A 57671-nucleotide genomic window follows, 5' to 3' on the forward strand; every position below is an offset into this window, starting at 1 on the left:
CGAGATCCTGAAGAAAGCAGAGGCCGGTAAAGTTTCAATGACAGGAAAGGCTGAAGGGACCGGGATGGCTTCAATGACCGGTAAGGCTGAAGGGACCGGGATGGCTTCAATGACCGGTAAGGCTGAAAGGACCGGCAAGGCTGATATAACCGATCAGGTAGATCACGCTGCTTATGACGGAATTTCCCATGAAGACACTAAAGCCCGTGCAGAAATTACTGTCGAAGGCGCGGCAACAGCTCAGGGTGACGGATTGCACCGATCGGTTGGTTGCTGCGGCCTGCTTTCCCGCTCCTGTATTGACGGAACGCTTTTAAGGGAAAGGGTGGCAGAGGTGATGCGGAGAGTGGCTCCCCTAGAAATTGAACATCAGGAGAAACGCGATGGTTAAGCCGGTAAGGTAACCAACATAGATCTGCGCGGGTGTGTGTGCCCCGAGTTTAAGTCTTGACCACCCGGTCAGGCCCCCACACAGGAATAAAAGTGACAGGTATAGCTGCAGGTTTACACCATGCCTGAAAGCTACGGCAAGTATTGTTCCTGCAAGCGCTCCCTGTGCTGTCATGTGAAGACTTATCTTCCACCTGAACGTTACCAGTGAGCATACCAGCAGTGTTACTGTCCCCGTAATGGCATAGGTGCTTATGAGTGACGGTACGTTAAGCCTGGAGAGCATGTGCCAGGTAAAACCGTAAAAAATAACGGTTATGAACATGGGCATCACCCTTTCGCGGTGGCTCTCCATTGCCAGGCCGGCTTTGTTGCGCTGCAGGATGATCACGGGTATTAGGGTGAGGGGCAGCAGGGTGGTGCCAATTAAGAGTATCAGGAAGATGGCGCGTTTCTGCGGAAAGGAGAGAAACTCCAGGTAGGTGCCGGAGTTTAGCAGCAGTAGAAGTCCGATAGCCGGCATTATGAGTGGATGAAGGATAACGCTTACCGTTCTGGCTATGGCTCTCTGCATTCTGTTCTGTTTTTGAAAGTTTGTTGTGTTGTTTGGAGTGGTCAGAGTTCTTTCCTGAGTCGGGCGACCGGAATGTTGAGCTGCTCCCTGTATTTCGCTACGGTACGGCGGGCTATGTTGTATCCCTTTTCCCTGAGTATGGCAACCAGCTTCTCGTCGGTCAGCGGCTTGCGCTTTTCTTCCTTTTCAATGCAGCCGGCAAGTATGTTCTTTATCTCGCGGGTGGAAACCTCTTCGCCAGAATCGCTCTGAAGCCCTTCTGAGAAGAAGGATTTCAGCGGAAAAATCCCGAAGTGTGTCTGTATGTATTTGCTGTTGGCCACACGGCTGATGGTCGATATGTCAAGTCCGGTTCTTTCGGCAATGTTCTTCAGTATCATTGGCCTGAGCTTTGTTTCATCACCTTCCTGGAAATACTCCTTCTGGTACTCAATAATGGCGTTCATGGTCATCATCAATGTGTTTTGCCTCTGAACGATAGCGTCTATGAACCACCTGGCTGAATCGATCTTCTGCTTTACAAAGGTGATGGCATCCTTGTCTTCTTTGCTGGCCTTGTCCTTCTGCCTGGCATATTGCTCGATCATCTGGCTGTATGTCCGGTTTATCCGCAGCTCGGGGACATTCTGTGAGTTGAGGCTGAGCATCAGTTCGCCGTCTTTTATATCAAGTATGAAATCGGGTACTATATGTTGTGTGCTGTGTGTTGACGAGTCACTGTAGGAGCTGCCCGGGCGGGGGTTGAGCCTGATTATTTCGTCGATGGCAAGTTTCAGCTCTTCTTCGCCGATGTTCATGCGCTTTATTATCTTGTCGTAGTGCTTGCGGGTGAACTCCTGGAAATGGTTCTTCAGGATGGTCCTGGCTGTTTTTATGGCCGGATTGCCCTGGTCCTTGCGTTCTATCTGCAGCAGAAGGCATTCCTGAAGGTCGCGCGCCCCGACACCCGGGGGATCGAAATCCTGCACTATCTGGAGGATCTCGTACAGCTCCTGCTCGGTGGTGGTTATGTTCTGTGTGAAGGCGAGGTCATCGACTATGGACTCCAGTTTTCGCCTCAGGTAACCGTCATCATCCATATTGCCAAGTATATACTGGGCAAGCAGTTCCTGTTTCTCGGTAAGGCTCCTCATTCCGAGCTGACTCTCCAGGTGGGCATGGAAAGAGGAGAAGGAGCTGAGGGGTACCTCAGGCCTTTTGTCGTCGTCGGAATAGTTGTTGGTGGCGAGCCGGTAGTTGGGTATGTCGTCGTCTTCAATGTAGTCTTCGAGTGAGAACTCTTCGTCGTTGTTACCTGATTCGTCCTGTTCTGCATCTGCCTCTTCCTGGCCGTCGAAATCAAGATCGCTGCCGTCTTCACCCTCTTCGAGGATGGGATTCTCCTCGAGCTCCTTCTTTATTCTCTGCTCCAGTTGCATGGCAGGTATCTCCAGCAGCTTGATCATCTGGATCTGCTGCGGCGATAGCTTCTGGAGCAACTTCTGCTGTAATCTCTGCTTTAACATCGTTGGTTACCGTAAAAAGGCGAGGACAATTTACAAAATATTTCCCTAAGCCGGAAGAGAGCATTTTCGGATTATTTTGTCTGCCAGGAGATGGTGTCGGCTTTGTTGCACGTTCTTTTCCGCGAAAGCGTTATGAGTCTAAAATTCAGCGTTTTTAGGCGTTCTTGGGAATGGGATTACATCCCTGATATTGCTCATGCCGGTTATGAAGAGTATCATGCGCTCGAAACCGAGTCCGAATCCCGCGTGGGGCGCGGTGCCGAAACGGCGTGTGTCGAGGTACCACCAGAGCTCCTCGCGCGGTATGCCGAGCTCTTTAATGCGGGCCTCAAGCTTGCCGAGATCCTCCTCGCGCTGCGAGCCGCCCACTATCTCTCCTATGCGGGGGAAGAGTACGTCCATGGCGCGGACCGTTTTGCCATCGTCGTTCTGCTTCATGTAGAAAGCCTTGATCTTACTGGGATAGCCGGTTATTATGACCGGCTTTTTGAAATGCTGCTCGACGAGGAACCGCTCGTGCTCGGACTGCAGGTCGCTGCCCCAGTCGGTCGGGAACTCAAACTTGCGGCCTGATGAGCTGAGGATATCTATTGCCTGGGTGTATGTTATTCGCTCGAAATCTGTTTTTATGACCGAGTTGAGCCTTTCCAGCAGCTCCTTGTCGTACATGTTGTTCAGGAATTCGAGATCTTCACTGCAGTGCTCAAGGGCATAGACCACCAGGAACTTGAGGAAGTCCTCGGCCAGGTCCATGTTGTCTTCTATATCGTAAAAGGCCATCTCGGGCTCTATCATCCAGAACTCGGCCAGGTGTCGCGGTGTGTTGGAGTTCTCGGCCCTGAAGGTGGGACCGAAGGTGTATATCTCTGAAAGCGCCAGGGCGCCAAGCTCGCCTTCGAGCTGGCCCGATACGGTGAGGTTGGTCTCCTTGCCGAAAAAGTCGTCGCGGTAATTGACGCTGCCGTCTTCGTTGAGGGGCGGACTTACGGGGTCGAGGGTGGTGACCCTGAACATCTCGCCAGCCCCTTCGGCATCGGAACCGGTGATGATGGGGGTGTGCAGGTAATAGAAGCCGTTATCGTTGAAGTACTTGTGTATCGCGTAAGACATGGCGTGCCTTATCCTCAGTATGGCGCCGAAGGTGTTGGTGCGCGGACGAAGGTGGGCTATCTCCCTGAGGAACTCCAGCGAGTGGCCCTTCTTCTGAAGCGGGTAGGTACCGGGATCGGCGCTCCCGTAAAGCTCTATCTTTTTTGCCTTGATCTCCACACTCTGGCCCTTCCCTTCTGAGGGGGTCAGTATCCCGTCGACCGAGATGCATGCCCCGGTGGTGACCTGCCTCAGCAGCTCATCGGGAAATTCAGGCACATCGGCCACTACCTGTATGTTATTAATGGTGGAGCCGTCATTAAGGGCAATGAAGGCAATGCTTTTGTTGCCACGGCGGGTACGCACCCAGCCCTTTACGGTGATCTCCTTGTCAAACCCGGTTGAGACAAGGGCGTCCTTTACTCTTGTTCTGCTTCTGATGGTCATGTCGATTGAATATGGTTCTGAATTTTGCTGCAAAAATACAGGATATATCATTATATGTCCCACACAAAAGAGGATTTATCAAAAAAATCATTTTTAAGGGAGGTTTATAATACTTTTATCACCATTTTTTTAATAAGCGTGCAACCAAATATGCCTGATTACAGTCTGAAATGAAAGATCCTTTAGTAAAATTATGTGCAGGAAGCTGGGTAGGGGCCGGTTTTTTAGGCAGTTAATTTTTTATTTGTGGAATAAATGCCATAAATTTAGTCCCGACTTTGTCTGACCTGAAACCTCTTATATTGTTGAACAAATTTACCTCCCATGGAAAAGGAAAAAGTTGCAAAGGAACTACTGGTTACCTATGACTTCACTCCCGTATCTGAAAATGCACTCGCACATGCGCTGCGTATTTCAAAATACACCGATTGCCCCATAACGATCATCCACGTTATTGAGGACGGATCAGGTTTTGAAGGCCGCAAGGAGGAAGCTGAGGGCAAGCTTGCTACGCTGTGTGATGATTTTTACAAGAAGAATGGTGTTAAGATCAATTATCATGTTCTGGGAGGCACAATATTTAATGCCATTGGCAAGTATGCCACCGAGTGTTCAGCCCGGATGGTGATAATGGGTACCCACGGAGTCAAGGGAATGCAGAAACTGACAGGAAGCCATGCACTGAGGGTGATTGTCAAAAGTAAGGTGCCCTTCCTGGTGGTGCAGGATAAACCTTCTGAAAAGCACAGGTTTACCGACATCGTATTTCCCATCGACTTTAAGGCTGAAACCAGGGAAAAACTTTACTGGGCAATCTATATGGGAAAGTATTTCAATTCGAAGGTACACCTGTTCAAGCCGCCGATAACTGATAAGGCAATTGCAAAGAAGGTGAACACAAACCTGAACTTTGCAGCAAGGTACCTTATACAGAACAATATTGAATATGAGATTCACGTGGCCAAAAAGGCGGGTAACTTTTCGAAGGAGACCATCGCTTTTGCCCAGGAGATAAATGCCGACCTGATAGTGATAACCACTACAAAGTCGGTGAATATGACGGACTTTGTCATGGGCCTGCCTGAGCAGGAGATAATAGCCAACAGTGCGCGTATACCTGTCATGGCGGTTAATCCGCGCGTTGGGATATCAACGGTGCATTCTGTGATGTACTGACAGTGTATGGCCTGCCGGGCGCCGGTGCGTGATGCTTTGAGACAGTAGCAGTGGCAGGTTCGCGGCAGCGCAGGTGCGGCTGTAACCGGCGTGCAGCGTTGCGGCAGCGGTTGCGGTACATTCACGGCAGTCCAAATGCGGCTGGGACAGGCGAGCGGTAGTGCAGGCGCAGCTATGGCGCTACTCTTCGTTCAGCAGCAGCTCTTTCGCCTCCCTGAGGTTTTTTCTTGCCTCCGGACCGACTTCGGGATACTTCAGGTTCATGTTTTCAAGGGCATCGGCCAGTATGTCGCATACCACGGTGCGCATGAACCACTTGTTGTCGGCCGGTATGATGTACCAGGGAGCCCAGGGCGTGGAGGTTTTGTTTATGGCTTTCTCGAATGCCTCCTGGTAAAGATTCCATTTCTGCCTCTCCCTGATATCGTTTATCGTGAACTTCCAGTTCTTCTTCTTGTTGTTGATGCGCGACAGGAACCGTGCCTTCTGCTCATCTTTTGAAAGGTGCAGGAAGAACTTAAGGATGATGGTGCCACTGTCATGCTGCTGCTTCTCAAAATTGTTTATGTGGGTGTAGCGGTTCTCCCAGAATTCGGGCGTGATATCGTCAACACTGTAGATGCCGGGAATGTTCTGTTTCAGCAGGAACTCCGGGTGCACCCTGGTTATCAGCACCTCCTCGTAATAGGAACGGTTGAAGATCCCGATTCGGCCCCTTTCAGGCATCCTCTTGGTGGTGCGCCACAGATAATCATGCGAAAGCTCTTCGGATGAAGGGGACTTGAAGCTGAATACCTGGCAGCCCTGCGGGTTGATGCCCGACATGACGTGCTTGATGGTGCCGTCCTTGCCTGCAGCGTCCATGGCCTGGAAGATGATCAGGATCGAATGGCGGCTGTATGCGTAAAGCATGTCCTGCAATGTGGCAGTCCTTTTTATGTCGCGTCTGAGCATCTTCTTTGCCTGTTTCGGGGACTCAAACTCGCCCGTGTAGGCGGTATCGTAATCTTTCAGCCTGATGGCGGCGCCTGGTTTTGCGATGATCTTTCCGATGTCGAACATAGACTTTGAAGTTTAGCTATCCAAGTTATGAAAATCAAACAATAAAAACCAACTCTGGAATGATTTTTATAAATTAGCCGCTGCAAAAAAATCAGATAATATGCCAGTTGAGGTAAAAAATGTGGTTAAGATTTACGGCAGTCAGCGTGCCCTCGACGATGTCACCTTTAATATAAAAAAAGGAGAGGTTCTTGGTTTCCTTGGACCGAACGGGGCCGGGAAATCAACCATGATGCGTATAATTACCGGCATCATTCCAGCCGATTCAGGCAATGTGTCGGTTAACGGCATCAATGTGATGGAAGATTCCCTGAAGGTCAGGGAAAGGATCGGGTACCTCCCCGAAAATAATCCTCTCTACCCTGATATGTATGTCAGGGAATACCTTCAGTTTGTAACCCGGCTATACAAGCTGCCGGGAAAGTCACGGCGGGTGGAAGAGCTGATAGGAATGACCGGACTGGGGGAGGAGCAGCACAAGAAGATCGGGGCCCTTTCAAAGGGTTACAGGCAGAGAGTGGGACTGGCACAGGCCCTGGCCAATGACCCCGACGTGCTGATCCTTGATGAGCCGACCGGGGGACTTGATCCGAACCAGATTGTTGAGATAAGAAACCTGATAGCCGAAGCAGGTAAGGAGAAGACCGTCATGCTTTCAACCCACATTATGCAGGAGGTTGAAGCCATTTGCGACAGGATAATAATTATCAAGAACGGAAAGATTGTGGCCGATGATACCAGGGAGAACATTTCGGCGATGAGCAGCATCAAAAAGATATCGGTTTCGGTCGAGTTTGACCGCGATGTCGACCCCGACGAGCTTACCAGGATTCCTGGCGCCGGCAAGGTGATCAAAGTAAACGGCAACAGGTGGATCATTGAAAGCATTGGCGATGAGGATATCAGGGCAGGGGTGTTCGGCTTTGCCGTTCAGAAAAATATCGTTGTGCTTTCCATGCACCGGGAAGAGAGAAACCTTGAAAGTATCTTCAGGGAGCTGACCGGCTAGAGATCTGACCGGCTCGGGAACTTACCGGCCAGGGAGCTGACCCGGCACAATGCGCGAACATGCCTGGTACTCTTGGCTGTTGCAGTGGGAGGGGACTTCTGACAGACCACGGCTGAAAAATATTTGTTCAGGTTACAAAATATAACTATTTTTGTGGCCTTACTGGTGGACGGATTTGACTGCTTGCAACCACACAAAAAAATGCTAAAACGTAGCCTTTCTGCAAACAATCTCACCGCTTCCCCATTTAATTATTGTCAAACTAAATCTGTCATAAGATGGCTTATTTATTTACTTCTGAATCGGTGTCGGAGGGTCACCCCGACAAGATTGCCGACCAGATATCAGATGCACTTCTTGATGAGTTCCTTAGATACGATCCCGAATCAAAGGTTGCCTGTGAGACGCTGGTGACGACCGGACTGATAGTGTGCAGCGGCGAGGTAAAAACCGAGGGTTACGTAGATATCCAGAGAGTGGCCCGCGATACGGTTCGCGATATAGGGTACACCAGTTCTGAATACAAGTTCGAGGCTGAATCGTGCGGGATAGTATCCTGCATTCATGAACAGAGTCCCGACATCAGCCAGGGTGTGGAGCGGGAAAACGATGAAAACCAGGGCGCCGGCGACCAGGGTATGATGTTCGGCTATGCCGTTAAGGAGATGGAGAACTACATGCCTCTGCCTATACAGTTGTCGCACATGCTGATGAAGCACCTGGCTGCCATACGTAAGGAAGGGGCCCACATGACATACCTGAGGCCCGACTCCAAGGCCCAGGTTACGGTCGAGTATGATGAAAATGACGTTGCACGCAGGCTGGATACGCTTGTTATTTCTACCCAGCATGACCCTTTCGGGGGAAAGGACTCAGAAATGCAGGACCGGATAGCCGGTGATATCAGGAAGATACTTATTCCAAGGGTACTCACATCGAAGACCGTGCCTCAGAATATCAGGGATCTGTTCGACGACGGCTTCAGGCTCCTGGTCAATCCCACGGGCAAGTTCGTCATTGGCGGGCCACATGGTGATACGGGACTGACTGGCAGGAAGATCATTGTCGACACCTACGGTGGGCGAGGCGCGCATGGCGGAGGTGCCTTTTCCGGGAAGGATGCATCGAAGGTGGATCGCTCGGCAGCCTACGCTGCCAGGCATATAGCCAAGAACCTGGTAGCTGCGGGTATTGCCGGAGAGATACTGGTGCAGGTGGCCTATGCCATTGGAGTGGCTGAGCCGGTTGGGCTGTTTGTAAATTCATACGGGACTGCCCGTAAGGGTATAAGTGATGAGGAGATAGCCCGGAAAGTTACAGAGCTTTTTGACCTGCGCCCCGCTGCAATAATAAAGCGTTACGGACTGAAGAACCCCGTGTTCTCAAAAACTGCCAGGTACGGACATTTCGGTCGTACACCGCATACCTGCGAGGTGGAGGTATATTACCAGGATGGGGAGACATATTCGAAGGTGATTGACGGCGTCAGGCGCAACTACAAGATGGTCGAAATGTTCGGCTGGGAGAAAACCGACGAGGTCGAAAAGATCAGGAAGGCGTTCGGAATGAAGGGATAATGAACTTTTAGTCCGCATCCATCCCATGAGTGATGCGCCGGAGAGACGATCCTCCAGGTGTTCCTTGTAAAACATTATTATCTTCCGGTCGCTTGACGGAAGACGACTTCCTGAATGCTTCCGGCACTGCCGCGGGGTGCTGTTAAAGGCAGTATTACTTATGATCTTAGTAATTACCGGGAGTGCACTGTAAGCTGAATTAATATTTTTACAATATTGCATCGGATTCTGATTGCCGGTAAGGGTTAATGCATTATTTTTACGTATTGCAAAATCGCAACCGGGTGAAAAGGGAACTTTTTCTGCTCCTGTTTTTTGTAATTCTTGTACCGGCAGCCATGCCGGCAGATCAGGCCGTGCATTACACCCAGTCCTATATTCTTGAAAAACCATATTTGCCGGGGGTCCGGGGCTACTCGGGAGACCGCCAGCATGCGAGGGCCGGCGATTATGCTGATCCCGTGAGGGCCAGGGTAGTTGACCGGGATGGGAACCCGGTGGTCGGTATACCGGTAATTTTCGAGGTGGTGGGCTATCCTTCGGGAGGAGGCGACTACAGGATCGACAACAGGATGGTCCCTACCGATACCGGCGGGATAGCAGGGGTGAACTTCAGGCTGGGTTCTTCAGGGGGTGAATATCAGCTTATTGCCCGGATAAGGTCGGCCGACGAAGAGAACGTACAGCTCTATACTTTGTTTGCGAGAGAACCGGATTGGCTGGTGTTTCTCTTCGTGGGACTTGTCGGGGGACTCGCCCTGTTCCTCCTTGGAATGGAGGTGATGAGCAGGGGTATGCTGCGGTCGGCAGGCGACAAGATGAGGACTATTCTGAGCAACCTCACCAACAACAGGTTATCGGCGATGGGACTGGGTGCCTTCGTCACCATGGTTATACAGAGCAGCAGTGCGACCAATGTGATGCTGGTAAGCTTTGTCAACGCCGGATTGATGAAGTTCAGGCAGACAATAGGTATCATACTGGGTGCTGCGGTCGGCACTACGGTCACTGCCCAGCTCATTGCATTCAAACTTACCGACTATGCCCTGGTGTTTGTTGCGCTGGGCTTCGCATTACACTCTTTTTCAAACCGCGAAAAAGTCAGTAATATCGGTGAGGCCGTTATGGGGTTCGGCATCCTCTTTTTCGGAATGCATATCATGTCTGATGCCATGTTCCCCCTGCGAAGCTTCGACCCCTTCATCCAGCTCCTGCTGAGACTGGAGAACCCGCTTCTCGGCATACTGGTCGGGACCCTGTTTACTGCACTTATTCAGAGCAGCTCAGCCTTTGTGGGGATTATGATAATATTGGGGACCCAGGGGCTGATAAGTCTGGAGGCATCCATACCGCTGCTTTTCGGATCGAACATAGGTACGGCCGTCACGGCGATGATCGCTTCGGTCAAGGCTGACCGGGAGGCCAGAAAGGTGGCCCTTGCAGTAACCCTGTTCAAGGTATTCGGGGTTCTGCTTTTTATCTGGTGGATCAAACCTTTCGCTTCGGTTATTGAAACCATATCTCCTGGAGGGCCTGCAGGGGCAGACGAGATGGCCGTGCTGGCCGAGGTCATGCCAAGACAGATTGCAAATGCACATACCGTTTACAATGTGTTCGTGGCACTGCTGATTCTCCCCTTTACAATCAGCCTTGCAAAGTTCGTTGAGTGGATCATGCCCGTGAAAAAGAGAGCAGAGCTGCCGGCATTCAAGGTCAACTACCTGGATGAGAGCATGCTGAAAACACCTGTAATGGCTCTCAGCCTGGCCAAGAAAGAGACAATGAGAATGGGCGAAGTGGTGCATGAGATGGTCACCTCCATATTGGCTGTATTTATTTACAAGAATTCGGCTGCCATGAAGGTTATCGCTCAGCGCGAGGAGAAGGTTGACTTCCTGCGCGACCAGATAAATGCCTACCTGCTGAAAATTAACCGTGCCGGAACAATGGAGGAGAGGGCAAACGAAACCTTCCAGATACTTTATACCGTCAAGGAGCTTGAACTGATAGCCGACGTGGTGTCGGGTCCGATACACAAGAAGGCTGATTACTGGATAGCATCAGGCTACAACTTCAGTCCCGAAGGCAAGGCTGAGCTTGAGGAGTATCACCAGAAGACCTGCCGGCAGTTAAAAAGGGCCCTGGAGGTGTTCAGGGAGCTTGATATGGAGAAGGCCGCCGAGATGAAGAAAAAGTACAAGGAGTACAGGATGATGTCATTTGAAATGGCAAGGCTGCACTATGAAAGGATGCAGCAGGAGGCCGAGGATACGCTCATGAGCTCCAAAACCCACCTGGAACTGATGGCTATGCTTCGCAATATCAACAGCCACGCCACCAATATAGCAAGGATCCTGCTTCAATGGCATGACCACACACCTGATGATTAATTGATGCTGCCTTCAATGGCACAACCGCCCCACTGATGATCAGTTGATGCTGCCTTCAATGGCACAACCGCCCCACTGATGATCAGTTGATGCTGCCTTCAATGGCACAACCGCCCCACTGATGATCAGTTGATGCTGCCTTCAATGGCACAACCGCCCCACTGATGATCAGTTGATGCTGCCTTCAATGGCACAACCGCCCCACTGATGATCAGTTGATGCTGCCTTCGATGTCACAACCGCCCCACTGATGATCAGTTGATGCTGCCGTTGTGGTTTTCCAGGTACTTTTTGATGGCATCGAAATCGTCCAGCACAGGTGAACCTGTTGCCCTGAGGCGTCCCTTGCTCTGGTGCCCCTGCGCCAGGAGCAGGGTTGGTACGCCCAGTGCATCTGCCACCTGGTGGTCGTGAGTAGTGTCGCCTATCATTACCGTCTCGCCGGGATCCAGCTTATGGCGGTCAATCAGGTTTTTCCCGGCTTCAAGTTTGGAGTATGCATAATTGTCGGCTGTGCCGGTAATATCTTCAAAATAATGCCTTATTTCATAGTAATCAAGCAATCTTTCAAGTAATCCGTGTTCCTGCGCCGAGAGGATAAATTGACTCATTCCCAGCCGGCTGAAGTGCTCAAGTGTGCCTGCTGCGTCTTCAAAGAGGCGCGCCTCCGGATAGCGCTGGTTGTAAAGTACAACAAACCGGTCGGCGGGTACCTCAAAGGGCTCCTTTGAAAAGTCAAAACCTATCTCAAGAAGGTAATCCCTTATTGGAAAGGAGAACACCTCCCTGTAGAGTTCCGGCGAAAGCCGTGGCAGGGAACGCTCATCAAGAAGGCTGTTCATGCAGTCGATACAAAGTTCCATGTCGTTGAGAAGGGTGCCGTTCCAATCCCATAAAATATTCTTTATCCTTCCGTTTTCCATATAAGAATCTGGTTATGGTTGTCTCGCCCGGGGCCCTGTTTATCACCGGAGGCGGGAGTTGTGTATACTGCCCGCCCTGTTTCGCGTCGGTGGCGGGAGTTGTGTATACTGCCCGCCCTGTTTCGCGTCGGTGGCGGGAGTTGTATATGCTGTCCGCCCTGTTTCTCGCCGGTGGCGGGAGTTGTATATGCTGTCCGCCCTGTTTCTCGCCGGTGGCGGCTACCCTGAACCGGAGGGTAAAGATAGTTGTTTTGATCTTTTTTACCCGAACTGTTCGGTAAATTAGGATTGAGGTAATATCTTTGGCTGAAGAGTAGCAATGTCAAACAAAATTATGACCTATGGCTTTCAGTCTCGTTGAAGTGAAGGACAAAAAGACAGCTAAAGAATTCATTATGTTGCCTTTAAGATTGTACAGGCATGAGGCTGAATGGATCCGGCCGCTGGACAGTGATGTTGAACAGGTGTTTGACCCTAAGCTGAACAAATCGTTCCGCTCGGGCGAGTGCATCAGGTGGGTGCTGAAGGAAAACGGCGGAGAGACGGTTGGTCGCGTGGCTGCATTTTATGATAAAAAGGTGGCAGCACGGAGTGAGCAGCCTACCGGGGGCATGGGATTTTTTGAGTGTATAAATGACCGCGAGGCGGCATTCAGGCTGTTTGATGCCTGCAGGGAATGGCTTACCGGGAAAGGGATGGAAGCAATGGACGGCCCGGTGAATTTCGGAGAGAGGGACCGGTGGTGGGGACTGCTGGTAGACGGGTTCTCAGAGCCTAACTATCGTATGCCATGGAATTTCAGGTATTACAAGGACCTTTTTGAAGAGTACGGTTTTATGAACTATTTCAATCAGTACACTTTCCGGCGGTCGATCAGCATCGAAGGTGTAAATCCCGTTATCATGGAGAAGGCTGAAAGGGTTTACCGCAATCCCGATTTTTCGTTCAGGCACATCAGCAGAAAGGAGATGGATAAGGTAGCCGAAGATACCCGAATAGTATATAACCAGGCATGGGCCGGGTTTTCAGGTGTCAGTGAGATGTCAAAAGTCCATGCCAGGGCAATGCTGAACAGCTTCAAACCTATAATGGACGAGAGGCTGATCTATTTTGCCTACCATAAAGGGGAGCCGATAGGCTTCTATATAATGATACCGGAGTTCAACCAGATCGTGAAGCACCTTAATGGCAGGCTTGATCTTATTGGTAAGATCAAATTCCTTTACCATAAATGGAACAGGACATGCAAAAAGGCATACGGGGTTATCTTCGGCGTTGTTCCCAGGTTTCAGGGCAAGGGTGTCGAGGGGGGCATGATAAAAGCTTTTGCCGATGTCGGAACCAAACCGGGCTTCCAGTACAAAGAGCTTGAGCTTAACTGGATAGGGGATTTCAACCCGCCAATGATAAAGCTGGCAAACCAGCTCGGGTTCAGCGTTGCCAAGACCCATGTGACCTACAGGTACCTTTTCGACAGGGAGAAGGAGTTCAGGAGGGCGAAGATAAGGGGCAGGGAAGAGTAGCGACTGCAAGGTGCCGCCGGGGCGCCATGTGGTTTACCGGATGCCCGGTTCCGGGGCAGGGAAGAGTGATGTTATGAGCCGTGGCGGCCGGTTGCCCTTTGCCGGCATCAGGTTGCAGGGGTGGGGGACTAATGCCTGTAGACTATAGCGTTAATGTGCATGCCGGCTCCTACCGAGGCAAATATGACCACGTCGCCGGGGTTTATCTCGTGATCCTTGAGGCTGCCCTTCATTATCATATCGTAGAGTGTTGGGACGGTGGCCACAGAGCTGTTGCCCAGCTCGTGAATGTTCATCGGCATGACCTGCGCCACATCGGGCCTTATACCGTATAACCTGTAGAACCGCTGAACTATTGCCTGGTCCATCTTCTCATTTGCCTGGTGAAGCAATATCTTCTTAACTTCGCCAATTGGTATGTCTGTCTTGTCAAGGGCCGCCTTCATGGCGTGTGGCACGTTTGAAATAGAGTATTCATATATCTTTCTCCCGTGCATCTTGATATAACGGACATTCGGGTTACTGTCGGGTGCGTTTGATTCTCCCAGGTACAGGTAGTAGGCCTCTTCAATGGTATTGGATACGGCAGCAGAGGCCAGAAATCCTTTTCTCTGGTCTGACTTCACTCCCTCAACCACTGCGGCGCCGGCTCCGTCGGAAAATATCATTGTATCGCGGTCGTACTTGTCCACTACCCTTGATAGTGTTTCAGCCCCTATGATCAGAATTCTCTTTGCGAGTCCGGTGCGTATGAACGAATCGGCATGGATCACACCCTGTACCCACCCGGGACAGCCAAAAATGATGTCATAAGCTACGCATGAGGGGTTCCTGATACCGAGCATCTGTTTTACCCTGGCTGCAAGGCAGGGCAGGGTATCGGACTGGATAGTGTTCTGGAGTACATCGCCAAAATTGTGGGCAACGATTATATAATCGAGTGTTTCAGGATCTATGCCCGCACTCTTAATTGCTTCACGTCCTGCGATGGCTGAAATGTCGGAGTTGCTCTGACCCTCCTTGACCCACCTTCGCTCTGCAATACCTGTGATATCCCTGAACTTGTCCACCACAATCTCTCCGGGACTGTCAATCCTGCTCTTGTCTTTTTCAAAGAAGGTCTGGCGGGTAAATTCTGAATTGGATATCCTCACTGAGGGTATGTAGCTTCCTGTGCCCGTTATTATCGTGTTCAAATGCTCCATTGGGACTGGGTTATCGGTTCAACAATCAAATCCGGGCGCGTAACTTCTGCCGGGGTCAAAAGACTTTTCAGGCAGCAAAAATATAATACTTTTTTTTAATCACCTGTCAGGTGTTGATAATTAATCTGTTTTTGGGGATTTTGTGAATGAGATGCCGGTGGATTATACACCAAAAAAAATGTACTTTTACGCACTGAAAAGGGTATTCTGGTGAAACCTGGATGACGATGATAAAAAGAATTCTTCTTGCTACCCTTATTATTACTTCCATTGCGCTTATCATAGGGGTTTGGATATTTTTTCGGGGGACTGCATTAACGGGCGGGGATCCTATCAGGGCAGTTGCTCCGGATGCTGCTGTGGTGATACGAACTTCTGATTTTCCCTCATTTGCAGATGCTCTTGAGAAAGGGAGCGATATGTGGTCAGCTCTGGAAAAGATAACCGGCAACCAATGGATCCTGACGGGTGTGAGGTACCTTGATTCTCTGATCGGCGCCAACCCTGACGCTGCAGAGCTTGCCAGGGACCGGAAATTGCTGCTCTCAATGCATCCATCGGGAAGGGACCGCTACCAGCCGGTATTTTATACTTCGGTGTCGGGAATGAGAGAAGTGTCTGAACTGAAAGAGCTTGCCGGATCCCTGCTTGATGGCCGGGCCATGACAGGCGAACGGCTGTACAACCGTGTAAGGATCTATGATGTTACGATGTACGGTGATCGCCATTCTGGTAATTTCTCCTGGGCCGTTACCGAAGGTATTTTTATTTTCAGCTTCTCTCCTGTGCTTTTGGAAAATGCAATAGACCAGGTTGCAGTGGGCGACAAGATCTTCGATGACGATTATTTCATGAAAGTATATTCTTCAACAGGCAGGAACGTTGCTGCCAATATCTTTGTCAACCTTCGTAACCTGCCCAGGTATTTATCCACATGGAGCGGCGGAGAAATAAGGAATTCGCTGTTGCTTGGCGGGACCCTGGGTGACTGGGCTGAACTGGACCTGCACCTGCGTGCTGACGGGATGCTGATGAACGGGTTTTCAAGGGCATGCAGGGAAGGGGATAGTTATCTTGATCTGTTTAAGGGCCAGTCACCTGTAACTACTGGTGCTCTGCAGGTAATACCGGGTAATGCTTCGGCCTTCCTGGCCCTGGGAATGAGCGATGTGAATCTGTTTCATGAAAATCTGCGCAGATGGAATGGGAATAACGGCAGGCAGGAACGCCTGAGTAGACTGGAGGAAGAGTTCAGAACTACCGCCGGAACCGGATTCTTCCCGTTATTCCAGTCATTTATGGAAGGGGAGGTTGTAATGGTTATGACCGGCTGGGAATCGCCGGGAACGGAGGGGGAATCATTCCTGATGGTACGGACAAGAAGCAGTTCACTGGCCGGGGAGGCTCTTGGCAGGGTTCTTGATCATCATGCAGGTCAGCAGGGAAGAAGAAGGGATGACTATCGTGAGGTTTACAGGGTGGATAGTGAAACGTCATTCGACATTTTCAGGTTTCCATTTACACAGACCGGCGAGCTGCTGTCAGGCAAGGCTTTTGGAACGGCCCAAACATTGTGGTACACATTTGTGGGCAACTACCTGGTCTTTGGTGAGTCGGTAAACGGCCTTTCGGAGTTCATACATGCCAACGTGCTTAACCAGACCCTGAGTGCCGACAGGCGTTTCAGGGATTTCTCGGGGTACCTGATGTCGCAGAGCAATATGTGGTTCTATACCGATCTGCCAAGATCGGCCGGACTGCTAACCTGGTTACTGAGAGAGGATGTTGCCGGGAATATTGCAGATGATCCTTTACCGGTAAGGAAGTTCCAGGCGTTATCGGCTCAGTTCAGCGCCGACAACGATATGCTGTACAATAATATCTCGCTCAGATACTCCCCGGTGGTGACAGAGGAGCCACACACAGAATGGCAGACCCTGCTTGATACGGTTATTGATTTCAAGCCTCACCTGCTGGTAAATCATAATACAGGGGAGAACGAGATATTCGTCCAGGATGAGAGGAACAACATTTACCTGATAAACCGCGCCGGTCGCATTTTGTGGAAAAGGCCGCTGCCCGGAAGGATATTGGGTAATGTATACCAGATTGACCTTTACAAAAACAACCGGCTGCAGATGCTGTTCAATACGAGCGAGCAGATATTCCTGGTCGACCGTAACGGTAATGATGTGGGCAGATACCCTGTCCGTCTTCCGTCGCCGGCCACCAACGGTATATCGGTTTTTGACTATGAGGGAAACAGGGACTACCGGATATTTGTTGCCTGTGAGGACCGCACTGTTGTAGTCCGTTCCGGTGACGGGAACATTATCCCTGGCTGGAACTTCGGAAGGACCGAGCACAATGTCTATCATGAGATACAACATATAAGGTCGGGTGGAAGAGACTATATAGTATTTGCTGACAGGCACCGGGTTTACATTCTTGACCGCAGGGGTAACATCAGGCTAAGGCCCGACAAAGTGTTTCCCGTTTCAGGGCATAACAACATAGTGTTTGAGGGAAGAACACCGGCTTCCGAGCCCCGGATCACAATAACCGACACCCTGGGGCTGGTATGGCATATTGGTCTTGAGGGGACAACCGAGGTGGTGAAACTGGGAGAGTATTCTTCAGGACATTTTTTTGATTTCCAGGATGTGAATGCAAACGGGAAGAAGGACTATATCTTTATTGATGGTAACCGTCTGGATGTATATGGTAATGACGGACTGCCGATCTTCAGTCATGAGTTCCCGTCTGAAATAACTCATGTGCCGGCCTATTACCACTTTTCAGCAAGGGACAGGAAAATCGGAGTTGTCTCACAAAGCGATGGGCAGATATTCCTTTTTAACGCGAATGGTGAAATCTACAACGGGTTCCCCCTCCGTGGCAGCTCATTGTTTACGATTGGTTTCTTTCAAACCGGACAGGGCAATTTCAACCTGATTGTCGGTTCTGACGATAACTTCCTTTACAACTACACTGTATACTGAAAAGAGGCTGCCCTTTTCGGACAGCCTCTTTCAAAATGATCGGGTCATGTTATTCACCGGCAGCGTGAAAGTAGCCGAACGGGCCGGGTTGGCAGGAACTGCTGAAAGCATCTTTACAGGAGTTGTACCACCATCTCTGACGAAACGCTTATTTTAACTTCAAGATCCTCCTCAATGGCTTCTTTGTCGGCAACGCCATAGAGGCTGAAAGTCATTCCGCCATCGTTAACTACATAATCGAGTATGTCATCGAGAATGATTTCAAAAGATATGCTGTTGGCGGATATCTCAGAAGACCTGGCAACAAGGGTCTGACTCACCGGGGGGTGCTCGTCTATCTTAAGCTCCAGGTGCGAGATGACATCTGCAAGGTTTCCTGCATCTGTATTTACCAGGGTGAAAGTCACACCGGTTATATTGCTTTCCCTGATCTTTTCGGGATTACCGCCCTTTTCGGTGATAAGGGAGCTTATACTTTCAGTATAGACCCATTCATGAAGAAGGGGATAGCTTTCACCGCTTTTTAAAGCCGGTTCTTCTGATGTTATGGAAAATTCAGAATCACTTTCAAAGGGCACCTTAATGGTTGGGGCAAACTCATCGCATGCAGTAAAGGACAACGTCATTAACGCCATTATTGCTGCGGGAACGGTAATTTTAAGAATTTTTGTTTTCAAAATAGTATGGTTTTTTGGTTAATAGATCAGTTAGTTGTCATTTGGAGGTGTCAGATCAGAACAAAATTATGGATTCAATATCCAACTTTGGAAAATTGATGATTATATATATTCATTTTCTTACTTGCCATAATCGTAACCTGCTGATTTCCTGTTGCCGGAGATGCAGGCATACCAACAGAAATATTGTGCAACGGCTGTTGGATGCAGGTTTTTTTATATCTTTAGCTTTATAATTTTAACATTTTTTATACTACGTTAAACGTTTTGGACAAAGAATTGTTCTGTTTTTGTGATTTTTTTTCGGGATTTTAAACCGAAGTAATCAACCAGGAGAAACATCCTTGATAAGTTTCAGGCAAACACGAACATGATCACGAATATGGATATTCATTGTGACAACCAAAAGGCAAATCTTGAATATATGGGAAAATATTTTGTACTAGCTGTAGTTACCTCGCTGCTGTTTATAGTGAACGGGTGCTACCTGAATGATTTTGAAGATATCGAAGAGGTAAGGGTAGAGTCTTTTTCACCCTCATTCGGGTTCCCTGTTGTAAATTCCTCCGTGAGTCTGAAGGATCTCCTTGAGTCTGCTGATCCCGGCTCGGTCATAGTGGTCAGAAATGACAGCATTATCCTTCAGGTGAGTGAAAATTTTCAGTTTGAACTGGATCTGAATACTTTCAATGTGCCCGACAGGGAATTTGGCCTCTTAATCCCCATATCAGAGAGCTCTTCTGAGACTTACCTGGATGATTATGCCACCATTGGCAGCGATTCGGAGATTAAAAGGATTGATCTGAGCGGAGGCGAACTCTGGATTGAATTTGAAAGAAGCGGGATTGACGATGTTGGCGCCGAGCTTATGTTTACCTCCCTGAGGACAACTGAACAACCTGGCGGGTTGGTTGCGGTAAGCGACTGGTCAGATGACCCCTACGTAAGCAGGCATGTTTATGATCTTTCTGGCTCAGTGCTTGATATGTTTGTGATTGACGGCACAGATACCGTATACAACTCCATAAGTTACGGGGTAAGTGTAAGCTCTGCCCCGGGTGTTTCAGGGGATGTCGCTGTTCGTTTCGGGTTTTCCTCCGTTGAATTTGAGAGGATGACAGGCTTGATATATCATGATATAGAGCTGCCTGCCCAGGAGATCAACCTGGGTGCACTGTCATCGGTAATAGAAGGGGAGATATTCCTGAAGAATCCTGCCCTGCAGTTTGATATCGGGACATCATTCGGCACACCCTCTTCTGTTCTTATAGATGAGATCAGATTTGAGAATTATGACAATGAGATAAGGTACCTGGAAAACACCGGGACAGACCTGGAGGATGCACTGCTTCTGGGTGAGAGTAATTATCTGCCCTTCGGTACGGAGGAATTGCCTTACGCATCGAGACTATTCAGGCTGGATGCCGAAAATTCAAATATAGAGCAGGTACTACCGTTCAGTCCCAATAAGATATCCTTCTCGGGGAATTTCAATATAGGTGATACTGACCAGACCTATGTTGACCCCCATGAGTTTTATGTCAGTGACACCAGTTCATTCAATATAGACATGGATGTTGAGATACCCCTGTCGGGCAGTATTGAGAACCTGCGTTTCAGCGAGGTTATTTCAGGCCTTACCTGGCCCGAGTTCGATTCAATTGATCTGGTCGATGATTACAAGGTTGCTCTCCTGCTTAAAACCGTAAACGGATTGCCACTGACATTCGCCCTGCAGGCCAGCTTTCTTGATGAGCATGATAATGTCCTGGCATCACTGTTTGATACTGACGAAGATGTGGAGAATATAATCGAGAGCCCTGACATTGACGGGAACGGGAACCCCGTTGCCGGGACCGAAAGGGAGAAACTTACTGTTGTTGAGCTTTCCAGGGATAAGTATGATGCGATTGCCTCATCCGACAAGACCGAGTTTGTGCTAAGGGTTGATACGGGTACCGAGAGCCAAAGGGAAGTGAACATCCTGGCATCACAAACGGTAACAATCCAGATATCGGTTGCACTGGACATTACAGTTAATCCTGATACCACCGGAAATTGATTAATCTAAACAGATGATAAACAGAACCGTGAAAAGATCAATTGTTGTATTTTCGATAATGTGCCTGGGGCTGAATGCCGGAGCGCAATCAGAGCTTACCCTACCCTTTATGCACAACCTGTTCCAGTCCACCTACCTGAACCCCACGCTCAGGTCTGAACACTCCCTCAGCATAGGGTTGCCGGGAGTCTCTTCGGTGTACTTCCAGGTCATTCATAACGGGTTTGTACCCGGATCGTTTCTTGAAATAGACGGAAGGACGCTGATTATCTCCCCCGACAAACTTGAGGATCAATTGCGTAACCGCAATATGCTGCATGCAAATGCAGGTGCTGAGCTGTTTCACCTCAAAATGCGCATAGATAACTGGAACTTCTGGTACGCAGCAAGGATGAACGGAGAGATGAATTTCTTCTATCCGAAATCACTTTTCAGTCTTGCAATTGAGGGCAACACCCAGTATTCCGGCAAAGCCATGGACCTGTCACCTCTTGGGATTAACACATCACTTTACAGGGAACACACCTTCGGGGCCTCGACCGAACGGGATCAGTGGACATTCGGAGGGAGGGCCAGCCTTTTATTCGGACTTACCAATATTTATCTCAATCCAAAGCAGTTTGAGGTCAGGTTTGACGATGACATGTATGCCCTTTCTGCAGTGAGTGATGTTACATTGCGGACATCAGGGATCCCCGGCGACTCTCTCCAGAATGCAAATTTTGAGCAATTTAGCGATTCTGATAAAATTTTTGAATACTTTTTCCGGACACGGAATCCGGGATTTGCTCTGAGCGGGGGTGTTGCATATGATCTTGATTCACGGACAAGGTTTACATTCGCTTTCAGTAACCTGGGCTTTATCTCCTGGAGCGACAGTACAAAAGTACTGGATCTGAAGGGCGGAGCTGATTTTGCGGGTTTTGACATATTGACTGAATTGCTTGCGGGTAATGAAATAGATGCCGATACCCTGGTGCAGCAGTTTGCCGGTAATTTTGAATCTTCGGAAACGGCCGATGTCAGGTACAGCACCTGGCTTGCCCCGAGATTCTACCTTGCCGCCGATTATCAGCTTGCTCCGCGTACGCAGGTTGGAGCCCATTTCTATTCGGTAATTAACAGGGGATTCTATCCAGCTGTATCAGTCGGCATTACCCAGGGTGTCGGCCGGGCTCTTAACCTGGCGCTTTCTGTATCGGCCAACCAGAGAACGGTATCGAATGTCGGCTTTGGGATGATCATCAAGCCGGGGCCCTTCCAGATATATCTGCTGGCCGACAATCTATATACACCAGTAGTGGATCCGTTCACTTTTACAAACCTTAATTTAAGGGTTGGGATGAACCTGGTATTCGGCAGGGTCACCCCCGTACAGGGATTGCCATATCATTAAATAGTTGACATATAATAAATTGTTCTGCCGGCATGAGAAAATATGTAGCTTCAATCGGGTTAATATTATATATAACCATTTTATCCGGACCGCCTGCCGGAGGGCAGGCCCTGAATGTTCCTGAAAGCCTTGTCAATGTCACAGGTGTGGGTTTCAGCGATATTAATCCTGTGATATCTTTCGATGGAACCAGGCTCTATTTTAGTCGTATAAACCACCCGGAGAACAGGTTCGGGGAGAGGGACAGTCAGGATGTGTGGTATATCGAACTGCGCCAGGACGGATCGTGGTCGGAAGCCCGGCGATTGCCAGAAACGGTCAATATCGGCAGGTATAATGCCATACTTTCGGCGCTTGATGACGGAAAGTCATACCTGATACTCGGACAGTTCAGCAGGAGTGGCACATTCCGCGTTAACAACGGGTACTCTGTGATCGAAAGGACAGACGATAATGGCTGGAGTGCTCCCAGGCCTTTAGATGTAAGAAATTTCAACAGGATGAGCAGGGGGAAAGTCAGTGCTGCATATATGACACCCGATCGTGAGGTACTTGTTCATTCATTTTCCAGGAGGTATAACAGCCGCCGGTCGTCACTCTATATTTCACTCCGCAATCCTGATAACAGCTATACAAAGCCTCGTGGGATCAGGCTGGAACGTTTCGAAGGAAAAAGGCTGATCAGCCCTGAGGCTCCCTTTTTGACTTCAGACAAATCAAAACTCTATTTTTCGGCCGGAATCGACAATGACCGGAACAACAGGAGTATCTATTTTGTTGAGAAGCTGGATGACACCTACATGAACTGGTCACCTCCCGTAAGGCTTAACGATACAATTAACAGTCCGTTCTGGAACTCCTACTATATAATGAATTCAGATGGTAGCCGGGCATGGTACAGTTCGACATCCGCCGAACCCGGGACAGCGAAAATATTCACCATAAAACTGTTTGAGGAATTTCCTTTTGTGCAGGTGACCGGAAGGCTTGTGAACAGCCGGACAGGAGCGCCAATGCCGGCATCAAGGAATCCGGATGTACTGGTAAACGGGGAGATTTCCGATTCGGTTCATTATAATTTCCGTAACGGGACTTTCCGCGCAAGGCTGCCGCTAGGTGAAAATTATATCTTTTCAGGTAGAGCTGATAATTTCACATCTGAATCTGTCACTGTTGATGTAAGGGGTGAACAGTCATTTGTGGAGAGGAATATTGAGCTTCGGATGACTTCGGCGCCCTGGGTTGAACTGAGCGGACAGGTTCTTGATAACAGGTCGATGACCCCGATTGATGTGGAGGCTAAACCTGTTTTCATGATTAATGGTGAAAAGGCTGACACGGTATATATAGATCCGGTAAATGGTTCCTATTCAGTCAGGCTGCCTTTCGGTAGAAATTATATTCTGGGAGTGTCTGCAAATAACTACCGGACAATTGATGCAAGGATTGACCTTACATCACAAGAGGAACATGCCGTTATCAAACAGGATGTGCTGGCGGAGCGGATTGGTGCAGATATGGTAACACTGGCCGGTAATGTTGTCAATACCAAAACAGGAAGGTATCTCGAACCGGGTTATGATGTCAGGATGCTGGTCAACGGGCGCGAGTCACCTGCATTTAAATACGATCATGAAAATGCAGGCTATGAACTCAGCTTGCCAGCGGGGTTCAATTATGATCTGATCCCCCAATTGGTTAACTTTTATAACCGCCTGGAGGCTGTTGATCTTACTGCTGCAGAACCGATGACAGTCATAAAACGGAATTTTTATGTTACCCCCCTGGAGGTTGGCCAGTCCATCGAGATTGAAAATATCTATTTTGAGACAGGAAGCTCTGTGCTTATGCCTGAATCATTCCGGTCGCTCAATGCTCTGATCGAATTTCTGAAGGAGTACCCTAACGTTACAGTGGAGATTGGAGGGCATACCGACAATGTAGGCTCAGCTGAATTGAACCTGGCGCTGTCAGAGGGCCGGGCTTTCGCTGTGGCCGAATATGTTATTTCACAAGGGATAGATGCCAGAAGGGTTGTTTCAAAAGGTTATGGCTTCTCCAGGCCAGTTGCCAGTAACCAGACTGCTGAGGGAAGGGAAAGGAACAGGAGAGTGGATTTTACTATACTGGACCTGTAACGCGGGTTAATCCGTCAGGTATACTTTTAAAGCATGATGCTCTTAACAAGGGGCCGCGGTTCAGTATTTCACAGTGTCCGGGTAACTTCATCGCTCCTGCTGTTGCTTACACTCCTGTAAAATTATTATTACCTTTGTAGGCTTTAACGTGTATTTTGATGGGACTGATCCGGTTTGTAATTATTTTTTTCCTGGTGTGGTTTATATCAAGCCTCCTCAGCAGGTATGTGTTTCCCTGGATTGTGAGGTTCTTTGCGACCAGAATGTCCAACAGGATAAGGAGGGATTATGAGAAACAGATGAGGGAAAAAAGAAGAAAGGAAAGGGAGGGAGAGGTCACAATCAGGTACCGGCCCGGCAAGGATAAGATTATAACCCGTGACGACGGCGAATATGTCGATTATGAAGAATTAGACGACTGATATATGCAACTAGCACAGATCCTAAACATCCCTTTCAGGCAATTCACGCCGCACATTACAGCATTTATTGTATTTCTGGCCGTTACGCTTGCCTTTTTCTATCCGATCCTTGAAGGAAAGGAGCTTATGCAGCCCGATATTACCCAGTTCAGGGGTATGGCACGGGAGATAGTCGAATTCAGGGAGGAGACCGGTGAGGAGGCATTATGGACAAACGCCATGTTCAGCGGTATGCCGGCCTACCTGATCTCGGTGAGATACCCTTATAATCTTGTAAGGTATGTTGACAGGCTTCTGACTCTCGGACTACCCGTGCCTGCAAAATATCTGTTTATCAGCATGCTGGGATTTTATTTGCTGATGCTTGCATTCAGGGTGAATCCCTGGCTCTCAATAGCCGGGGCGATTGCATTTGGCTTTTCAACCTACTTCTTTATAATAGAGGTGGCGGGTCACAACACCAAGGCTCATGCTATGAGCTATATGGCCCCCATCCTGGCGGGCATTGTCCTGGCATTCAGGGGGAAGGTGATGCTGGGAGCCGTGCTGCTGGGCCTTTTCCTGGCCCTTCAGATCTTTACCAATCACCTGCAGATAACATACTATACCTTTCTTATTGTCTTAATCTACGGGATATTTGAGTTTGTCCATGCTGTGAGAAAGAGACTGCTGCCTGATTTTTTCAGGACGCTTCTGATCCTGATTATTCCTGTATTGCTTGCGGTTGCATCCAACTTTACCAATATGTACCTTGTATGGGAATACGGGCAGTATTCCATGCGGGGGCCTTCTGAGCTGACAACCAGGCAGGAGGTCAGGACCGGGGGACTGGACAGGGATTATATTTTGAATGACTACAGCTATGGCATTGCTGAGACAATGAACCTGCTTATTCCTAACTTTAAGGGAGGGGCATCTTCATACGATCTTGGAACAGGATCAGAGCTTTACCGGGTACTGAATGAACACGGGGTGGCCGGTGCACGCGATATTGTTGCAGGGGCACCCGTTTACTGGGGGGAACAGCGTTATACGGCGGGACCTGTCTATATAGGTGCCGTGGTGATCTTCTTTTTTGTTTTGGGTCTTATAGTGGTGAAAGGTAAGTATAAATGGTGGCTTCTGGTTGCAACGGGATTGTCATTGGCACTTGCATGGGGATACAATTTTGCCTGGCTGTCGGATCTGTTCATATACTATTTCCCCGGATATAACAGGTTCAGGACCGTGTCGATGATACTTGTGATTGCAGAGATCACCATACCGATGCTTGCCATACTGGGCCTGAAAGAGGTTATTGAGGGCAACAGGGGGCCCTCGGTTATGGATGCGCTCAGGAAAGCATTTTATATTACCGGAGGGGTAACTCTGCTATTCCTGGTTGCTCCCCGATTGCTGCTCAGCTTTTCAGGTGATATAGACAATCAGCTTGCGGCAGCAGGTTGGCCGGACATTATGATTGATGCATTGCAGGCTGACAGGGTGAGGCTTCTGAGAATGGATGCCCTGAGATCGCTGGTCTTCATCTCCCTGGGTGCAGGATTGGTCTACATCTTTCTGAAGAGATGGATATCAGCCAAATACCTTGCTTTGGCAGCCGCACTGGTAATACTGGTTGATCTCTGGGGAGTGGGCAGGCGTTTCCTGAGCAGTGATGAATTTGTTACCCAGCGCCATATCCAGCAACCTTTCCTGAAGACGGAAGCTGATGCGGTGATACTGCGGGATGATGATCTGCACTACCGTGTATTCAATACCACCCGCAGTCCGTTTAACGATGCTGTAACTTCTTTTCATCACAATTCAATAGGTGGTTATCATGGTGCGAAGATGGGACGCTACCAGGACCTTATCGATTACCACCTGGGCCGGAACAACATGGCGGTACTGAACATGCTCAACACAAAATATTTGATACGCCCCGGGGAGAACGGACGGCCCCAGCCGTTCAGGAATCCCGGAGCACTTGGTAATGCATGGTTTGTCGATACGGTAAGGGTAGTGGAAAATGCTGATCAGGAGATCGAGGCACTTTATGATTTTGACCCTTTAAGGGAGGCGATAGTTGACCGTCGCTTCGAAGAGCATGTACATTTTATAGCTTCGGCTGCCCGGGGCACGGTCGGCGACCGGGCCGAAGAGGCAGGGGTTGAGCCTGTGACAGGTGATGATGTGGATGAGCATATGGCTACAGAGGCTGAACCGGATGATGCCGGCGACTATATTCAACTTACTTCCTACAGTCCTAATCACCTTGTATACTCCGCCAGGACCGGATCAACCAGGTTGGCGGTATTCTCCGAGGTTTATTATGATGCAGGATGGGAGGCCTATATCGACGGAACACCTGCCGAACATTTCAGGGTGAACTACATACTTAGGGCAATGGCCGTTCCCGGGGGTGAGCATGAGATAGAGTTCAGGTTCAGGCCCAGGGGGTACTTTGTCGGTGAGTGGATATCCCTGGCAGGATCGTTTCTGCTTATTATCCTTACATTGGGTGTGCTCTGGAAAGAGGTGCGAAGGCTGAGAGAACTCTTTATTTCTGATCCCGGAGAGGATAAAGATAAAACCGGATTTCAGGGAAAAAAATAACCTGCTTTATACAGATGAGACCCAAAACAGATCTAAGGAACAAGGACATCGAAGAAATTATCGGCAAATGTGATGTCTGTTATCTGGCGATGGCTGATGACAGAGGTGTGCCCTATGTGCTGCCGTTCAACTTCGGCTACCATGATGGTGAGCTCTATCTTCATGCCGGCCCCGGGGGAAAGAAGTTTGATGTTCTCAAAAAGAATAACCGTGTATGTGCTGCCTTCAGCACTGACCATGAACTTCGTGGGCGCCATGAGAATGTTGCTTGCAGCTACTTCATGAAATACCGTTCGGTCCTGCTGCATGGCCGCATAAACATGATAGAGGATTATGATGAGAAGGTCAGGGCCCTGAATATAATCATGAAGAAGTACACCGGACGGGATGATTATAAATACAATGCCCCTGCCGTGAACAATGTGCAGACATTCAAGCTGGTGGTTGACAATGCCGAAGGGCGCTCGTTCGGGTACTGACAGACTGGGCTGCCCGGTATGGTTGCCGGATGTTCGTGCCAACTTCCGGTGAGATCCGGAACAGTCCGTTGACCGGTGCGATTTTCAGCAGCCTCCCTGTACCACGGGTGTACGTTCCCGGGGCCTGATAGCAGGCATTGCTGGTGGTGGCGGCGCTTCTGCGGCGCGTTCAACTGCTTCGCCTCCGAGTGCACTGTTAACGGCCCTTCTGAAATCATACCTGGCGAATTCTTCATCGGGACTTAAGTCGGAAGGCGGATCGGGATTAGCAATTGCCTCCATCCAGTAGTTAAGTCCCCCCTGCAGCACATAATTGTTGAGGTATCCCTGCTGGCGTGTCAGTATCCATGCCTCGTTGGCATGTACTGAACCGTTCGAGTAAAATACGTTGATCTTCACATCCTGGTCGAGAATATCCCTCCATTCAGGTGACAGTATGGCTGTAAGGGGAATGTTGACCGCGCCCGGGAGGCTGAAGTTTTCAAATTCGTTGCTGCTTCTTACATCAATGAGCTGAAGAACCGGGTTATTCTCAACTATCATTCCTGCAATCTCATCGGGTGAAACGAACTGGCTGCCGGATGCTATCTCCTGCAGGATCTGTTCGGTTGAGACCTTGCGGCTGCCGGTCATATCTTCCGGGACCATCGCAATGATAAGTCCCATTGGTATCAGTATTATCGCCAGCAGAATTCTTGGATTTATCTTTTGCATGATGATGTTTTATGTGCCGGTTACAGGATTTGTTCCTGGATCTGTTACCGGCGGTGTTGATAATAGTGATAATTAATTGCCAATCATGATCTGTAGTTGCCTGCAAATTTCTTTTCGGCCCACTCGCCTGCCCAGAACATGCCGAAGGCTGCCAGTATGAGCAGAAATGCGAACACCCCCTGCGACAGCCCGATCATTTCATTTACGCGTGGCGACCCCATAAAACCGGCATTGTGAAAACTTTCCCAAAGGGGGTAGCCTTCGGTAAAGATAAATATTCCTATAAACAGTCCCCCGATAAAGACGAACGCGTCGATCTTCCCTATGGCGGCGGCGCAGAAGCTTGTTCCCGGACAGAAGCCGCCGAGGATGAACCCGGCACCCATGATAACTCCCCCGGCTATTGCCGAGGTGAGGTACGTGGGGTTAACGTAAACCATATCGAGGTCGACCCATCCGAAAAGGCTGAAAAACAGCAGTCCGGTCATCGCAACTATCGCTGCCGTGAAAAATACCTTGAGTACGGTGGTATCATAACCGTAAAACATTCCGGCCAGCTTGCGGCTTGACGAAAAACCGCTCTGCTCGAGCACAAACCCGAAACCGATGCCGATGAAAAAGGCCAGCATCAGGTTTGTGGCAGGGCTTATTGCCTCAAATACTATCAGTGGTCCCATGTTATTGATTTCTTATTGTTAAGTTTAAATTCATTTTCCTGCTTTTCTTTATTGCAGCGCCGGGTTACTTCCCGGGTTTTTCCGCCGGTGGTTTTATGAAGCATGCCAGGGCGGACTGCAGGGTATTGCCGTTTTTATATCCAGTTTTTCCTGAAGAACCATGCCAGGGCAAAGGCTGTTCCGAATATTGCCATCATGGTGATAAACCCCCCGAATGATAGCACTGCCATCCCGCTCAACGCCGAACCTGAGGTGCAGCCCCGGCCGATTTGCGAGCCGTAGCCGAAAAGGATTCCCCCGGCAAGCGCAAAAAATAGTCGCCGGCGTGATGAGACCCAGGAGGGGCGCTCTGTAGTCAGCTTTGTCCTTCCGGCAATTATTCCCGATATAAAGCCCCCGGTGATAAGGCCCAGCATCTGGTAGACCAGCCATGAGTTCATCGGCCGTTCCGTGCGCATGGCATAATTTTCGCTGTAATAGGCGGCATTATTGTAGTGGGAGGGTGCAACCGCCCTTACACCTGTAGCTATGGTGTCGCGGAGGGCACCCGTGGCGCCAAGTCCCCGTCCCGAAACGAAGTTTGCCGCCAGCAGAACCAGTCCGAGCAGCACCCCGCCGATATACGGGTTAAGATATTTTTTATCCATGTTTCTGCCTGTTACTTTTTATTACTATTATAGTTGCTTCATTTAGTGCTTTCGTTTTGCCGGTCAGGGCTGCATGATCTGCCTGCTGTTTCCGGGGTGTGCCAGCTACTTTGCCGATGGCTTTTGCCCGGCCCGGCCTGCATGATCTGCCTGCTGTTTCCGGGGTGTGCCAGCTACTTTGCCGATGGCTTTTGCCCGGCCCGGCCTGCATGATCTGCCTGCTGTTTCCGGGGTGTGCCAGCTACTTTGCCGATGGCTTTTGCCCGGCCCGGCCTGCATGATCTGCCTGCTGTTTCCGGGGTGTGCCAGCTACTTTGCCGATGGCTTTTGCCCGGCCCGGCTTGCTGTACCGCCGGCTGTTGCTGAAAGCTTCAGTACAGCCACCTGCTTGCCTGTCCCGCGTAAGCGATCACGAACCTGAACATGAGTCCCCCGAAAAGCACCAGCAATCCCGGTACCAGCACCGGCACCCGGAATTTGTTGAGCTCAAGAACCTCAAGAATGGCCGGCAGTATCATGCCGAGAAACACAACAAACACCCAGAAAATGGCTGTATATGGGCCGCCGAGAAACAGGCTCGCTGCATCTATCTGCACCTGCGTGCTTGCCAGGAAGCCCATGAACATGTGTATGATCAGGAACAGTTCTATGCCGATCAGGACAATATCTATTTTTGAGAACATTATTCTTTCTGCGTGCGAGCGGGATACCAGCATTATATAGGCCGCACCCGTCGAGAGTCCGGAAGCAAGAAACAGTGGCCCGAGAATGGATGTGTTCCAGAGGGGCCTGGCGTTGAATGCCGAGAAAAGAATTCCGGTATAGATGCCGAGGATGACCGAAAAGATCAGCAGCACCCAGGACATTGCGATTTTGTATTTTATGAAGAAAGTTTCGAGCCATTTGAGCCAACCGTATTTCCAGTCGAACGAAGGAAATATCTCCCTTATGTTAAGTGCACACCAGATGAAAGATATGGGCGTTACCACCATTAGGGTCCATGCTCCCCATGACATGGGTGATTCAAGTCTCAGTGTGGTGTAGAGCTGCCAGAAATAGGGCTTGTTGTTCAGGTCGAGCAGCAGCGCCAGCAGTCCGATCACCAGTATGAAAGGGGTGATGAACGGCGCCCTCTTTACGGCAGCAGGGTACAGTTTTTCCTTGCCCTGGATGGTATAGAGGGCGGCAAAGAACAGGATGCCCGCTGCCAGTCCCCCAAGAAAGAGGTACAGCGGTATGTGCCAGTGCCATATGTTCAGTTGCGGGTCGATCATGGGGTTCATCCGCCCGCTGATTATCACTTCTTCTCTCATATCCGGTACATCAGTTTTATCATGTCAGAAAATAGAGATGCGGTTTCGTGCCCGCTTCCGGTATAAGTGTTTTATATCTTCTCTGCCTCAGCAGCTTTGAAACTTCGCTTCCCGGGTCATCCAGGTTGCCGAAATACATGCATTTCGTGGGGCATACCTCCACGCAGGCCGGCCCGTTGCCCTCTTTGATCCTGTGATCGCAGAACGTGCACTTGTCGACGTGACCCTTTGGGTGCGGGAACCTTGCATCGTAGGGGCAGGAGGTGATACATGCACCGCATCCGATACAGCGCCGCGGTTTGACGAGCACTATCCCTCCGGTAGAGTAGTGGCTCGATCCGGTGGGACAGCATCGTACACATGGTGCGTTCTCACACTGGTTGCACCGTTCCGAGCGTATCTCCATCTGCAGGTGGGGATAGGTGCCTTCGGTAACTTCCACCACCCAGTCGCGTGCATAGCCTATGGGCACCTTGTTCTCTGTCTGGCAGGCCACCACGCAGTCGCTGCAGCCCACGCATTTTTTCGTATCAATGACCATAGCGTATCTCATGACCGTGCCTCCTTCCCTTTATCATCCAAAATGAAGGTTACAAAATTACCGCGCATACCGGTACCACCCATTATGGGGTCGATGTGCACCCGGCTCATAAGCTCCGTGTCGTTTATTCCGCGGCCATAGGCTCTTTTAAGCCTGCGATCGGCGTGACCGAAACCATGCACCATATAAACCGAATCCCACCTGATCCTTTCTGTCACCCTTACCCTTATGGCGAAGGTGCTGTCTATGCCGTCCTGGTTGCGTAGCCTGACGTAATCACCGGTGTTGAGTCCCCACATCCTGGCAATGACCGGGTTGACCCACAGGTCGTTCTCTTCCATCAGGTCGGCCAGGTTGGGATTGTTGGCGGTGCGCGCAAATGTGTGCATGGGAGCCCTTCCGTAGTTGAGGCGGTAATAACCTTCAGGAGGCTCCTCGTGAGGTGTATATACCGGCAGCGGGTCGAATCCTGCCGCCTCCATGGAGGTGGACCAGAGCTCGATCTTGCCGGTGTTTGTATAGAATTCGATATCCTGGCCATCGGCAAAGTAGAGGTCGTCGAAGTTCCTGGGATAATTCTTTACACCTGTGCGCATCATCTCTTCCAGTGATGTGCCGAGCTCTTTGAATTGCCAGTCAAGCATCTCCTCAATGCTCTCCCACGCAAAGTAATCGCCGAACCCCATACGTATGGCGAGCTCTTTGGCCATCCAGTAGGCCGGTTTGGTGTTGTGCAGCGGCTCGGTGGCCGGCGCCCTGAGGGCAATGTTGGGATTCCGCGCAGGAGAGTTCCTGATTATATCGTACCGTTCGAGATAGGTGCATTCCGGCAGCACCACATCTGCCCAACCGGTTATTTCGGCGGGCATGGTATCTACCACCACGACCAGGTCGAGGCTGCGGAGAGCCTCTTTGGTCTGTTCCTGATCAGGCAGGGTCATCAGCAGGTTGGTGCCATTGACTATCCATGCCTTGAAATTACATTCGGGTGTTGCACCGGGTATTGACGCTTCACAGATTCCGGAGGCCAGGGCCAGGTCGGCAAGCGGATACCTTTCGGGGAATGCCTCCCTCCATGTGCGTGCGGGTTCGGGAAACGGCGGCCTTGGGTAATGCGGCACCTGCACCCTGTCGGGCATAAAGAATCCTCCCCTGCGTCCCCAGCTTCCAAGCAGGGCGTTCAGTATTGCCACTGCCCTGAGCCTCTGGGTGTCATCACCGTACCAGGTAACATGGCGACCGGGATGGATAATCACGGCGGGTGATGCTGCTGCCATTTCGCGTGCGGTACGCCTGATGGTAACGGGCTCGATGGTAGTTATTCCGTAGGCCCACTCAGGTGTGAAGTTTCTTACGTGGGCCCTGAGTTGCTCAAAACCGTAGGTGTGACGTTCAACATACTCCTTGTCGTATAGCTCCTCTGCAATTATCACATGTGTCCATGCAAGAAGAAGAGCAAGGTCGGTTGCCGGCTTGATTGGCAGCCAGTATTTGGATTTGCCGGCGACCACCGAGAAGCGGGGGTCGACAGTAATGATTGTTGCTCCTTTTTCCAGGGCGTCGGACATCTCCTGGACCTGGGTATTATGCATGTTCTCTCCCAGGTGTGAGCCTATCAGTACGAGGCAGCGGGTATCGCGGATATCGGTTATTTCCGGTGATTCAAGTCCCTGTCCGTAAGTTGTTATGAAGGCCACTTCGCGGGGCCCCCTGCATTGCGAATATGAGGGCGCTGCAACAGAGGTCGAACCCATTGCCTGCAGCAGGGTGCTGAAATATTCGCCGCCGGATCCGTGAGTGAACAGTGCGATACATTCGGGACCGTGCTCAGCTGCTATCTCTTTCAGCCTTCGTGCAATATAGTCAAGGGCCTCTTCCCATGAGGCTTCCCTGTAGGTCTGCTTTCCGTTCTCCACGGTCCGCATCAGAGGTGTCCTGAGCCTGTCCTCGTCATAGTACATTCCGACTCCCCCGGTTCCGCGGGGACAAAGCCGGCCGTGGCACAAGGGGTCATCATCGTTGCCGGTGATCTTCCACAGTTTTCCTTCACTGTCTTTGTAGACCCAGCCTGCGCACCTCCAGAAACATACTTCGCAGTAGGTAGGCGTACGGGTGAGGTCGGGGGTGAGTCCGGCAGCTTCGGGCATACCGTTTTTAAGGGCGGTGCGCAGGGCCATGCCGGCTCCTCCCGCAAGTGCAAAGCCACCAAGTCCCAGTGCCGATATCCTGATAAACTCCCTTCTGCTCTTCATCTGTATCCAATAGATTTAGCTTTCCTGAAAACAACGCTAAAATAGTAATTTTCAGTTACTATTCGTACTTTCCCGAACAACGGGTGTATTTTGCTTATCGATGTTAAGCTGCTAGGTAAAGACTTAAAAAACAGCACTGTGGCATGCAGGCCATATGCATAAATAGAAATATATAAATACCAATATATTGATTTGCAGCCACTATAATTTATAGCTGGATTAAAAATAAATTATCAGGTACTGCGGGCCGCTGATCAGGTTATCGCGAGGCAAAACTGTAGCTGCCCTGATCCACCTCAAAAACCCTGTATCCGTTTTCATTCCTTAGAAAGCGTATATGAGGTGATGCATCAATGTCTTCGAGTGCTTCTGTTACATTGCCCTCATTGTGGAGTGGGACATAAACCGTTGCGGTGCTGCCCGCGGGCACTTCAACATCCATTTTGAAACTGCTGTCGGATTTTTCCCATCTTATGCCCGCCCTGCCGTATGGTGTAAGGTTTGAGTAGGCAACCCAGGCAAGGTCGCCGGCAGGTTCGGGCCTGAAGATGATATGCCGGTATCCCGGATCCTGCTCATCGGCCCTCATGCCGGCCAGCGTGCGGTAGAACCATGTTATGCCCCCGCCGAACATGGGATGGTTGCGCGAGTTCTCTCCGTCCCACCGTTCCCAGGTGGTGGTGGCGCCCTGCTCTATCCACCAGCCGTAGGAGGGGAAGGTGCGCTTGTTCATGGCCTCGTATGCCAGCTCGTGAAGGCCGTTCTCTGAAAGTACCTCAAAAAAGAAACGGGTACCGAAAATGCCGGTATCGAGGTGGCCGTCGTTCGCCTCAATATCTGCCTTCAGTGCAGCTATAACCCGCTCGTACCTGTTGGCGGGCACACCCATGTGAAGTGCAAAGATGTTTCCGCCGAAAGGCCCGTAAGTTCCCTTTTCGCTGTCATAGAACCTGTTGTGAAATGCATCGCGTGTTCGTGCGGCAAGCGTGGCGTAGTGCCGGGCCTCATCCCTGTTGCCAAGAGCCTCTGCAGTGCGTGCAGTAAGGTCGGCGCACTTCCACAGGTAGAAGGTGTGTACCATCTCGTCGGGAGGCAGCTCATCCGGCGCCACCCAGTCCCCAAGATTGATCCATCTGTTGGGGTTATCAGGGTCGGGAGCCTGCGAATGCATGATGCCTTCGTGGTCGGTCCACGTAAGCATATAGTCAATATAACCCTTCATGCCGGGGTAGTTATTGTAGAGCATGTCGATATCGCCGTAATGCACGTAGTAGTGCCATGGCATGATGATGAGCGAGGCTCCCCAGGCCACACCTCCGCCGCAGCCGGGCTGCCAGGGCGAGCAGTTGGGAACATAGCCGTTATATGGGTTCTGTGAGCCGAGCATGTCCTGGATCCACTTGGTGTAGAAGGCCCTCGCATCGAAATTGTGCATTACGGTGATTACTGCCACCTGTCCGTCACCATTATAGGGGTTACGTTCGCGGTGGGGGCAGTCGCTCACTATCCCGCCGTGCATGTTGTCGGTCTGCGACCTCCACCAGATCTGATTTATGGTATTGAACAGCGGATTTGAGGTTTCAAACTCGCCGGTGGTCTCTACATCTGAATAGACGGCTTCGGCAGTTACCTGTCCCTCGCTTAGCTCCCCGGGCCAGTTTTTGATCTCCACCTCCCTGAATACGAACCAGGTAAAACGGGGCACATAGGATTCCGGCCCGCCGCCCTTCAGGGTCCATGTGTTGTCGCCCATCATCGATTCGCTTATGTAGTTGATCTCTATCGTGTGTCCTTCGGGGCCGGTAACATCCTGCAGGTTGAGCCAGCCTGATATCTCCTCGCCGAAATCAATGCGGTAACGGCCGTCACCCAGGCGTGTGATCTCTTTTGGCCTGAGCACCTCCATCACCTTGTCGGTGGGCGACATATGGGCCTTCATATGGCCCCTGGGAGTCCTCCTGGCAGCCGCATATTCCCAGTGTGTATCATTGAAACCGGGGCTGCTCCATCCCGGCTGTTCAAGGCGCGCGTCATAGTGCTCGCCGTCATAGAGCAGGTCCATCACCACGGGCCCTTTTGCCGCTTTCCAGGTTGTATCGGTGACTATGATATCTTCTGTGCCGTCTGTGTATGTTATGTGAATCTGCCCGATGAAACGGGGCGTTCCGTAGCCGCCCGACCAGTAGTTTGCGGGGTTGTAGAACCCGTTGCCCAGCATTGCCCCGGCTGCGTTCTCCCCCGTTTGCAGGTGTTCTGTTATGTCGTAGGCGAGGTACATCACCCTGTACTCCCTGAAGGTGTCTTCCAGCATCACCCCGATGGGACCGAGATCATCACGTTCGTCGTAAAGGGTAACGTTGGGGACCAGCACGTCGTTGCCCACCTTGCTTCCGTTAAGGTAGAATTCAAAGAAGCCGAGTCCGGTTACATATGCGCGTGCCGAAGCCACCTCTTTGGTTACCGGGAATTCTTTCCTGAGCATCGGGGCAGGAGGGGGCAGCTCTTCTGACTCCTCGGGGTTGTCATAAAAATAGAACCTGCCCGGCCATGGGGGTCGGGGAAGGGGTTCCTCACCCTGCCACGGGGCGCCGATCCATGTTGCCTCCCACTCTGCTTCATCCAGGAGGCCCATGCTCCAGGAGGCCGGCTCTGACCATGGCGAAACCTCGCCGTTGGCATCCCATACCCTCACCTGCCACCAGCAGTCCTGACGCGAACGAAGGGGCCTGCCTTCATAGGGGATATTGAACGACCGGGAGGATTCCACCTTGCCGCTGTTCCACAAGTCAGCCCTCCCTTCAAGCAGTTGCTCCCTTGAGCCTGCAACACGGATTTCCCAGGCCGTCTGTTTTTGTCCACGCTCCCCTTCTGCGGGGGTGTTCATCCACGACAGCCGGGGATTGGCAACGTCGATTACCATCGGGTTTTCGAGGTTCTCGCAAAGCAGCCTTTCGGGCGTTAATCCGTTTCCTCTGACAGGGATTGCAATAAAAAGTAGGACCAGTGCGGTAAGGAGGGTTGATCTGATCATGGTTGATGTTTTATGTTGGAATATTAGCAGGTTTCAACTGACTGCTAAAATACGAAATAGCGGCTAACTTTTCTTTGCCCGGGCTGATTTTCGTGACAGGTTGATCAAAAATGCCTGCCGGCATGGAGAAGCCGGTTCGGCAGTCGCCCGAAAAAGTCTGATTATTCAATTCCGCTAATGGCGGTTACTGTTTTCCCCCATATTTTCCAGCCATAGGGGAGCTTTTGCAACCATCTCCCTGAGAGAGGAGAATGGGCTGGTGAAGAACCGGCCAGGGCGTGATATCTCTTCCATCATTGCAGGCAGTGCTCCAAACGCCAGGGAGATTGCCATATATAGTTGCCTGAACCCTTTCCTGACCAGGAAGGCTGTTATCAGCGGGTTCCTCAGCTCGGTGCTGAGAGCTGAAAAGCCTGTCACAACCAGGATAGCCCTTATGTTCATGTCGATGCCGTTGAGCACACCTGCCCAGTTCATTGTGGCACTCTCCCGGTCGAAGCCGTCCAGAAACACCGAGGCCAGCAGGATTATCACCAGAAGCTGGAACCAGAACAGGGGCTTTTTGAATCTTTTGATGATGGTTTTGTACCTGAGCAGGCAGAAGATGCTGTAGGCTGCAATCAGCGGGTAGGCCACCGTACGGTGCGAGAAATTCACCAGTAGAAGTCCCCCCGGTATCGCAACCGTGTGGAGTATGAAAAGGGGAAGGGAAAACCTGGTTGACGAAGGAGTGAATATAGCCGGTGGGGCATCCCGCCGGAGCTTTGCCGGGTTGGCCGGAGGAGGGATTGCCTTGCACTGGCTGACCGGTAACGGGACTGTATGGTGTGCCGGTTCGGGTTGAGCTGTTCCTGGACCTGCCGGTTCGTCATGAGCTGTTCGGGGATTTACCGGTTCGGGTTGAGCTGTTCCGGGTTGCTTCATTCCGGCCTGAGCTGTTCCGGGGTGTTTCGCTTGTGCTGCACCGGCTGCCCGGCGTCCGACAAAGTACCCTGCCAGTGCGGCGAGGGCCCCGAAAAGGAGATAAAAAACTCCTACGGCTGTGATCAGTTGCCAGGGGTTTGCCTCCTGGATATTGACCTGACGCGAGGCGAAATGGAAAAGGTTGAGATAGATGGTGAGAATGTTCAGGCCATAAAGGAGCAAAAGGCTGAAGAGCTTATGTAGCAGTGCGCTGAAAAGTGCAAGTGCTCCTGCCGCCATATAACCGGCAATGTTTTTCCCGATAAGGGCAATTCCCGCCTCCAGCAGGAGCGCTTCCAGCATGATGCCCGTCATCGGGCCCAGTATCACTGCGCTGGGAGACAGCGACTTCATGAGAGCACAGATGAGTCCCGCCCTCCATATCAGTCCCCGCTCCGGCCATACCTGGTAGAAGGCAATCATCAGTACTATACCGAACGATGCGAGTATGGACCCGGCCATGGGAACACGCATGTTGTGCAGGAAGCTGCCCAGGATGATCTCAACCGATGCCCAAAGTCCCCCGCTTACAGCGGCTTTGAGCCATATCCCCTCAATCGGGATCCCTGTAACTGATGTCTGCCTTGCTTCAGCCTTTGCCATAACCGCCGGTTGGTTTTAAATTACTGATAACTGCTTCGGCAGCCTTCACAGGGGTGACATGATCAATATCAAAAATGCCGGCCGGCGCCAGGTCCCAGTGCTTTATTACTGAGGTCAGGTTTTTGCGCGAGGTTACAAGCACGGTGATGCCGGTGTGACTGTCGAGCAGGCTGCTGAGAGCTTCAGCCCATATTTTTCCTTCCATTTCGGCTGCTCCCACCTCATCAAGGAATATGACATCGCATTTCTCTGTTACAGCCTTGCGGATTATTGTATGGCCTTTCCGGATGGCTTCGGGATTGAATGCGAAGCTGCCGGCAGTTACTTGGTTGCCAGTACTTGAAGAGGCGTTGCCGTCTGTCGGGAGAGTGTTGATGCTGCCGTCGGCCGGCCCGGTGCCGGTACGTGAGGATGTGGTGCCTTCAGTCGGAGGAATGTTGATGCTGCCGTCGGCCGGCCCGGTGCCGGTACGTGAGGATGTGGTCCTGGTTGCCAGATGCATGATGATGCTGCCGTCAGGATGTGCCAGGCTGAAGCCGGAACGAATTCCGCCTTCCACGCTGCCTGGGGCAATAAATCCGCCAGTTTTGCAATTCCTGCCGTCAAGGATTTTTGCAAGTGCGGAGGCGAAGCTGCTCTTTCCCCCGCCTTTGCTACCTGTAATCAGGAAAATCCGGGGCCCGGCCATAGCATCAGATGTCGTCAAGCTTCTTCAGCTGTTTGACAATCCTGGTGGCAAAGACAAAATCGTTCAGTTTGGAATTATCTGTTTCCAGTATCTCCTCCCTTGTGCCTTCCCACCAGAGGTTGCCTTCATGAATATAGACCACCTTTTCGCCTATTTCCATCACCGAATTGAGGTCGTGGGTGTTTACCAGGGTGGTCATGTTGAATTCTTTGGTAATTTCGCTGATAAGCTTGTCGATCATGATGGCAGTCTGCGGATCGAGTCCGCTATTAGGCTCATCACAAAAGAGATACCGGGGGTTCAACACGATGGCACGGGCGATGGCAACACGTTTCTTCATACCGCCGCTGAGCTCGGAGGGGTAAAGCCGGTTTTTGCCTTCGAGGTTAACCCTGCGGAGGCAGAAATCCACCCTTTCTCTCTTCTCCTTTGGGGTCATGGTGGTGAACATATCAAGCTTGAAGCGGACGTTCTCTTCCACGTTAAGTGAATCAAAAAGTGCAGCCCCCTGGAAAAGCATCCCGAACCGCTGCCTGATCTTCTGTTTCTCATTGCGGGTCATTGAGGTGAAGCACTGGCCGCTGTATAAGATGTCGCCGCTGTCTGCCTCCAGGAGTCCGACAATGCATTTCAGCAGGACAGTTTTGCCCGAACCGCTCCTGCCGATGATAAGGTTTGTCTTTCCCTGCTCGAAGGAGACAGAGATATCATTGAGCACTTGCTGGCCGTCGAATGACTTGTTGATATGCCGGACTTCGATCATGAGAGAAGAAGCTGGGTGAGAATTAGGTTGAACAACAAAATAACCACGCTGCTGTGAACCACGGCAAGGGTGCTGGAGCGACCAACTTCCAGGGCGCCTCCGCGGGTGTAGTAGCCGTGGTAGGAGGAAACGGTGGTGATTATGAATGCGAACACGACCGACTTGATTAGCGAATAGGTTATATAGTAGGGGATAAAAACGTACTGAATTCCATATATGTAATCGGGAGTGGTGACGACACCGGCTGCGGTGCCTGCTATCCAGCCTCCGAAAATGCCCACGACCATACTGAGCATTGACAGGAACGGAGCCAGGATCATAAGTGCGATTATCTTGGGAAGGATGAGATATGCAGCTGAGTTGACCCCCATTATCTCGAGTGCATCGATCTGTTCGGTAACCCTCATGGTGCCGATCTCGCTGGCGATGTTGGATCCCACCTTCCCTGCCAGGATAAGTGCAACTATTGTGCTTGAAAACTCCAGGATGATTGCATCCCTGGCCGCCAGTCCGATCAGGTAGGAGGGAAAGAGCGGGCTCTCCGTATTGTAAGCTGTTTGTATTGTTATGACCGCCCCCATGAAAAAGGAGATGATCGCTACAATACCAGTGGAGTTGATGCCCAGCAGTTCCATTTCGGCAACCAGCCGCCTGTAGTATACTTTATGGCTTTCAGGCCGGCTGAAAGACCTTTTGACCAGAAGGGTGTACTTCCCGATGTGCTCCAGGAGGTTCATGGGCAAGTAAATGAGGGTTGCGGACACGGACCCGTTATCGGAAAAATGTACGGGCCACTGAACTTTGCAAAAATAGTATTATTTGGACAATATGCATAATGACTTCCGGCCATCCGGCATGTTTGACGAAGAACGGCAATATAATTGACCGTTTTAATGCGGTTTTTGCTAATTTTGCCGTACCCTTTAACAGGGTGTCTTTTTTCCGGTCTTGCGGACCGGTTAAATAGTTGAATTAATCTTTTTGTAATGGATAAAAATCATTATTGTGTTATCATGGCCGGAGGGATCGGTAGCAGATTCTGGCCGTTGAGCAAGATTTCCAAACCAAAACAGTTTCTTGATATACTGGGAACCGGAAGAACTCTCCTGCAATCAACGTATGACCGTTTCAGGGAAATATTCCTGCCCGAGAATATCATTATAGTTACTAATATAAGTTACAGGGATTTTGTGTTCGAGCAGTTGCCTGATATCAAACCCGGGCAGGTGCTTCTCGAGCCTATGCGGAAAAATACCGCACCATGTATTGCCTATGCTAATTACAGGATAAGCCGGATGAATCCGGATGCTGTTGTTGTTGTTTCACCTGCCGATCATCTTATTCTAAAACAGGATGTGTTCCTTGCCGAGATCAGGAAGGCGCTGGAAGCCGCATCTTCGGAGAAGATCCTGCTCACCCTGGGCATCAAGCCAAACAGGCCGGAGACGGGCTATGGCTATATACAGGCTACAATGAAGGATATACCCGGCCGGCCCGGCAATTTCAAAAAGGTAAAGACATTTACCGAGAAGCCCGATATTGAGCTTGCCAGGGTTTTTTACGAGAGTGGAGAGTTTTACTGGAACTCGGGCATCTTTATATGGTCGCTCAAAGCTGTTATGGAAGCATTCGCAAAACATCTGCCCGAGATGGATGCCCTTTTTGCTGCCGATATGAGTGTTTACGGTAAACCTGAAGAGGAGAAATACGTTACTGATATCTATTCGGTATGCACGAATATTTCGGTCGACTATGGCATTATGGAGAAGGCTGAGGATGTCTATGTTTTTTACTCTGATTTTGGCTGGTCTGACCTCGGTACCTGGGGATCTCTTTATGAACACTCCGGCCATGATGTAAACGGGAACATGCTAAAGGGTAAAAATGTATTTGCCTACGACGTAAGGAATTCAATAATCAATTTTCCCGACGACAAGATCGTTGTGCTGCACGGGCTGGATGATTTTATTGTTGTGGAGTCGGGCAATATACTCCTTGTTTGCAGGAAGGAGGATGAGCAGAGGATAAAGCACTTTGTGAATGATGTCAAAATAGAGAAAGGGGAGGAATACCTGTAGCTAAGGCACACGAGTTATAAAAAAAAATCCGGGTATAAACCCGGATTTTTTATATGTGGGAATGTCCTAGTATTCCCAAAGATCCTGTTCAAAATCGAATATCATGTTGTGGATGCGGGCAGCTTCATAAAGAGCGTCCCTTCCCATGGTGTAGTCCTCTATCCTCCTGTTGTCGTAGACATTTGATTCCCTGTAGATGAAACCGGAGAAGCGCCTTTGAAGGAACAGGTCGTCGAAGGAGAGGCTGGCCAGGTCGTTGTTCCCGAAAAATACCTCGTGGCGGGCAAGCAGCTCGCGAATCTCAGGGTAATAGACCCAGAATACATCAGACATGATCTGTTCGTCGGTAAGTTCGCCGTCCTCAGTCCTTCTCTGGAAAACACGTATAGGGCAGAGGCCTATTATCCTGGAATCGAAACGGGAATGCTGCCTGTCAAAGTACCATTGTTCCAGGATAAGATATCTGAAAACCTCATCGGTACGTACCTCACCCTCGATCTCGACTACTATCTCTTCGCCGGTATCCACATCGACAACTGTCCGGAGCTCATCTTCGGCCCCCAACAACCTTTGAACATCCTCAAGTTCACGGGGTACCTGGAACTGCTCGTCGGTGTAGGCAGTGATCTCCTCATTTTCTAATCCGGTCATAAGCACGTCTATAAGGCTCATTCGCGGACCGAAGGGTTCGGTCGGGAAGTACAGCGGGTGGTTAACCTTTTCGCGCAGATCTACCATCCTCCAAATCATCTTAGACCATACCACATCGGCCTCTCTTAGGAACGGCAGCGGTACAGGCCTGCGGTAGGGTACATTCTCCTTTTCATAGATGCTTCCGAGAGTCAGGTCCTGGGCGTCGAGCTTAAAGCTTCCCGGCATGAAAATCCCTGCTCCGATCAATAATACTATAACTAGCTTCTTCATTGCACTGATTTATCGGTTGTGTTTAATATTCTGTTAATCAAGGGTGAAACTGATCGTAGGCAACGGCCTCTCTTCACCGCCCGGGCCAACGGCCCTGATGCCGTCAAAGAATATCCTTGAGCCCCTTGAAGCTGAACGTATCAGCTCCCTCTGGGCATCGGTTATACGGTTACTGGTGGATGGCTCTTCCCTCAGGAAGCCCCCTATTGTTGTTGAGACGGTAAACCTTGTCACCGTGTAGGTGAGGTCAAAGTCGAAGTCCCTCATCTCGGCCAGCACCCCGGTTTGTGCCAGAAGCACACCACGGGCAATTACACCCCTTTCCTGCCCGGCCACCGTGGCGACCGGCGGGGGAACCGACCTCACACGGAAGTTCCTTGACCCCATACTCCTGGTCACCCCGTCGATGGTTGCAGTTACGCTCACCTGTGCGGTTCCTGTTCGGGCGGGCACTACAACGTATTCGCTTCCGCGGACTCTCCTCAGTGTTCCGTTGTTGATGGATGCCGTTATCTGATCAGCGCCCAGTCCGGGAACCGAGATCTCAACCGGGTTGTCAATAGCTGTATAGAACACGTTCATTGCTGTTGGCGATACGATAAGATGGGACTCGGCAACGGTATATTCGCTTTCGAACGGCCTGCTGATGAATGACCCGTCAGGTGCGCGCAGCCGTATTAGTCCCCCCCACCGCTGATCACCCAGTGTGGCCGGCCTGGTGCGGTATATGCCCTTGCCCTGTTCAACAGGAAGGGTGTCGGCCCGTCCAACGATCTCATAATCGATCGATCCGTCCTCAAGCTCAATCTCCCGGTACTGGCCAACAAGAATTTCCGGGGCCTGGGTGGTATCGAAGGCTGCAATGAATACGCTTGCCTCAAAATCGTCGCCCCTGAACACGTAGTTGGACCGGGGTATAACTGTGGCTTCAAGAGCGTTGAACATGAATGACCCCGCATCCACCTGGTTAAGCAGGTAAGTAATCATGTCGGCCTCGGCATTCCTTACATCGGCCTGCATTTTTGACATGAGGGTAATTGCTGCTATTGTCGGCATATAATAGAAGTGGTGTCTTTCCCAGCTCACTGTTGCCCCTTCCCTGGCAGGGGGATCGGATGTGTCAAGGCTTGTTTCAATCGCCTGGATTATGCCTTCATCTCTCGGGTCGGCTATACCAGTCAGAAATTCCCTGAAACCGGCTATCGAATTCTTGAGTTGCGTGGCCACCATATTACCCTCTGGAAACAGCATTACCTGGGCCGGGGGATTGGTATTCTCCTTGGCCCTTATATTTGCTCCTATTATCCTGCCGTCATCATCGATTGCATCGGTGTTGGTCCCCTCGGCCCTGAAAACTATCTGATGCTTAAGGTCCTGGATCTCACTAAAGAGTGCATCTGCCCTTTCCTTAACCTCGTCAGCCTGCTCTTTCCATGGTCTTACACGCACCGGGTTTTCAGCCATGCGCCGGGCAAACTCGCGGTATATAGCCTCATTTTGCTGGGTGAAGTTCTCGGTGGTCTTGGTAAGTCCCTCATCAACAACAACAAAGGCATCAAGGACTTCAACTGATACATTCAGTGCCAGCATTGCCATAAGCACCAGGTACATCATACCTATCAGTTTCTGTCTCGGGGTTTCTTTTCCACCTGCCATAACGGTGATTGTTTAGGGTTTTTGGTTACTTTTTTCTGCTCACAACGCTCATTGCCGACAGCATGTTACCGTAAACTGAATTGAGGTCTGCCAGGTTCTGGCTAAGCTTGCCTATCTCTTCCTTGTATTTTTCAGTCTCCTCTACCGACGACTGCAGGTTGTCGGTTATCTTGCCGAAATCAGTGTAGAGTTTTTGCGAATCCTTAAGGTGGTCGTTATTATTCTGGAGCTGCAACTCATACACCGCGTTCAGGGCGGACAGGTTCTTGTTTATGGCTCCGAGCTTTTCGCCTATCGTCTTGTTCCCCTCCATTATTGTTGTGTGCTCGGTATTGATCGACTCTTTCAGCAGGTCATAGGAACTCACGAGCTGGGTTGTTGAGTTCTCGATCAGATCTGAATTTTTCTGATAGGCATCTGAAAGGATGTCAACCTTTCCTTTCAGGTTGCGGGAGGAATCGTCGAGAGATTCGGTAAGGGTATTGACCGAAATGGCAGCATTCTTCACATTCGACACATACTCATTGGTTGCCATCGTGGCATCGGATATGTCCGACAGCTTTGCCGTGGTAGTGTTCAGGTTCTTCAATCCCTGCCCCAGCCTTTCAAACAGGTCGGGTGTGATCTGGGCGCTCTCCAGCATCTGGTCAAACTTTGCAAGTGCAGCAGTACTTCCGCCGCCACCTCCGGAATAACCTTCAGCAGCTCTTCCCCTTCTCTGGGGAATAGCATCAAGTTCATCGGGATCTTCGCTCATTCCGGCGAGTTCGGGATAGACAAGGGTCCAGTCCACCTCTTCGTGCAGTGGCTCGAAAGCTGACAGGAAAAATATCATGGCTTCAGCCCCGAGGCCGACTGTAAGCATTACGCCCGCTCCGGGCCAGTGCTGGATCTTGAAGAGCGCTCCCAGAATAACCACGGAGGCACCAATACCATACATCTTTGCCATGAAGGCTTTCCATCCCGAGCTGTGAATTAATTCAGAAAATTTCATCTGGTTTAATTTTAAATTAGTTACTACCACATGTAACTTGCCATGCAATTATTAAAAATTTTTTGGAAACTGTTACATGGCTCATTTTATCAACTTGGATCTTTATGTTTTATTATCAGGGTACCTACAAAAATAATATTTATTATGTCAGTTTCCCGGACCTTTTATCTCGAATGCCCGAGGTATGAACGCACATTCCTGAACCCTATATATGATTTGGCAGTGTCCTGGTACTCGTAGGTGCGTGTGCTTACCTGCAGGTAATATGCCACATCCTTCCAGGAACCTCCCCTGATCACCTTCCTTTTCATTGCCGGCGGATCCTGCGGAAGGGCGTTATATGTATAATTGGGATTCATGTCGTGCGAAAATGTATAAAATGATTCGTCATAGGCATTTTCTGTCCATTCGGCAACGTTACCCGCCATGTCGTAAAGCCCGTAGTCGTTGGGCTCGAATGAGGCAACCGGTGCAGTATAGAGCCAGCCGTCATCGGTGTAGTTGCCGCGCATAGGCTTGAAGTTGGCAAGGAAGCACCCCTCCATGTTCCTGGTGTAGGGACCTCCCCATGGGTACATTGACAGGGGAATTCCTCCGCGGGCAGCATATTCCCACTCAGATTCGAGGGGGAGCCTGTAGTTCTGTACAAAACCCTGTCCCCTCCGCAACAGATGTTCGTTTAGATAATTTGTGCGCCAGATGCTGAAAGCCTGCGCCTGTTTCCAGGTTACACCAACAACAGGATAGTTGTCGTATGAGGGATGCCAGAAATACATGTTGGCCATTGGTTCGTTGTATGAATATGTAAAGTCGTGAATCCAGACCAGGGTGTCGGGGTATACATTTACCTGGTCGCGCAGCACGAAGGATGAACGGTCGACTATAGGGACCTCTTCTCCAAGCTGATTGTATATAACTCCCTCGTATTGCTGTGTTTCAGGGTTCCAGCGGTTAGACCTGCGGGCAGCCTGCTGGTAGTCAACCCAGAAATACTCATAGATCAGTTTCCTTGTGTCGATCTCTTTTCTCCTGTAGAAACGCTCCTGCTCAGGATAGTACATCTCCTCCAGCGCCTCAACAACTTCGGGGTCCCTCATATCTATACGGGGACGCCAGTTAAGCCTGGGAGGGTCTATCTCATTACCCAGCTCATCCTCCATTATCAGGAAGTCGTCAAAACCGTAATCACCAAGCATTCTTCTCATCATAGAGTCCCTTACATAATAGACAAACTGACGGTACTTATTGTTCGTGATCTCGGTTTCGTCCATCCAGAATGCATCTACCGATATGGTCCTTGAGAAGGCATTCTGTGAGAACATGACGTCTTCATCGTTCGGCCCCATCATAAAATGCCCCTGTGGTATGAAGACCATCCCATAGGGATCGGGTTCGTGCCATCTCTGCCTGTCCTGGACCCCTACGAGCTCTCCGCTCGGGGCTCTGCCGCACCCTTTAAATATTACCGCGGCAAGAACTAATAGAAAAAAGAATCGCTTCATCTTACTTATATTTACTTATTATATTATTCGCATACTGAATTGGCTTGCTAACGAACCTTTTCGCCTTTAACTATTTAGGAAATGGTCATAAAGCTCATCTTATGCAAATTTCTCTTTTTTTTTTAATTATCCAACATTAATTTATCATTTTCTACAAAATTCTTATGCTTCTGTACCGTTGCGGTGTCCTGTCCATGTCAAGGTCGAAACAGTATCTCAGCATAAATTCATGAGAACCCTTGTTGTGTCTCATTATTGCTGTTGTTGAGAAATCGTATGAATAACCTATGTTTATGCCATTGAACAGCTCGACCCCTGCTATTCCGACTATTGCAGCGCCATGACGGTAAAAAAGGCCGCCCCAAAGCCTGCTGTTGTAGTCAATTATGGCCCCTATGTTAAGCTGGGCAATTGCTCCGTCGGTCTGCAGAAGAACGGCCGGTAGTGCGCTGACTGAGGGGTTTTTCATCGGCAGGCGGTACCCTGCGGTAAGGTAATAATGCCTGCTCCTGAACGGACGGGCGCTCTGGGTATACTCAACAGCCGGCTCGTTTATGTGTGTTGATGAGATGCCAACGTAAAGATCGCCGTCATAATAGAACAGTCCACCTGAAAAGTCAACTGTCAGTACTGTCTCGTTTCCTGCGGGTATTGAAGGGTCGGCCGAAGGGGTGGTGAAATCTTCGCCGGCCGGCACAAACCAGTCCGCGTCCAGCGATGAATTAATTACCCCTAATCCAAAGCCTATGCCCAGCTTGCCGTTGCCGAGATTCATCCTGAAAGCGTAGGAGGCGTTGATGCTGAGGTTGGTCTCAAAACCTGCCTCATCGTTCAATATATGAAGCCCAGCCCCGTGGTCGGCCCCGAAAAGCCTGAAAGGCGAATTGACAGTGAATAGCGATGAAACCGGCGCACCCTCGAATCCAACCCACTGCTGCCGGTTGACCGCTGTTGCACAGATCGCATTCTTGCTGCCTACATATCCGGGATTGAACATCATAATATTATACATACTTTGGCTGAACTGCGGATCCTGTTGGGCGTTGCCCGGGAATACCGTCACAATGAAAATGATCAGACCAAAAATTCGCTTCATACCTGCCGGATGCCTCTGTTAAAAAAATGTTAAGTTTTTTAAATGTTGATTGTAAAGAAAATAAAAAAAACTATTTCACACAAATAATTAACATGGTCCGGCATTTCTGAATGTTGGTACTTATACTGAAGTGATCCGGATAAAGTTTCCTTTAGGGTGCAAAAAATGAGAATATTTTTACAAAAAGGGTTTTTAGCCGGGGTCCCGGTTGCGAATCATTTGCGTATCCTGGCTTTCTGTATTCCTGTTTATATGGACCGCACTGATGAAGGTGCGGCCGGTTCAGTGGTTAACTTTCCTGAAGTTCTGCCACCACCTTTCGGGCACTTCCTGGTGGCAGGCCCGCTGGTAATCTTCGTATGAGCAGGCAACCATCAGGCTTTTGGGAAGTTTTGACGAGGGCACCTCCATCCACCACCGGTCGCTTTTGTTACTTTTGTAAAATACTATTTCGTTGCCGGTATCGGTAAGGTTGACAATGAATTTGGTGCAGTCGGCCGAGGGGGTGAACGGGTATTCGCCATCCCTCCTGTAAAATCCGTCTGCGAAATACCAGGCCATCTGTGCTGCCTGCCGTGCGGTATGGTCTCTTACGTCGTAGCCTCCGAACCAGTTCGTTATTGCCATGGCCGAGAGCCTTTCGCTTTTACCGGCATACCAGGCAAGCTGGCAGATCTCCTCGCCATGGAACCCGTTTGGTGAAGGGAACAGTGCGGCGGGAGCATCGGCCTGGCGGACTGCCGACATGCTCATCACCATCAGGTCGGTGTCGCGGATCACCGGCTCGGCCTCTTTCAGGTTCTCCCGTACCAGTCCCAGTCGCATCCCGTCGAACATCATATCATCCAGAAGCCTTTTCTCCAGGGTGCCGGTGAAGTAGGACTGGTACCCTATGCTGGTGTAGTTGAACAGGTACTTCGATTTTGACGATATTATACCGGCCAGCCAGGACTGAACGGGAGGTGCGTCGGGAAAATGGTCGGATGCCATGCCGGGCCGGCTGTCGACCGAGGTAAGGTTGGTCACCCTTTTGTTCTTCTCGAATGCCCTGAACAGTGCTGCAGCTATGTCGGATGATCCCCCGATAAGCAGTGGAATGGTATTTTCTGCTGTAAGTGCTGTGGCGATGTCTGCAATTGCCACGAGGCTGTCATTATGGGTCTTGCCTGACCTGAGGTTTCCCAGGTCGGCTATCTTCATATTTTCAGATGGCCTGGAGAGGTTGTAGAGGCACTCCCTTGCCCGGTCAGCAGCCTGGCTGCAGTTGTCGCGGTGACTGCCGCGGTATTCGGAAATGCCAATTATCGCTATATCAGCTTTCTCCCATCCGGGGAATTTTCCCCCGGGCCTGTTTGCCTGTATGCCGGTTCCGAAAACGCTGCTTTCGCCAAGCCTGTAGTCTTCCAGTTCGGCGACGGGATCAAAATAATCGGCCAGTTTCATCTCAGTTTATTTTTTTTTCTTTTTTGCGCCCTTATCCTTCTGGTCCTTAATAATCTCCATACAAGCCTCACTGTCAAGGCCGGCCGGGTCAATGTTTTTGGGAATACGGTAGTTCTTCTTTTCGTAGGAAATATAAGGGCCCCACCTCCCGTTCAGGATTGACAGGCCTTCAGGCTCGTCAAAGATCTTTATTATCTTCTCGCGGTCAGCCTTTCTCTTCTCTTCAATAAGCTCGACCGCCCTTTCAATATCAACAGACCAGGGACTGTCAACATCCTTTTTAAGGGATACGAACTTATTGTCATGCCTGATATAGGGACCGAAGCGTCCGATGCCTGCGACAACCTCCTTATCTTCGTATTCGCCCAGCTTCCGCGGAAGCGCAAACAATTCAAGCGCCTCCTCAAGGGTGATGGTTTCCAGCCTCTGCTCCTTGCGAAGTGAAGCAAATCTTGGTTTTTCGTCGTTGTCTGTTTCTCCGATCTGGGCCATCGGGCCGAAACGGCCGATCTTGACATAAACGTTCTTGCCGCTTTGCGGATCAACTCCCAGCAGACGCTCACCCTGCCTCCTGCCGGTAGTTTCAAGGGTGTGTTCCACCTTTTTGTGGAACGGGTCGTAAAATCTGCCGATCATCTCAGGCCATGAGAGTTTTCCCTCTGCTATATGGTCAAACTCCTCCTCAACCGTAGCGGTAAAATTATAATCGAGAATGTCCTTAAAGTTGTCGACAAGGAAATCGTTCACCACCATTCCTATATCATTCGGGAAAAGCTTGGCCTTCTCCCTGCCTGCCGTCTCTGTGCGTTTCTGCTGATCAATGTTGCCGGCGGAATCCATATTTATTACGTTATAGCTGCGTTCTCTGCCGGGCCTGTCCTCCTTTACCACATACCCCCTGTTCTGAATGGTCGATATGGTGGGTGCATAGGTTGAGGGGCGACCGATGCCCAGTTCCTCGAGCTTTCGGACGAGGCTTGCTTCAGTGTACCTTGGCGGATGCTGTGTGAAACGTTCGGTAGCTGTTATCTCAAGGGCTTTGGGTTTGTCGCCCTTAGTCAGGGGCGGCAGCAATGAAGCCCCGTTCTCTTCCTTCTCGTCGTCGGCCGACTCAACATACACTTTCAGGAACCCGTCAAATTTAAGCACCTCTCCACTTGCTGCAAAATTATCTGTCGTGGTTGATATGTCTATTGTTACGTTTGTCTTTTCAAACTGAGCTTCGCTCATCTGCGACGCCACTGTTCTTTTCCAGATCAGCTCGTACAGCCTCTGCTCAGCAGTGTTGCTGCCCTCTGTCCTGTTTTCAAGGTAGGTGGGCCTGATAGCCTCGTGTGCCTCCTGGGCTCCCCGTGTTTTTGTCTTAAAGTTGCGTGTTTTGAGATATTTTTCCCCGTACTCTGATTTAATGACCCTTGCAGCTGATGCCAGGGCAGAGGCTGACAGGTTGACCGAGTCGGTCCTCATATAGGTTATCTTTCCTGCCTCGTAAAGCCTTTGTGCCAGCGTCATGGTCTGCGAAACCGAAAAGCCCAGCTTCCTTCCGGCCTCCTGCTGGAGCGTGGAGGTTGTAAAGGGTGGTGCAGGAGATTTCTTTAAAGGCTTTGTGGTTATATCGGTTATGGTATAGGAAGCCCCCCTGCACTTCTCCAGGAAACCCAGCGCCTCGTTCCTGGTACGGAACCTTTTGGGCAGCTCGGCTTTGAATTTTGCGGTCTCCTTTCCTGCTCCGGCAACTTCAAAGAGGGCCGTTATCCTGTATGAGGATGATTGTTTGAAGGCAAGGATCTCCCGTTCGCGCTCCACAAGCAGGCGAACGGCCACCGACTGCACTCTCCCTGCCGAGAGAGCCGGCTTAATCTTTTTCCACAACACGGGAGAAAGCTCGAAGCCTACCAGCCGGTCCAGCACTCTCCTGGCCTGCTGTGCATTTACAAGCTCCATTTTTACCGGCCTGGGATTTTCGATGGCTTTTAGGATGGCTTCTTTTGTTATTTCGTGGAATACTATTCGCTTTACCTTCTCAGGTTTCAGTCCCAATACCTCCATAAGGTGCCAGGCTATAGCTTCACCTTCCCTGTCCTCGTCAGATGCGAGCCATACCGTATTTGCCCTGGCTGCGCTTTGCCGGAGATCGGCAACCACTTTCTTTTTTTCTTCGGATATAATGTATTGGGGTTCGAATCCGTTTTCAATATCAATACCGAAGTTTTTTTTGGAAAGATCCCGTATGTGTCCGAAACTCGACTTTACCGTGAAATCTTTTCCCAAAAACTTCTCTATGGTTTTCGCCTTCGCGGGTGATTCAACTATTACCAGATTGGCTGCCATTTTGTTACACTTAGAAAAACATAATAAAAACGCACAAAGTAAAGCATTTGGCTTTGTAACGTCAAAATTTTAGTGAATATTATTTACTATTTTTGTCGCTTTACGGATATATACAACATTATCCAAAGGCCGCTTAACCCGCGGCCGGCGGCAGTGGATCAAAGTTGCCACAGATAATATGGAAAAACAAGATAAGAACAAAACCGGTAGAAAAAGGTTCAAGCTTTACCTTGCGGTGCTCTGGGGATTTTTCCTGGTGCCTTTTATTACGCTGGTAACAATATTCACCCTTATTGCCACCGGCAAAATGGGGTTCATGCCCACGTTCGAGGATCTGGAGAATCCGCAGAACAATATAGCCTCACAGGTCTTTTCGGCCGACGGGGAGCTGCTTGGCAGCTACTATCTGCAGAACCGGATCTATGTCGAATTTGACGAATTGTCGGAGAATATTGTGAATTCGCTTCTTGCCACTGAGGATATCAGGTTCCGCAGGCATGCCGGGGTCGATGCGCGTGGACTTGCACGGGTGGGGATAAAATCAATTCTGCTCAGGCAGGATGCCGGAGGCGGAAGCACCATTACACAGCAGCTGGCAAAGAACCTGTTCCCCCGCGATACCACATCATACCGCTTCGGGATAAGCAGAAAGGTAAACCTGGGTATTACCAAGTTCAAAGAGTGGGTTACTGCCGTCAAGCTGGAGAGGAACTATACCAAGGATGAGATCATCGTAATGTACCTCAACACCGTTGACTTCGGAAGCCATTCCTACGGCATCAAAACAGCCGCCCGCACCTTTTTCAATACGACGCCCGACTCGCTTATGGTTGAAGAGGCTGCCCTGCTGATAGGGGTTCTCAAGGCGCCCACCTGGTACAGTCCGGTCCGCAACCCCGAACGCGCTCTCAATCGTCGCAATGTGGTTCTAAGGCAACTTCACCGGTACGATTTCATTTCCACCAGCGAGTTTGATTCACTTGCGGCGTTGCCGATACAGCTGAATTACCTGGTGCAGGACCATACTGTGGGCCCGGCACGTCATTTCAGGGAGAGGCTGCGAACCATCCTTAGGGCAAATGAGCCCAGGCGCGAGAGCTACCTTTTTTATGACAGGTTCAGGATGGATTCGATTGAATGGGCCAACAACCCGCTTTACGGCTGGGTAAACAAGAACTACAAGCCTGACGGCACCAATTATAACCTCTACCGTGACGGACTGCGGATCTTTACAACCATTGATTCGCGTATGCAGCGTTATGCAGAGGAGGCGCTTGAAGAGCACCTTGGAAAAGACCTGCAAAATGATTTTGATATGATCCGCCGGAGTTACGCCAGGAATCCATTCTCCGACGACCTTACTGATGAGCAGGTTGAGCAGAACATTGAACGAACCATGCGGCGTACAGAGAGGTATGAAAAGCTCAGATGGGCCGGAATTCCGCACGATTCAATCCTGAAAATATTCAATACGCCTGCAAGGATGAGCGTATTTTCATGGGAAGGGGAGATAGATACCATAATGACGCCTCTCGATTCCATCTGGTATTACAAAAAATTCCTCCGTTCGGGTTTTATGGCAATGGACCCTTCCAGCGGCAATATAAGAGCATATGTGGGTGGTCCCGATTATACCCATTTCAAGTATGACCATGTAAGTCTTGGCAGGAACCAGGTCGGCTCGATATTCAAACCGTTCCTCTATACACTGGCCATGCAGGAGGGGCACGAGCCCTGTGAAATGGTTCCCAACATACCCCAGTCATTCGTGGTGAATGACTCGGTATGGACTCCAAGGAATTCAGGGCCAACTGATTATGACGGGCAGATGGTCACTTTGAAATGGGGGCTGGCAAATTCAGTAAACCAGATATCTGCCTGGCTTATGAAACGGTTCAACCCTCCGGCGGTCATTGATGTGGCCAGGAAGATGGGCGTCCACAGTCCAATTGACCCGGTGCAGTCGGTGTTCATGGGTACATCAGACATCACACTTTACGAAATGGTCTCTGCGTTTTCCACCTATGCAAACCAGGGTATATATAATTTCCCGGTCATGGTAACGCGCATAGAAGACCGGCATGGTAATGTGATAGCCGAATTCCAGCCCCGTGTTGAGGAGGCCATATCGGAGGAGGCGGCCTACCTTATGATCAACCTTCTCCAGTCCGTCGTCGATGAAGGCACCGGCCGCAGGCTGAGGTTCAGGTACGGGTTCAGCGGCGATATGGCAGGCAAGACCGGCACCACCCAGCGTTTTTCCGACGGCTGGTTCATCGGGATCGTTCCGCAGCTTGTTGCCGGGACATGGACGGGGGGGGAGGACCGTGGCATCAGGTTCAACAATATTAGCATGGGACAGGGAGCCAACATGGCATTACCCATATTCGCCATGTTCATGGAGAAGGTTTACGCCGACGAATCGCTCGGAATAACACAGGAAGATGAGTTTGAAGTGCCGCCCGGGTTCAGTATCAACCTCGATTGCGACAGGGTGTTTCGCGCAATTCCGGTTAACCGTTACGACGATTTTTACTACTAAAGTCAGGCATTTTTAACCAGGCAGGCAGGCTCCGACCAATAATTCATGGAAGCCTGCCCTGCAGGTTCTCATTTGCGTTGGCCGCCCCTGCAGATTATTATTTGGGGTAGCCGCCCCGAAAGGTTTTTATTTGGGGTAGCCGCCCCTGCAGATTATCATTTGAGGCAGCCGCCCCTGCAGGTTCTCATTTACGCCTGAACAGCGATTTGAATACCTGCTCAACTTTTCCGGCACGCACTATGTCAATGTCATTCCTTCCGCCGGGAGATACCTTTCCGGCAGAAGAGATGATTATTTGTCTGAAACCCATCTTTGCTGCCTCTGCAATTCTCTGGTCGAGCCGGCTGACAGGACGAATCTCACCTGACAGTCCCACTTCGCCTGCAAGGCATATATCCTGCCTTACCGGAAGGTCGGTGTCGGATGAGAGTATGGCTGCAATCACGGCCAGGTCGGCTGCCGGGTCAGTCACCCGAAGTCCCCCGGCAACATTCAGGAATACGTCCTTGGCCGAGAGCCTGAACCCGGCCCTCTTTTCGAGGACGGCAAGCAGCATGCTGAGCCTGCGCAGGTCGAACCCCGTGGAAGAGCGTTGGGGCGTTCCGTAGGCGGCTGTGCTGACCAGCGCCTGTATCTCTATGAGGAAAGGCCTGTGGCCATCAACCATGGCCGATATGGCGATTCCGCTCATATCGTCATCATGCCTGGAGATAAGTATCTCAGAAGGGTTCTTTACCTCTGCAAGTCCGTTATCCTTCATCTCGTAAAGTCCCAGGTCGGATGTCGATCCGAACCGGTTTTTGGATGCACGGAGCACCCTGTATAGATGATTATGGTCTCCCTCGAACTGCAGCACAACATCTACAATGTGTTCGAGCACCTTGGGGCCTGCAAGACCACCTTCTTTAGTGATGTGTCCGATTAGTGCAACCGGTGTGCCTGATTCCTTGGCGTACCTTAGCAGTGCAGCCGCACACTCCTTGATCTGCGATACGCTTCCTGCCGGGGAGTCCAGCAGATCAGACTGCATCGTCTGTATGGAATCAACAATTGCCAGTCCGGGTCCCACCTGCTCAAGCTGTTCGAACACCGCTTCGAGGTTGGTTTCGCAGAGGATAAAGCATCTTCCTTTGCCCGGACCAAGCCTGTCGGCTCTAAGCTTTATCTGGCTGCTGCTCTCCTCGCCCGAAATGTAAAGGGTGGTTATTTGCGGCATCTGGAGGGCCACCTGCAGGGCGAGGGTGGACTTGCCTATGCCGGGTTCTCCACCTACCAGTATTACCGAGCCCGGCACTATACCTCCGCCGAGTACTCGGTTAAGCTCAGTGCTGTGTGTGTTTATCCGCGGTTGTTCTTCAGCCCTTATCTCAGATACGAGTACCGGCGGGGCCGGATTTTTTCTTTTCGTTGCCGGTTTGCCGGTTTTCCCTGTTACAACCTCTTCAACATAGGTGTTCCATTCTGCACATGAAGGGCATCGCCCTATCCATTTTGGCGACTCAGCGCCGCAGTTCCGGCAGAAATATGTAGTTTTTGTTTTCGCCATAGCCGTACAGTTGGGTTTTGTTCATTAGTCCGTCAGCATTCAGGCTGTGACGCTGCTTTCCTCTTTCGCGATATTGTATAAACCATGTAAAGCGAAAAGGTGCCCAGCACGATCATAAGCAGAGCCTGTGACTCGTGAGAGAGGGTTGCAAAGACCAGCCCCTCTTCCCTTGAAATATCATACAGTCCCAGGCCTACGCTGACTATCCAATGATATGCACCTATTCCCGCCTGGACGGGGGCAGCCATTCCAAAGCCTCCGATCACAAGTATGAAGAGCACCGCTGCAGTCCCCAGGCCTGCCGTTGCCGGCAGCGCCATGAAGAGGGCCCAGGTCATTAGGAAATACATCAGCCATATAAACAGGGTGTGCAGGATGAATAACCCGGTCTTTTCCATCCGGAACACTGATATCATCCCTGCGATAACCTGGCGGACTATCTTTTCGGATCTGGCAAAAAGGCTGAAACGGCGAAGCCTTGAGGCAAGGTGAAGATATAAAATTATGAGGAGCACCAGGAAAGAACCTGCAAACAGGTAGAACTTCCAGGAGAGGTCAAGCGTTGAGGACACTTTGCCGTGAAGAGGAATGACAATACTGTTAAAGAGGAAGTCGCCGAAAAATTCAATCTGGATAAGCAGTACGGCAAGGGCCAGCAGCAGAAGCATTAAGAGATCTGCGATCCTTTCAGTTATCACTGTACCGAGAAGCGCGTCGGCAGGAATTCTGTCGGTCCGGTTCAGCGATCCGCAACGGGTTAACTCTCCAAGGCGCGGCAGTATGAAGTTGGCAAGGTATCCTGTCATCAGCGCATAGAAGGTGTTCTTTACCGGGGGGTTGTAACCCAGAGGTTCGATCAGCATTATCCATCTGTATGTCCTGCTGATAAATGCTGCCGATGCAAAAGCGAGTGACAGGACGACCCAGAGGTAATTGGCAGATCTCAATCCTTCAATGAGTTCCTGCAGACTAATATCCCTGAATGCCAAAACAAGGAGGAAGATCCCGGCCGATAAAAACAGGAGGATCCTTGTGGTTTTGAAAAGGGCTTGCCTCAACGGTCAGGTGATAAGTTTATTAGTAAGGGTATCGGGAAAAACTACCCTGGGCTTGAATGTGGCTGCCTCGCCGGCGTCAATTATAGCATAGGCTATTATAATAATTATGTCGCCAATTGCCATTTTCCTGGCTGCAGGCCCGTTCATCCCGATCTGTCCGCTGCCTCTAATGCCTTTTATGACATATGTCTCGAGGCGTTCACCGTTATTGATGTTCACCACCTGCACCTTCTCATTTTCAATAAGTCCCGCGGCATCCATAAGATCTTCATCTATAGTGATGCTGCCTACGTAGTTAAGGTCGGCCTCAGTAACGCTGACGCGGTGGATTTTCGATTTAAGGATCTCTATCATCATAACGGTCAAAATTAGGAAAAAAAACATTATCGATCAAACGGACAGATCCGGTGCGTACCGCAATGCAGCCAATCAGGTCATCATCAAGACCGGCCCTGCTTTCTACAGGGCGGAGGTCGGAACTTCTGACGATCTCAAAATATTCCACTTCAAGCATGGGGTTGCTGTTGATTTTTTCCGTCACAAATATTTTAAGCTCACCGGGCTCCTTTCCTGTCATTTCTGATGCCTCTCTCAGTGTACTGTAAATAAGTCCCGCATTTTCCCGTTGCTCAGGTGTAAGCAGTTCATTGCGGGAGCTCATTGCAAGC

45 protein-coding genes (1 of these 45 running past the window's edge) are annotated in these 57671 nt (G+C 50.4%); 15 read left to right on the plus strand and 30 right to left on the minus strand.

Features of this window, described 5'->3' with window-relative positions; all coding sequences use genetic code 11:
- The coding region (locus EA408_07775; GenBank protein ID TVR71962.1) for a hypothetical protein at positions 1-391 on the plus strand (391 nt) is incomplete at its 5' end.
- On the opposite strand, the gene EA408_07780 is transcribed toward EA408_07775, so the two are convergent.
- The 3 genes from EA408_07780 to EA408_07790 all read right to left on the minus strand — a co-directional run bounded on the left by EA408_07780 (position 356) and on the right by EA408_07790 (position 4005).
- Positions 356-913, minus strand: coding sequence for a phosphatase PAP2 family protein (locus tag EA408_07780; protein TVR71963.1), 558 nt, complete (start codon positions 911-913; stop codon positions 356-358). The two genes, EA408_07775 and EA408_07780, sit on opposite strands and share 36 nt — an antisense overlap.
- A gap of 92 nt (positions 914-1005) precedes the next feature.
- Entirely contained in the window at positions 1006-2469 is a 1464-nt protein-coding gene (gene rpoN / locus EA408_07785) for an RNA polymerase sigma-54 factor (GenBank protein TVR71964.1), read from the minus strand.
- A gap of 138 nt (positions 2470-2607) precedes the next feature.
- Positions 2608-4005 carry an asparagine--tRNA ligase gene (locus tag EA408_07790; GenBank protein TVR72020.1) on the minus strand — a complete coding sequence of 466 codons (1398 nt, stop codon included), beginning with the start codon at positions 4003-4005 and terminating at the stop codon, positions 2608-2610.
- 324 nt (positions 4006-4329) lie between these two features.
- On the opposite strand from EA408_07790, the gene EA408_07795 reads away from it, so the two are divergent.
- Positions 4330-5181: a universal stress protein gene (locus EA408_07795; GenBank protein TVR71965.1), complete on the plus strand. Its 852-nt coding sequence runs from the start codon at positions 4330-4332 to the stop codon at positions 5179-5181.
- Between the two features lie 180 nt (positions 5182-5361).
- Here EA408_07795 and EA408_07800 read toward each other — a convergent pair whose 3' ends face one another.
- The gene (locus tag EA408_07800; GenBank protein TVR71966.1) at positions 5362-6243 is read right to left on the minus strand and encodes a polyphosphate kinase 2 family protein; all 882 of its coding nucleotides are present in this window, start codon (positions 6241-6243) and stop codon (positions 5362-5364) included.
- A gap of 100 nt (positions 6244-6343) precedes the next feature.
- On the opposite strand from EA408_07800, the gene gldA reads away from it, so the two are divergent.
- The 3 genes from gldA (at position 6344) to EA408_07815 (ending at position 11219) form a co-directional block, all read left to right on the plus strand.
- Entirely contained in the window at positions 6344-7252 is a 909-nt protein-coding gene (gene gldA, locus EA408_07805) for a gliding motility-associated ABC transporter ATP-binding subunit GldA (protein ID TVR71967.1), read from the plus strand.
- 278 nt (positions 7253-7530) lie between these two features.
- Entirely contained in the window at positions 7531-8829 is a 1299-nt protein-coding gene (locus EA408_07810) for a methionine adenosyltransferase (GenBank protein ID TVR71968.1), read from the plus strand.
- Positions 8830-9077: 248 nt separating this feature from the next.
- Positions 9078-11219 carry a Na/Pi cotransporter family protein gene (locus EA408_07815; protein ID TVR71969.1) on the plus strand — a complete coding sequence of 714 codons (2142 nt, stop codon included), beginning with the start codon at positions 9078-9080 and terminating at the stop codon, positions 11217-11219.
- A 254-nt stretch (positions 11220-11473) separates the two neighbouring features.
- On the opposite strand, the gene EA408_07820 is transcribed toward EA408_07815, so the two are convergent.
- Positions 11474-12142, minus strand: a complete 669-nt coding sequence (locus tag EA408_07820) for an HAD family hydrolase (GenBank protein TVR71970.1) — start codon at positions 12140-12142, stop codon at positions 11474-11476.
- A gap of 341 nt (positions 12143-12483) precedes the next feature.
- Between EA408_07820 and EA408_07825 the strand changes: the two genes are divergently transcribed.
- Positions 12484-13665 carry a hypothetical protein gene (locus tag EA408_07825; GenBank protein ID TVR71971.1) on the plus strand — a complete coding sequence of 394 codons (1182 nt, stop codon included), beginning with the start codon at positions 12484-12486 and terminating at the stop codon, positions 13663-13665.
- Between the two features lie 128 nt (positions 13666-13793).
- Here EA408_07825 and EA408_07830 read toward each other — a convergent pair whose 3' ends face one another.
- Positions 13794-14861: a ketoacyl-ACP synthase III gene (locus EA408_07830; protein TVR72021.1), complete on the minus strand. Its 1068-nt coding sequence runs from the start codon at positions 14859-14861 to the stop codon at positions 13794-13796.
- Positions 14862-15091: 230 nt separating this feature from the next.
- On the opposite strand from EA408_07830, the gene EA408_07835 reads away from it, so the two are divergent.
- The gene (locus EA408_07835) at positions 15092-17872 is read left to right on the plus strand and encodes a DUF3352 domain-containing protein (protein TVR71972.1); all 2781 of its coding nucleotides are present in this window, start codon (positions 15092-15094) and stop codon (positions 17870-17872) included.
- A gap of 113 nt (positions 17873-17985) precedes the next feature.
- Here the strand turns inward: EA408_07835 and EA408_07840 are convergent, their stop codons facing one another.
- Positions 17986-18498 (minus strand): hypothetical protein, encoded by a 513-nt coding sequence (locus tag EA408_07840; protein ID TVR71973.1) that lies wholly within the window; start codon positions 18496-18498, stop codon positions 17986-17988.
- Between the two features lie 433 nt (positions 18499-18931).
- Between EA408_07840 and EA408_07845 the strand changes: the two genes are divergently transcribed.
- The 6 genes from EA408_07845 (at position 18932) to EA408_07870 (ending at position 27641) form a co-directional block, all read left to right on the plus strand.
- Complete coding sequence (locus EA408_07845; GenBank protein ID TVR71974.1) at positions 18932-20611, plus strand: hypothetical protein; 1680 nt, start codon at positions 18932-18934, stop codon at positions 20609-20611.
- 13 nt (positions 20612-20624) lie between these two features.
- On the plus strand, positions 20625-22007 hold the full coding sequence (locus EA408_07850; GenBank protein TVR71975.1) for a hypothetical protein: 1383 nt from the start codon (positions 20625-20627) through the stop codon (positions 22005-22007).
- Positions 22008-22039: 32 nt separating this feature from the next.
- Positions 22040-24145, plus strand: a complete 2106-nt coding sequence (locus EA408_07855) for an OmpA family protein (protein TVR71976.1) — start codon at positions 22040-22042, stop codon at positions 24143-24145.
- 158 nt (positions 24146-24303) lie between these two features.
- On the plus strand, positions 24304-24567 hold the full coding sequence (locus tag EA408_07860; protein TVR71977.1) for a DUF4834 family protein: 264 nt from the start codon (positions 24304-24306) through the stop codon (positions 24565-24567).
- A gap of 3 nt (positions 24568-24570) precedes the next feature.
- The gene (locus tag EA408_07865) at positions 24571-27162 is read left to right on the plus strand and encodes a hypothetical protein (protein ID TVR71978.1); all 2592 of its coding nucleotides are present in this window, start codon (positions 24571-24573) and stop codon (positions 27160-27162) included.
- Between the two features lie 14 nt (positions 27163-27176).
- Entirely contained in the window at positions 27177-27641 is a 465-nt protein-coding gene (locus tag EA408_07870) for a pyridoxamine 5'-phosphate oxidase family protein (GenBank protein ID TVR71979.1), read from the plus strand.
- Positions 27642-27725: 84 nt separating this feature from the next.
- On the opposite strand, the gene EA408_07875 is transcribed toward EA408_07870, so the two are convergent.
- The 12 genes from EA408_07875 to EA408_07930 all read right to left on the minus strand — a co-directional run bounded on the left by EA408_07875 (position 27726) and on the right by EA408_07930 (position 40570).
- Positions 27726-28355 carry a rhodanese-like domain-containing protein gene (locus EA408_07875; protein TVR71980.1) on the minus strand — a complete coding sequence of 210 codons (630 nt, stop codon included), beginning with the start codon at positions 28353-28355 and terminating at the stop codon, positions 27726-27728.
- Positions 28356-28438: 83 nt separating this feature from the next.
- Positions 28439-29032 (minus strand): sulfurtransferase, encoded by a 594-nt coding sequence (locus EA408_07880; protein ID TVR71981.1) that lies wholly within the window; start codon positions 29030-29032, stop codon positions 28439-28441.
- Positions 29033-29166: 134 nt separating this feature from the next.
- Positions 29167-29679, minus strand: coding sequence for a hypothetical protein (locus EA408_07885; GenBank protein TVR71982.1), 513 nt, complete (start codon positions 29677-29679; stop codon positions 29167-29169).
- The gene (locus EA408_07890; GenBank protein ID TVR71983.1) at positions 29672-29890 is read right to left on the minus strand and encodes a hypothetical protein; all 219 of its coding nucleotides are present in this window, start codon (positions 29888-29890) and stop codon (positions 29672-29674) included. The genes EA408_07885 and EA408_07890 overlap by 8 nt, the downstream gene beginning before the upstream one ends.
- A gap of 160 nt (positions 29891-30050) precedes the next feature.
- Positions 30051-30992 carry a nitrite reductase gene (locus EA408_07895; protein ID TVR71984.1) on the minus strand — a complete coding sequence of 314 codons (942 nt, stop codon included), beginning with the start codon at positions 30990-30992 and terminating at the stop codon, positions 30051-30053.
- Positions 30993-31011: 19 nt separating this feature from the next.
- Positions 31012-31545 carry a 4Fe-4S dicluster domain-containing protein gene (locus EA408_07900; protein ID TVR71985.1) on the minus strand — a complete coding sequence of 178 codons (534 nt, stop codon included), beginning with the start codon at positions 31543-31545 and terminating at the stop codon, positions 31012-31014.
- Positions 31542-33785 (minus strand): nitrate reductase, encoded by a 2244-nt coding sequence (locus EA408_07905; protein ID TVR71986.1) that lies wholly within the window; start codon positions 33783-33785, stop codon positions 31542-31544. Before EA408_07905 ends, EA408_07900 begins: the two co-directional genes overlap by 4 nt.
- 259 nt (positions 33786-34044) lie before the next feature.
- Complete coding sequence (locus EA408_07910) at positions 34045-36816, minus strand: hypothetical protein (GenBank protein ID TVR71987.1); 2772 nt, start codon at positions 36814-36816, stop codon at positions 34045-34047.
- 174 nt (positions 36817-36990) lie between these two features.
- Positions 36991-38382, minus strand: a complete 1392-nt coding sequence (locus EA408_07915; protein TVR71988.1) for a hypothetical protein — start codon at positions 38380-38382, stop codon at positions 36991-36993.
- A complete protein-coding gene (locus EA408_07920; protein TVR71989.1) occupies positions 38369-39070 on the minus strand; it encodes a hypothetical protein in 702 nt (233 codons plus the stop codon). The genes EA408_07915 and EA408_07920 overlap by 14 nt, the downstream gene beginning before the upstream one ends.
- 4 nt (positions 39071-39074) lie before the next feature.
- Positions 39075-39833, minus strand: a complete 759-nt coding sequence (locus tag EA408_07925) for an ATP-binding cassette domain-containing protein (GenBank protein TVR71990.1) — start codon at positions 39831-39833, stop codon at positions 39075-39077.
- Complete coding sequence (locus EA408_07930) at positions 39830-40570, minus strand: ABC transporter permease (protein TVR71991.1); 741 nt, start codon at positions 40568-40570, stop codon at positions 39830-39832. Before EA408_07930 ends, EA408_07925 begins: the two co-directional genes overlap by 4 nt.
- Positions 40571-40819: 249 nt before the next feature.
- On the opposite strand from EA408_07930, the gene EA408_07935 reads away from it, so the two are divergent.
- A complete protein-coding gene (locus EA408_07935) occupies positions 40820-41911 on the plus strand; it encodes a mannose-1-phosphate guanylyltransferase (protein ID TVR71992.1) in 1092 nt (363 codons plus the stop codon).
- 66 nt (positions 41912-41977) lie between these two features.
- On the opposite strand, the gene gldN is transcribed toward EA408_07935, so the two are convergent.
- From gldN to topA, 7 genes are all read right to left on the minus strand, one after another.
- Entirely contained in the window at positions 41978-42835 is an 858-nt protein-coding gene (gldN, locus tag EA408_07940; protein TVR71993.1) for a gliding motility protein GldN, read from the minus strand.
- Between the two features lie 33 nt (positions 42836-42868).
- Positions 42869-44491, minus strand: coding sequence for a gliding motility protein GldM (gene gldM, locus EA408_07945; GenBank protein TVR71994.1), 1623 nt, complete (start codon positions 44489-44491; stop codon positions 42869-42871).
- Between the two features lie 25 nt (positions 44492-44516).
- Positions 44517-45440: a gliding motility protein GldL gene (gene gldL / locus EA408_07950; GenBank protein TVR72022.1), complete on the minus strand. Its 924-nt coding sequence runs from the start codon at positions 45438-45440 to the stop codon at positions 44517-44519.
- Positions 45441-45649: 209 nt separating this feature from the next.
- Positions 45650-46987, minus strand: a complete 1338-nt coding sequence (locus EA408_07955) for a gliding motility-associated lipoprotein (GenBank protein ID TVR71995.1) — start codon at positions 46985-46987, stop codon at positions 45650-45652.
- Positions 46988-47138: 151 nt separating this feature from the next.
- Positions 47139-48083: a type IX secretion system membrane protein PorP/SprF gene (locus EA408_07960; GenBank protein TVR71996.1), complete on the minus strand. Its 945-nt coding sequence runs from the start codon at positions 48081-48083 to the stop codon at positions 47139-47141.
- 282 nt (positions 48084-48365) lie between these two features.
- Positions 48366-49526: a formiminoglutamase gene (locus EA408_07965; GenBank protein ID TVR71997.1), complete on the minus strand. Its 1161-nt coding sequence runs from the start codon at positions 49524-49526 to the stop codon at positions 48366-48368.
- Positions 49527-49532: 6 nt separating this feature from the next.
- Entirely contained in the window at positions 49533-51857 is a 2325-nt protein-coding gene (topA, locus tag EA408_07970) for a type I DNA topoisomerase (protein ID TVR71998.1), read from the minus strand.
- A 178-nt stretch (positions 51858-52035) separates the two neighbouring features.
- Between topA and EA408_07975 the strand changes: the two genes are divergently transcribed.
- Positions 52036-54399: a penicillin-binding protein gene (locus EA408_07975; protein TVR71999.1), complete on the plus strand. Its 2364-nt coding sequence runs from the start codon at positions 52036-52038 to the stop codon at positions 54397-54399.
- Between the two features lie 184 nt (positions 54400-54583).
- Here the strand turns inward: EA408_07975 and radA are convergent, their stop codons facing one another.
- The 4 genes in view from radA to EA408_07995 are tightly spaced (at most 32 nt apart) and all read right to left on the minus strand, a layout consistent with a single transcriptional unit that may run on beyond the window.
- A complete protein-coding gene (gene radA / locus EA408_07980; protein TVR72000.1) occupies positions 54584-55945 on the minus strand; it encodes a DNA repair protein RadA in 1362 nt (453 codons plus the stop codon).
- A gap of 32 nt (positions 55946-55977) precedes the next feature.
- The gene (locus tag EA408_07985; GenBank protein TVR72001.1) at positions 55978-57003 is read right to left on the minus strand and encodes a UPF0104 family protein; all 1026 of its coding nucleotides are present in this window, start codon (positions 57001-57003) and stop codon (positions 55978-55980) included.
- Positions 57004-57006: 3 nt separating this feature from the next.
- The gene (locus tag EA408_07990; GenBank protein ID TVR72002.1) at positions 57007-57360 is read right to left on the minus strand and encodes an aspartate 1-decarboxylase; all 354 of its coding nucleotides are present in this window, start codon (positions 57358-57360) and stop codon (positions 57007-57009) included.
- On the minus strand, positions 57341-57671 hold the final stretch of the coding sequence (locus EA408_07995) for a pantoate--beta-alanine ligase (GenBank protein ID TVR72003.1). Its footprint extends 542 nt past the window's final position; only the last 331 of its 873 coding nucleotides appear in the window; the start codon falls outside the window, past its right edge — the gene reads right to left on this strand; the stop codon is at positions 57341-57343. The genes EA408_07990 and EA408_07995 overlap by 20 nt, the downstream gene beginning before the upstream one ends.

It is taken from the genome of Marinilabiliales bacterium (genome assembly GCA_007695015.1).
Taxonomy (GTDB): Bacteria; Bacteroidota; Bacteroidia; order Bacteroidales; family PUMT01; genus PXAP01.

What these genes read in the sequence shown, in the direction of transcription:
- EA408_07780 (TVR71963.1), bottom strand. Translation starts at nt 913, where the DNA reads ATGCCGGCTATCGGACTTCTACTGCTGCTAAACTCCGGCACCTACCTG.
- rpoN (TVR71964.1), bottom strand. Translation starts at nt 2,469, where the DNA reads ATGTTAAAGCAGAGATTACAGCAGAAGTTGCTCCAGAAGCTATCGCCG.
- EA408_07790 (TVR72020.1), bottom strand. Translation starts at nt 4,005, where the DNA reads ATGACCATCAGAAGCAGAACAAGAGTAAAGGACGCCCTTGTCTCAACC.
- EA408_07795 (TVR71965.1), top strand. Translation starts at nt 4,330, where the DNA reads ATGGAAAAGGAAAAAGTTGCAAAGGAACTACTGGTTACCTATGACTTC.
- EA408_07800 (TVR71966.1), bottom strand. Translation starts at nt 6,243, where the DNA reads ATGTTCGACATCGGAAAGATCATCGCAAAACCAGGCGCCGCCATCAGG.
- gldA (TVR71967.1), top strand. Translation starts at nt 6,344, where the DNA reads ATGCCAGTTGAGGTAAAAAATGTGGTTAAGATTTACGGCAGTCAGCGT.
- EA408_07810 (TVR71968.1), top strand. Translation starts at nt 7,531, where the DNA reads ATGGCTTATTTATTTACTTCTGAATCGGTGTCGGAGGGTCACCCCGAC.
- EA408_07815 (TVR71969.1), top strand. Translation starts at nt 9,078, where the DNA reads ATGCATTATTTTTACGTATTGCAAAATCGCAACCGGGTGAAAAGGGAA.
- EA408_07820 (TVR71970.1), bottom strand. Translation starts at nt 12,142, where the DNA reads ATGGAAAACGGAAGGATAAAGAATATTTTATGGGATTGGAACGGCACC.
- EA408_07825 (TVR71971.1), top strand. Translation starts at nt 12,484, where the DNA reads ATGGCTTTCAGTCTCGTTGAAGTGAAGGACAAAAAGACAGCTAAAGAA.
- EA408_07835 (TVR71972.1), top strand. Translation starts at nt 15,092, where the DNA reads ATGACGATGATAAAAAGAATTCTTCTTGCTACCCTTATTATTACTTCC.
- EA408_07840 (TVR71973.1), bottom strand. Translation starts at nt 18,498, where the DNA reads ATGACGTTGTCCTTTACTGCATGCGATGAGTTTGCCCCAACCATTAAG.
- EA408_07845 (TVR71974.1), top strand. Translation starts at nt 18,932, where the DNA reads ATGGATATTCATTGTGACAACCAAAAGGCAAATCTTGAATATATGGGA.
- EA408_07850 (TVR71975.1), top strand. Translation starts at nt 20,625, where the DNA reads ATGATAAACAGAACCGTGAAAAGATCAATTGTTGTATTTTCGATAATG.
- EA408_07855 (TVR71976.1), top strand. Translation starts at nt 22,040, where the DNA reads ATGAGAAAATATGTAGCTTCAATCGGGTTAATATTATATATAACCATT.
- EA408_07860 (TVR71977.1), top strand. Translation starts at nt 24,304, where the DNA reads ATGGGACTGATCCGGTTTGTAATTATTTTTTTCCTGGTGTGGTTTATA.
- EA408_07865 (TVR71978.1), top strand. Translation starts at nt 24,571, where the DNA reads ATGCAACTAGCACAGATCCTAAACATCCCTTTCAGGCAATTCACGCCG.
- EA408_07870 (TVR71979.1), top strand. Translation starts at nt 27,177, where the DNA reads ATGAGACCCAAAACAGATCTAAGGAACAAGGACATCGAAGAAATTATC.
- EA408_07875 (TVR71980.1), bottom strand. Translation starts at nt 28,355, where the DNA reads ATGCAAAAGATAAATCCAAGAATTCTGCTGGCGATAATACTGATACCA.
- EA408_07880 (TVR71981.1), bottom strand. Translation starts at nt 29,032, where the DNA reads ATGGGACCACTGATAGTATTTGAGGCAATAAGCCCTGCCACAAACCTG.
- EA408_07885 (TVR71982.1), bottom strand. Translation starts at nt 29,679, where the DNA reads ATGGATAAAAAATATCTTAACCCGTATATCGGCGGGGTGCTGCTCGGA.
- EA408_07890 (TVR71983.1), bottom strand. Translation starts at nt 29,890, where the DNA reads ATGCAGGCCGGGCCGGGCAAAAGCCATCGGCAAAGTAGCTGGCACACC.
- EA408_07895 (TVR71984.1), bottom strand. Translation starts at nt 30,992, where the DNA reads ATGAGAGAAGAAGTGATAATCAGCGGGCGGATGAACCCCATGATCGAC.
- EA408_07900 (TVR71985.1), bottom strand. Translation starts at nt 31,545, where the DNA reads ATGAGATACGCTATGGTCATTGATACGAAAAAATGCGTGGGCTGCAGC.
- EA408_07905 (TVR71986.1), bottom strand. Translation starts at nt 33,785, where the DNA reads ATGAAGAGCAGAAGGGAGTTTATCAGGATATCGGCACTGGGACTTGGT.
- EA408_07910 (TVR71987.1), bottom strand. Translation starts at nt 36,816, where the DNA reads ATGATCAGATCAACCCTCCTTACCGCACTGGTCCTACTTTTTATTGCA.
- EA408_07915 (TVR71988.1), bottom strand. Translation starts at nt 38,382, where the DNA reads ATGGCAAAGGCTGAAGCAAGGCAGACATCAGTTACAGGGATCCCGATT.
- EA408_07920 (TVR71989.1), bottom strand. Translation starts at nt 39,070, where the DNA reads ATGGCCGGGCCCCGGATTTTCCTGATTACAGGTAGCAAAGGCGGGGGA.
- EA408_07925 (TVR71990.1), bottom strand. Translation starts at nt 39,833, where the DNA reads ATGATCGAAGTCCGGCATATCAACAAGTCATTCGACGGCCAGCAAGTG.
- EA408_07930 (TVR71991.1), bottom strand. Translation starts at nt 40,570, where the DNA reads ATGAACCTCCTGGAGCACATCGGGAAGTACACCCTTCTGGTCAAAAGG.
- EA408_07935 (TVR71992.1), top strand. Translation starts at nt 40,820, where the DNA reads ATGGATAAAAATCATTATTGTGTTATCATGGCCGGAGGGATCGGTAGC.
- gldN (TVR71993.1), bottom strand. Translation starts at nt 42,835, where the DNA reads ATGAAGAAGCTAGTTATAGTATTATTGATCGGAGCAGGGATTTTCATG.
- gldM (TVR71994.1), bottom strand. Translation starts at nt 44,491, where the DNA reads ATGGCAGGTGGAAAAGAAACCCCGAGACAGAAACTGATAGGTATGATG.
- gldL (TVR72022.1), bottom strand. Translation starts at nt 45,440, where the DNA reads ATGGCAAAGATGTATGGTATTGGTGCCTCCGTGGTTATTCTGGGAGCG.
- EA408_07955 (TVR71995.1), bottom strand. Translation starts at nt 46,987, where the DNA reads ATGAAGCGATTCTTTTTTCTATTAGTTCTTGCCGCGGTAATATTTAAA.
- EA408_07960 (TVR71996.1), bottom strand. Translation starts at nt 48,083, where the DNA reads ATGAAGCGAATTTTTGGTCTGATCATTTTCATTGTGACGGTATTCCCG.
- EA408_07965 (TVR71997.1), bottom strand. Translation starts at nt 49,526, where the DNA reads ATGAAACTGGCCGATTATTTTGATCCCGTCGCCGAACTGGAAGACTAC.
- topA (TVR71998.1), bottom strand. Translation starts at nt 51,857, where the DNA reads ATGGCAGCCAATCTGGTAATAGTTGAATCACCCGCGAAGGCGAAAACC.
- EA408_07975 (TVR71999.1), top strand. Translation starts at nt 52,036, where the DNA reads ATGGAAAAACAAGATAAGAACAAAACCGGTAGAAAAAGGTTCAAGCTT.
- radA (TVR72000.1), bottom strand. Translation starts at nt 55,945, where the DNA reads ATGGCGAAAACAAAAACTACATATTTCTGCCGGAACTGCGGCGCTGAG.
- EA408_07990 (TVR72002.1), bottom strand. Translation starts at nt 57,360, where the DNA reads ATGATGATAGAGATCCTTAAATCGAAAATCCACCGCGTCAGCGTTACT.